The sequence below is a fragment of the Sphingobacterium sp. JUb56 genome, from assembly GCF_014191365.1.
Taxonomy (GTDB): Bacteria; Bacteroidota; Bacteroidia; order Sphingobacteriales; family Sphingobacteriaceae; genus Sphingobacterium; species Sphingobacterium anhuiense.
In genome coordinates this window covers 3,863,989-3,921,659 of record NZ_JACHWL010000001.1, presented here as the reverse complement: position 1 = coordinate 3,921,659, position 57,671 = coordinate 3,863,989, and the positions used below count along the sequence as shown (strand labels likewise).

The following is a 57,671-nucleotide window of genomic DNA, read 5'->3' as shown; positions in this document are numbered from 1 at the left end:
GAAAGCTCAGGGTGTCCATGCCGAAGATTTGATCTACTTAATCATGCCAGATCGCTTTGCCAATGGAAACACAAAGAATGATCAAACAAAAGGTTTACGGGAGATTCAGGTAAACCGTGATTCCATGTATGCTCGTCATGGTGGTGATATAGATGGAGTTATTCAACACTTAGATTATCTAGCTGATCTAGGAGTTACTTCTGTGTGGTTAACACCAGTACTGACCAATGATATGCCCCAGGCTTCCTATCATGGTTATGCAAATACAGAAAACTATCATATTGATCCACGATTGGGAACCAATGAAACCTACCGTAAACTTGGGGAGGAACTACACAAACGAAATATGAAATTGGTGCATGATGTCGTTCCGAATCACGTAGGACTGTATCATTGGACCGTAATTGACAAGCCTTTTAAAGACTGGTTGCATGAATGGCCAAGTTTTACACAAACCACTTATAAAGATCAGACTATTTTCGATCCTTATGCTTCCGTTGCAGATCGCGAGCGAATGGAAAAAGGATGGTTTGTAGAGACGATGCCCGACATGAATCAAGAAAATGAATATGTTCAGAAGTATATTCTACAGAGTCATATTTGGTGGATTGAGTATGCAGGTATTGATGGTTTTCGTATAGATACCTATCCATACAACGATTTGGATTTTATGGCTAAATGGACAGCGGCAATTCAAAATGAATATCCTCAGTTTTCATTCTTTGGTGAAACATGGGTACAGTCTGTACCGAATCAAGCTTATTTCTTAGGAGGACAACGTGTTGGCCAGTCGATCGATACGAAGCTTGATGGTGTCACTGATTTTCAATTAAATTATGCTATCGCAGATGCATTGAATAATGAAAAGGATGGTGCAAATAGATTGTATGCAACTTTAGGATCGGATTATCAATATCCTAATCCATTAGCGAATGTAATATTTTTAGATAATCATGACAAGGACCGTTTTTTCTCTGTGGTTGGAGAGGACATAGAGAAATATAAAGCGGCATTCTCTTGGTTGCTGACATCTCGTGGTATACCACAGATGTATTATGGTGCAGAGGTATTGATGAAGAATTTTAATAGACCTGATGGCTTACTACGTGAAGATTTTAAAGGTGGATTTGCGGGTGATACTGTTAATAAATTTAATGCTTCAGGCCGATCTGATGCAGAAAATGAACTGTTCGATCATATTAAAAAGTTAGCGAATTATCGTAAGAATAATACGGTGCTACAATATGGAGCAACACAGCATTATGTACCGGAACATAATGTGTATGCATATTTCAGATCTCACGAAAACCAAGTGGTATCTGTTTTTATGAACTGTAATGACAAGGAGGTTAAATTACCCTTAGCTCGATTTAGGGAGAGTATGAAAGAAGCAACGCGAATGAAAAATATTTTAACAGATATTGATCAAGAAATACCATTGGAAATTACATTAAAACCTCATCAAACAGTGGTGTTTGAATTAAAAAAATAAAAAATGAAAAGTGCATTGGACCTTTTGAAGGAAATTAAGGGAGTAATTTTTGATCTCGACGGTGTTTTGGTGGATACTGCGGTATTTCATTTTCAAGCTTGGAAAAGACTTGCTCAGGAATTGGGATTTGATTTTACAGAGATTGAAAATGAACAATTAAAAGGTGTAAGTAGAATTGCTTCACTAGAGAAAATTTTAAACTGGGCTGGAGTTGATGCTTCTGAAAGTGAAAAAATAGAAATGGCAGAACGGAAAAATCGCTGGTATTTAGATTTAGTTGAGCAAATGAAAGCAGATGAAATTCTACCTGGATCTCTTGAACTGTTGCATTGGTTAAAGAAAAATGGATATCAGGTTGCATTAGGGTCTGCGAGTAAAAATGCACCGCTTATCCTCGAGAAAACGGGTATGATTTCTTTTTTTGATGTCCTTGTTGATGGTAATAGTGTGAGTCTTTCTAAACCTAATCCAGAGGTTTTTTTAAAAGCTGCCCGTGATCTTAAGTTACTTCCTGAAGTATGTCTGGTGTTTGAAGATGCACAGGCCGGGGTAGATGCTGCAAGGGCTGCAGGAATGAGCGTGATTGGTATCGGTTCAAACTTGAATGGAACCGATTTGTCAATCAGCAGTTTGGAAGAAGTTTTAAATTAATTAGTTGATTTTGCAATGAAAAATTACATCGTCCACGATGAGTGGAATATCATAGAAGAAGGGTTTCAGCCCGCATATAATGAAGTCTCAGAAAGTATATTTTCTATTGGAAATGGAAGAATGGGACAACGAGCAAATTTTGAAGAAGACTATAGCGGTAAATCATTATCAGGATCATATTTGGCTGGAGTTTATTATCCTGATAAAACCCGCGTTGGTTGGTGGAAAAATGGTTATCCTGAATATTTTGCGAAGGTTATTAACGCTATCAATTGGATTGGTCTTCATATCGAAGTGAATGGTGAGGTTTTGGATCTCGCAAAATGTGATGTATATAGTTTTCAACGAAAACTGGATATGAAGCATGGATTATTAATTCGATCTTTTGACGCTAGACTTCAAAATGGTATGGAGATTCGTGTAAAGAGCACGCGGATATTTCATCTTTTTCAGTCTGAAACAGCATCTTTAAAATATACTATCCAAGTTCTGAATCAAAAAGCTTCTTTACAGGTGGAGTCTTATTTGGAAGGAGATGTCGTGAATAGAGACAGTAACTATGATGAACATTTTTGGAATTTTATTTCAAGTGGTACATCAGATTCACAGTTAAATGTGACGATGAAAACGAAGAAAACAGATTTCATAGTCCGTGCTGATTTGTTTAATAACTTTACTTTAAATAATAAAACTCTGGAATCCAAACCTTCAAAAGAAGGTGCATATGTTTCTGAAAGTGTAGCAATTTCTGTAGAGCCAGGTGATATATTCTCTGTAGAAAAACGTGTTTCAATGGTTACTTCTCAAAATTATAGTGAAACTGAATTAGTTGTGACGGGAAAAGCAAATATCGAAAAAATTTCTGCCATAACATTTGATGAATTACAACATAATCAGGCGTTGGCCTGGGGAAATTTCTGGAATGAAAGTGATATTGAGATCACTGCAGATGTTGCCGCACAGCAAGCTATTCGTTTTAATATATTCCAATTATACCAAACTTATACTGGCGAAGATTCCAGACTTAATATTGGTCCAAAAGGATTTACGGGAGAAAAGTATGGTGGTGTGACCTATTGGGATACAGAGGCTTATTGTGTTCCTTTTTACCTTGCTACGCAACCCTCGGCTATTGCCCGCAATTTATTGCTGTATCGCTATCAGCATCTGGATAAGGCGATTGAGAATGCCGCAAAACTTGGTTTTTCAAAGGGAGCGGCTTTATATCCTATGGTTACAATGAATGGAGAAGAGTGTCATAACGAATGGGAGATTACTTTTGAAGAGATCCACCGTAATGGCGCAATTGCTTTTGCCATCTATAATTATCAGCGCTATACCGGTGATTGGTCATATGTCGAAAATTATGGGCTTGAAGTATTGATTGCTATCAGTCGTTTCTGGGCACAACGTGTCAACTGGAGTGCGGAGAAGGATAAATATGTTATACTGGGAGTTACTGGTCCTAATGAATATGAAAACAATGTCAATAATAACTGGTATACCAATACTATTGCTAGCTGGTGTTTAAAGTATACGCTGGAATCCATACAAACGTTAAAAGATAGTGATCATATCAAACTAAAGGTCTTATTTGAAAAAGTTGCTTTTAAGCAAGAAGAAGCCGTTGCATGGCAGCATATCATGGATCATTTATATTATCCGATCGATACTGAAAGCGGGATATTTTTACAACAGGATGGTTATTTAGATAAAGAGCAAGTCTTAGTTGCTGATTTGCCTGATACAGAGCGACCGATCAATCAAAAGTGGAGCTGGGACCGTATTTTGAGATCATGTTTTATAAAACAAGCAGATGTACTTCAAGGCTTATATTTCTTTGAAGATCAATATGATTTAGATACGATAAGAAAGAACTATGATTTTTATGAACCGCGAACTGTTCATGAAAGTTCACTGTCACCCTGTGTTCACGCTATTTTAGCTTCAAAATTGGGTAATGAGGCTAAAGCATATGAATTTTACCTTAGAACAGCCCGTTTAGATCTGGATGATTATAACAATGACACCGAAGATGGATTACACATCACATCGATGGCCGGAACCTGGATGTCTATCGTCGAAGGTTTTGCAGGGATGCGGGTGAAAAACAATACATTGATTTTTCAAACTTTCATTCCTAAAACTTGGGAAAGTTATGCTTTTCATGTTCAGTTTAGGGGGGTGAAATTATTTGTGAAAATAAAACATCATGATTTTGAACTGATCAATAAGTCTAATCAAGAAATTAATATTATTTTTAACGGAGAGGCAATCTCTGTTAAGCCAAGTGCATAACCAGCTAAGCAATAAAATTATGATTTCAAAACTGCATAAACCAAAACTGTCAACTGTTCAGATTATCAATATGAGCATAGGCTTTTTGGGTATCCAAACAGGGTTTGCTCTTCAAAATGGTAATGCCTCGCGCATTCTCCAGACATTTGGAGCTGATGTTGAGCATTTATCACTTTTTTGGTTGGCAGCTCCGATCACCGGAATGATCGTTCAGCCCATAATAGGCTATTATAGTGATCGGACATGGAATAAAATTGGACGTCGCAAACCTTATTTTTTGATCGGTGCTATTTTAACTGCAATCGCACTGATATTAATGCCTAATGCTGCATTGTTTACGGCTATTTTACCTCCGTTATTAGTAGGGGCGGGAATGTTGACCATTATGGATGCATCAATTAATGTTACGATGGAACCATTTAGGGCGTTGGTTGCAGATAATTTACCGAGTTCACAACGGAGTTTAGGATTTTCTGTTCAAACCTTTATTATCGGATTTGGGGCAGTAATAGGATCTTGGTTACCGTATGTGTTAACTCATTATTTTGGAGTGGAAGGAACAGCTGCAGAAGGGGTAATTCCTCTCAATGTAATATATTCCTTTTATTTTGGGGCAGGTATATTGCTGTTATCCATTTTATGGACAGTTTTATCGACAAAGGAGTATAATCCGACGGAATTAGCTTCTTTTGAAGATGCATCTCAAGAAGTTGAAGTTGAGCATCGTTCTGGCTTATTTGCTATTGCTGCAGATTTTAGATCCATGCCAAAGACGATGAAACAATTGGGTGTCGTACAGTTTTTTTCATGGTTCGCACTTTTTATGATGTGGGTGTATACTACTCCCGCAATCGCAGAACATATCTTTTATTTAAAGGGGGGGGATAAATCGAAGCTTTACATGGATGCAGCCAATTGGGTAGGAGTGCTTTTTGGTATTTATAATGCCGTTTCGGCAATCTATGCTTTGTTTTTAGCTAAGATAGCAACTAAATTTGGGCGCAAGCAGACACATGCTTTTTCACTTGCTATGGGAGGTCTAGGATTGATGTCCATATTTATAATTAAAGATCCCAATCTCTTAATTATTCCTATGATTGGGGTAGGACTGGCTTGGGGAAGTATATTAGCAATGCCATATGCTATTTTGAGTGACAGTTTGCCGGCAAAAAAAATGGGGGTTTATATGGGAATTTTTAATTTCTTCATCACATTTCCTCAGATTGTCTGTGGTTTTTTTGGAGGTTATATGATCAAGATATTCTTTGATAGTAATTCTGTTTACGGAATATTATTAGCAGGTGTCTTTATGCTACTTGGTTCATTATCTGTATTGCGCATTAAAGATAAAATTTAAGATATAATATGGATAAAAAAAAGCTTCTCTATTGAGAAGCTTTTTTTGTTCAAATTGAAAGATATTTTTTAATTTAGAGCTTATCTGTATAAATGCATTCATATGTTTAGCACTCGAATTACTTATATTCTTTTTCTTTTTTCTTTTATTTTTCTATCAAAATTAAAGGCCCAAACTGATGACCGGACATTAGATGATGGGGTGATTCGTATACTGGCTATTGGTAATAGTTTTTCAGAAGATGCTATTGAAAACAATTTGTTTGAACTGGCAAATGCTCGGGGGAAAAAAATTGTGATCGGTAATTTATATATAGGAGGAGCACCCTTGGAGCTACATGTTAAAAATGCTTTGGGAGATAGTAGTGCCTATAGCTATCGAAAAGTAGATGAATCCGGAGCGAAGAGCGTACATGAGCATATGAAAATATCGGCTGCGCTTTTAGATGAACCATGGGATTATATCAGTTTTCAACAGGCAAGCCCTCTATCGGGAAAATATGACACTTATGCAAAGGATTTACCTTTGCTATATGCTTATGTAAAGGAGCATGTCAAGTATCCGGAAACTAAGTATATTCTACATCAAACATGGGCTTATCAACATGATAGTGATCATAGTGGATTTAGTTTATATGAACGCAATCAAGAGCAAATGTATAAAGCTATTGTATCGACATCTGAAAAGGTATATAAATGGGGGAATTTTTCAATTTTGATTCCTTGTGGAACTGCAATACAAAATGCTAGAACGACTTATGTCGGAGACCATTTTACACGGGATGGCTATCATCTTAATTTAAATTATGGTAGATTTATTGCAGCCTGTGTTTGGTATGAAGCCCTATTTAAGGAAGATGTTCGGAATAATGCGTTTGTACCGCTTTCAATAAGTTATGTTGAAAGTAAAATAGCAAAGCAAGCCGCTCATCATGCTATTATACATCCATATAATATAACGCTTCTCAAGGATTATACTTTTTGGACTTATTGATATCTTATCGATGAAACAGAAAAGGCAAAGATTTTTATTTAGACACATCTATTTGGTCATATTATTCGTGATTCTTGCATCCGATGTGATTTATGCACAACGTTTTGAACATATTGTGGACTATCAGGTAAATTTTGCCAATGTTTCTTACAAAGGAAAGCAGTATGTTGGTATTCGAAGTTTTCAGGACCAAGGTCAGAACTACGTGTTGTCAGTAGATCCAATAACATTGGAGACATACGTGTTGAATCGTAATGCTTGTAAAATTGTAGCCGTTACTTCCATTGAGAAGGTACCATATTTTGATTCATCTTTGTATATGAAGAGCTTTAAACATGTTCGAAGTAATGAACAGGTGCTTCAAGATGCTGGAATTGATTTTCCCTTTCCAAAAGAGCGGGGCATTAATCTGACTATTGATTTATGCCCATCGCATAAGCCATTGGATAAAATTGTTTTTGAGACTCTATTTGTTGCTTTTAAAGGTGTTGAAAATTCGCTTCCAGTTGCTATTTCTCTTTCGGGGAAATGGATTTTGAATCATGAAACGGACCTACAATGGCTCATTAATTTACAAAATAAAGGGTTGTTAACGATAACATGGATCAATCATACTTATAATCATAAAGTGAATAAGGATCCTTTAAATCATAATTTTTTATTAGCCACAGGCACTGATGTAAATTATGAAGTTATAGCCAATGAGAAGTTGATGCTTTCTAAAGGAATAGTTCCGTCCGTCTTTTTTAGATTTCCAGGTCTTGTTTCGAGTAATAAAATTATTGAACAGGTATTAAGTTTTGGTTTGATACCAGTAGGATCAGATGCGTGGCTTGCGAAGGGACAGCATGCAAAAGACGGCAGTATCGTTTTAATTCATGCCAATGGAAATGAAGAGATAGGTGTACAAGATTTTATTCAATTATTGAAGAGTGAACAAAGTAATATTAAGAGTAAACACTGGATTTTACATGACTTGCATGAAGGTTTCCAGTATTAACATTTATTTTTAAAATAGATTAAGCAAATTATTTTTGTATTTAAAATAAGGTTATGAGTATTAAAAAGAGTTTTCTGATTGAATTAGAAAGAGAGACAAGTAATACAGGTCGTGTTTTGGATCGCATTACAGATGAACATCTGGATTGGCGTCCACACGAAAAATCGATGAGTTTAGGCGCATTGGCAGCACATGTTGTGGAATTGCATAATTGGGTTTCTAAAGCTATTCCGAAGGATGTCTTCGATTTTAAAACTGATTATCAACCTTTAAAAATTAATTCCATTGACGAATTAAAAGATATTCTAATCAAAGGTTTAATTGCAAATAAGGAAACTATTGAACAATTGCCTGAAGAGGACTGGTTAAAAGAATGGGTGTTAAAAGCTGGTGACTGGGAAATGGCACGATTGCCCAAGGCTGGAGCCGTGCGCTATATCATTACCAATCACTTGATCCATCACAGAGGTCAGTTGACTGTTTACTTGAGATTATTGAATATTCCAGTACCAGGACTTTATGGTCCTTCTGCTGATGAATAAACCTGAAGAGAATCGAAGCCAAAAGCTTCGGTTTTTTTTATGGTTTTACTTCATAGCTTATCTACCAAATTAATTTTGAACGGATGAGAAGTTATATCAAATTTGCGTATAATAATACATTATTATGCTTGTTTTATCTATCCACATGTCTAATTGAAAAACCTAAATTAGTGGTTTTAATACCTATATTATTATAATATAAAACTCCAATTATTGTTAAGTGCCCTGTTGGCTTTACCTTAACACGTTTTTATTCATGATATGAAAAAGTACATTATAACCACATGTTTTTTAATCAGCACTGTTTTGCTATCGTTGGGGCAAGATAAAAGTGATTTTAAAGTCTTTAATGATAAGAAATTTACAACTCTGAAAAAAGGAGTAAGTGACAAAGAAATAAATGCCATATCTTCAGAGGTAATTCGAGCTGTTGCCAAACAGCTGAAAAGTAAGACATATCCTGTGCATGAGCGTATTCGAAAATATGAAAGCTACCAAGATCCCCATATTTTAGCCAATCGACTGAAAATAGGTGCATATTCGCAGTTTGAAAATCCGACGGGTATTTACTTTGATCAGAATGACGAAATAATTGCCTGGGTCGGAGATGTTAACGGTAATTCTATTTCTTTGGATATTGTGAACTGGGATGATAAAGATTTCAGTAAAGAGACTTACAAATTAAAACCTGGACTTAATATTCTCAAATCTCATTCAAAAGGTAATAGTTACATCAATTATTATACGAAAGAAGCAAAGCTTGCTAATAAAATTGAGGTACATATTCTTTCAGGGCACATCAATGGTGTTTTTCAAGTTGCTAACGATGATAATAAAAAATGGGACCAATTGTTAGCAAACGCTTACGGACCTATTTTAGATATCGTTGGAAAAAAAACACAGTTAGCTTATTCTGTCGCTTCTTTAAAAAAGTATGCTCCATCACAGGGGACTCAACTTATTCAGTTGTATGATTCTATTATCACTATCCAACATGAATTAATGGGTCTTGTTAAGTATAATAAAGTTCCCCGTAATCATATGTTCGGTCGTGTAATATGGGATGGATTTATGCACGCAGATGAATTGGGGGCCGCATTTCACGATGAAACGATGCCCTGGGTGGCTCATATTCCAACCTTACAGAAGGATTGTTGGGGAGTTGCTCATGAGTTTGGACATGTTAATCAGGTACGGCCTAATATGACTTGGCCGGGTACAACGGAAACGACAAATAATATCTATTCCGTTTGGACACGTTATCTTTTTAATAGAAAGGATGTTAAATTAGAACGCGAAGCTTTAAAGGATTATGATGAACATAAAGTTGGGGGGCGTATCACGACTTATATGGAATCTGCATTTGTGCACAAACAACCTTGGATGACACAAGCTGGGCATGATCGTATGAAACGGGAGAATGACAGAGGGTTTGCCGGCGATCATTTTGGCACTTTAGTCCCACTTTGGCAGTTACAACTTTACATAGCTGTTGTAGGAGAAGGTGAAAAGTGGGGTAATAAAGATTTTTACGCAGATATCTTTATGAAGGCAATTAATGATCCCATAATTGATGCAAAGGAGAACAGTTACTATCAGCTAAGCTTTATTAAAAATGCATGTGATGCTGCTAAATTGGATCTGACAGATTTCTTTGAACATTCTGGTATGTTGACAACAATGGATATGATGGTAGATGATTATACACCCGGACGTATGACGATTACTGAAATGGATGTTCGTGAGGTTAAATCTTATGCATCTCAATATAATAAACCGACCACTCCTGTTATGCATTACTTAACAGCGAATTCCATTGATATTTTTAAGGGAAAGCAACCTGTTCGTGGAACTAAAAATAGTGGGATCGAAAAACAGATAGGAAAGATTGTAATTGATAATACAAAGTGGGAAAATGCTGTAGCATTTGAAACGTACGCAGGTGAAAAATTGCTGAAAGTCGCATTTCGTGGTGCAGGTTCTGTTGATGATATTAAAACTACAGTGGTTCAGACACCCGAAGGCTATACCAGAGTGGTTGCAGTAGGATGGGATGGACAACGTATAGAAGTGATCTAAAATAAGGTATTTAAATTTTTTTGCCCAAGATCACGATCTCACCATGGTCCAGATTTTTTAACATAACGTGTCACAGATATTTCTTTATAAAGTCGAGCAACATCTTAAAGGGACTTGCTGTGACTCTACTGGTATTTCAAGATTAACTTAACTAATATGAAGCTGATTTTTTTGATAATCAGCTGTCAATTTTTACTTATATCTATGATGAATTTAGATAGACGTTTTTTTATAAAAAGCTTAGGCTTGCTTGGGGGTGCATCTTTCGTACAGAACGTAAATGCTAATGAATTAGAACTAGCAGAAACTGCTTTTAAATTTGCCGCACTTCCTTATCTCCAAAATCTAACAGGGCAGCATATAACTATCTGTTGCGTTTTGAGTAGCCCAGGTATAGCCTGGGTTGACATACTAAAGGACGATGGTACATTGTCCCATAAAATCTATGAAGTAGTAGATGGTATACGTAACGCCCGTGCTGAAGTTTTTAAATTTAAGGTACCACATCAAGGAGCAGATTTTAAGTACCGTGTGGGGGCCAAAGGACCGGGTGGTCTTGAAATCAGTTCTGAAGTGATAAATACAAAGCTACCTATAGATAACAAGTCAACCTGCGATGTTTTAATTTTAAATGATATTCATGAAGACAGAAGCAGTTACTCGTATTTATACAATAAGACTGCTCTGAATCATAAAGATTTGGTCATTATTAATGGTGATTCGTTTCATTATATTATGAAACAGAGCGATGTAACGGATAAAATGCTAGATCCTATAGCTAAAGCTTTTGCTTCGCAGGTTCCTTTTGTTATGGTGAAAGGAAATCACGATAATAGAGGATCATTTATACGTCATTTGAAAAATTATTATGATTTACCTAACAATAAGTTTTATCAGGCTTTTACCGTAGGCCCTGTTCTTTGGATTATTTTAGACGGGGGTGAGGATAAGGAAGATGAACATGAAGCTTTAAGAGGTGAATACGAATTTGATAATTACAGATTAGAGCAACGTGCTTGGTTAACGGGGATCATGCAATCAAAAATGCGTAAAAAAGCTAAACATATCATTGTTGTCAATCATTTTCCATTTTTTCATTCCGATGAATATCACGGAACCGTACATAACAGGACAAGTTTTCATGATATTTTAGAAAAGTACAAAGTTGATGCAGTGATCGGTGGACATTCACATGAATTTGGTTTTTATCCCCCTGATGCCAATCATAATTATCATGTTATCATTGGAGGTGGGCCTGAAAAGGATAACCGTACGATGATTGAAGTAGCTGCTATAGGTCAGAAATTAGTTGTTAATTTAAGACGAGAGAATGGTGAACTTGTCAACGCATTGCAAAAAGGTTAATAATGCATGCAACCGTTACGGTAATTAAAGTTTATTCTTTTTTGGTAAGGTGATAAAGGATTATTTTGTAAATTCAATGATATCCTTTTATACTGATGTACTGAATTTCTAGGGGTTGTTTATTTCAGGCTACTTCATAATTTATACACAAACATGATTATTCATCTCATGGATAATCTATCTTTTTAAACCGAAGCTAAAAAGCTTCGGTTTTTTTATGTTCCTTCGTATAAGGAAGACAATTCCTAGAATATAACAGCACCAATTATTTTTTTTTAAAAAAGTATGTAATATTTCGATACCCTTGCATGTCTTCTATATAAAAGCGATTAAAATTTATGAACCAAGAAACCTTTAAAACGACAGTCTTCATCCATAAGGATCGGTTATTTCGTTTTGCAAATAGGTTTTTGCTAGATCAGGATGATGCGTTTGATTTGGTTCAGGAAGTATTATTAAAGTTATGGGAATCGAGGAATGAACTTTTAAAAATTACGAATATCGAAGCTTATGCGATGCGAATGACAAAAAACTTTGCCTTGAATAGATTAAATAGAGAGGGGGTCAAAACAAAATATATGGCACAACTTGATCAAGATATTCAAAAAGAAAAGTATCCTTCCTTAACTAGAGAACTTATCTTAAAATTCATAGATCAGCTCCCTGAAAAGCAAAGACTGGTGATGTATCTCAGAGATATTGAGGAATATGAAATTGCAGACATTGTTGCCTTGGTCGGAATAGATGAAAATGCAGTGCGCGTAAATTTATCGCGAGCTCGAAATGTGGTAAAAGTCAATTTGACAAAAGTATTTGATTATGAAGAAAGAAGAATTAAAGAAATTAGAAGCTAAATATTTAGCAGGAGAAACGACTCTTGCCGAAGAAAGGTTACTAAAGGAGCAAAGCGAAGAGGGGTATTTTTCGGTCTTATCAAAGCAGGATAAAGCGGAGATGCCGTTGGATTTTGAATCTTTTTTAACAACAACAGAAAAGGTGCAATCTGTCCATCTGCCGCAAAAGAGAAAAATATGGACATTGTTTTCGTCTATCGCAGCAGCTGTTTTGGTCATCTGTTTAGGTATATGGTATTTGCCTAATCAAAAAGCAGTGGAAGAAGAAGAGGTGGCCACTCTTAAGATTCCCTCGAAGGAGCATCATGAAAAGGATATCATTGAAACGAAACCATTGGTTGAGAATAAAGAAAGTGAAAAAAAGCTATCACGGAATTCAACGGTTGTAAGGATCGATACTTACAATAGTGACCGATCAGTTTTAAAGCCAGAATTAGATCTGGCAAGTGAGCCACTTGCGTCAGAAGAATTTTATGTAGAGGTCAATGGGGTAAAAATTACAGATGAAGCGGAAGCATTAAAGATTACTGAAAATGCACTGCTATTTGCCTCTTCGAACTTAAAAAAAGGAATGAAGGAAGTTGAAAATATAAAATGTTTAAGTATTGAATTATAAAAATTATGAAAACGATATTATTAGTATTAGCGCTATTGTGTTCAAGTTTGGCACATGCTCAACTATCGAAATTAGATGAGATCTTCGAGCAATATAAAGAAGGAAAAGGGGTGACTTCTATTAAAATTGGTAAGCCTATGTTCAGCATGCTGAATAAGATGAAATTATCCGATAATGAAGTAAATAGTATAAAACCATTGCTTTCTAAAATAAACAGTATTAAGATGCTGATCTTAGAAGAGGCAGATCTAGGAGTACAATCTGATGTATCAAAAGCTATTGGCAAATTGAAATACGAAGAATTGATCACCATTAATTCGGAAGGTAATAAAATTAAATTTTTAGCAGAAGATACAGCAACTGATGTTATTAAAAATCTATTGCTCAGCATTCAATCTGAAGGAAGTACGATTTTTATGATCCTGGATGGTAAGGTGAGCTACGATGATGTAAATAAATTGGTCAATACTAAACAATAGGATTATGAAGCATTCAATAATTATAGGAGCCCTTTTACTCTTTTGTCTGACCTTGCAAAGTTGTTTTGTTAAAACAAGTCCAAACATGTCGTTTGTGAGTAAGAGAGACCTCTCAAGTGATACGGAAGTTGCATCAATAAGGGTACCGATGTTTTTAACAAAAGCATTTATTAAAGGTAAAATAAAAGAATTAGATGAAGAGGATGCGATTGCGGCATTGGCCTTGCGGAAAATCAAGAAGTTAAAGATCATGACAATTTCTGGAAATAAAAAAGATAATCTCATGAGTAAGTTTAATGCTTATCTAGCTAAAAATAATTTTGAAGAAATGATGAGTTTGTATAGTGAAGGATCAAAAATTACGATTAATACAGAGATGAAGAAAGATCATGTGAAGCGTGTGCTATTGGGGATCGCAGATGAGGGGGACTATGTTTTTGTTGATATTAAGGCTGATCTGGATTTAAATGAGTTATCTAAAATGATCGAGTATTACGAAAAGAAAAATAATAAAACTAAAATAATAAACTAGTTATGGAAAAGTTAATAACCGCAATTGCACTTGTTTTTAGCGTGTTTACCGCGCAGGCACAGCTTTCTAAAGTTAATGAATTTGTAAATTCATTGCCGAAAAAACAAAAAGGGATAGACATCTTTAGATTTAGTGGTGCTAATGTAAAAGATGTAAACAAACTTAGCGATGGAGATTTGTTTATGGATATTAAACAATTTGTTCCCGATTCTTTATTGAAAGATATTCAAGATTTGGTCATCTGCCAAATTGGGGCTGAGCAAGCTAAAGAATCTAAAGCTCTTGAAAATGCTATAAAAAAAGCAGATTTAAAAACGCTGTATGCTGTAGAAACAGATGGTGTGGCAGTGCAGATGTTGACAACAGATTTTGATCAGAATAATGCGCAGGATTTACTAATTGATGTGAAATCGGAAGATGATTCCAGAATAACTGTCATGCTAAAAGGAAAGATTCCAATGGAGTTGACTGGTAACGGTAAGTAGAAGCGGGTATATATAAAAAAAGCCTTGCAATTTTTTGCAAGGCTTTTTTTATATATAAAGCTTACGCTTAGTTTTTCTTAGCTAATTCTTCAGCGATTGCTTTTCCGATTTCAGCAGGAGATTGTACTACACGAATGCCACACTCAGCCATGATTTTCATCTTAGCAGCTGCAGTATCGTCAGCACCACCAACAATAGCACCAGCGTGACCCATACGACGTCCTGGAGGCGCTGTTTGACCAGCGATGAAACCTACTACTGGTTTAGTACCATTTTCTTTAATCCAAAGAGCAGCTTCAGCTTCCATACCACCACCGATTTCACCGATCATGATGATCGCTTCAGTTTCTGGATCATTCATTAATAATTCTACTGCTTCTTTAGTTGTAGTACCAATGATTGGGTCACCACCGATACCGATAGCAGTTGTAATACCTAGACCAGCTTTTACAGTTTGATCAACAGCTTCGTAAGTTAATGTTCCTGATTTAGAAACAATACCAACATTACCTTTTTTGAAGATGAAACCTGGCATGATACCAATCTTAGCTTCATCAGCAGTGATGATACCTGGACAGTTTGGTCCGATTAAACGAGAATTTTTGTCACTCAAGTAAGATTTTACTTGAATCATATCTTTAGTAGGAATACCTTCAGTGATACATACGATTACTTCGATACCTGCTTCTGCAGCTTCCATAATCGCATCTGCTGCAAATGCAGGAGGTACGAAAATAATAGAAACGTTAGCACCAGCTTTTTCTACAGCATCTTTAACAGTATTGAATACGGGACGGTCTAAATGTGTTTGACCACCTTTTCCTGGTGTAACACCACCAACTACGTTTGTTCCGTACTCGATCATTTGACTAGCATGATAAGTACCTTCTGTTCCAGTGAAACCTTGAACAACTACTTTTGAATCTTTATTAACTAATACACTCATTTCTTCTTAAAATTTTGCATCACAAATCTACTATTTTGCATTGGAAATAGGAAGTAATATAAATACTTATATCCCCTTAATTGATAAAAAATTAAGAGAACTTACTTTTTTGAATAAAATCCCAAGTTACGATACCAATTGTGACAGATACATTGAAGGAATGTTTTGTTCCAAATTGCGGAATTTCGATACAATAATCCACTAATGTCATCACTTCTTCATCTACACCATTCACTTCATTGCCAAATATTAAAGCATACTTAGCATCTATTGCAGGTATAAAGTTTTGTAATAGTACACTGTTTTCGGCTTGTTCGATCGCAATAATGGTATATCCCAATTCTTTTAAAGTTTTAATTGCTTCCGTAGTTTCTTCGACATGTTCCCATGGAATCGTTTGTGTCGCACCTAAAGCTGTTTTTTCAATTTCGCGATGTGGAGGTGTAGCCGTGATACCACATAAGAATATTTTTTCTATTGCAAATCCGTCAGCCGTTCTAAAAGCTGATCCGACATTATGCATACTTCTCACATTGTCTAGAACGAGTGTGATAGCTGTTTTCTCTTGGTTTTTGAATGTTTCAACATCAGCACGTTGCAGCTGATCCATGGATAATTTTTGCATGTTGCAAAGATAAGTATAGAAAACTTTAAAATAGATTTTGAATATTAGAAATAAGATGTTATTTTTGCATTCCGAATTTTAAGTAAAGAACGAATAAAAATTAGCTAAAAAATGGCAAATCATAAATCAGCGATCAAAAGAATTAGAGCAAACGCTACAAAGCGTTTAAGAAACCGTTACCAAGCAAAAACTACTCGTAACGCAATTAAAAAATTACGCACTTCTACTTCAGCAGAAGAAGCTAAAACTTTATTGCCTCGTGTAATTTCTATGCTTGATCGTTTGGCTAAGAAAAATGTAATCCACAAGAAAAAAGCTTCTAACAACAAATCTAAGTTAACTAAATTTGTTAACGGTTTAGTTTAAGCTTTCAGTATAATATATAAAGGGATACAGTTCTCTGTATCCCTTTTCTTTATGTTTTTACTTTACCCTGGATTTTCTCTTTTCCAAGCGAATGAATGTAAATAAAAGTGTCGAGATTCTCGACACTTTTTTATTTTTCTTATTTTTCCATTACCGCTGCAATTGCCTTTTTCAGAGCCGCTGGGTTTTTCATATAAGGTTCTAAATCATAAATCTCAACCTTTTTAAAGTCTATAGGATGACTCTCGCTTTGAAGAGAGATTGTTCCTTTACTGAGTAGTTGCCCCGCTTTTGTTTTTGGAAGGTCAGAGTGCGATACATTTCCACCACCATATTGTGGCTTCTGATATTCGAGAACTTTTTCTCCATTTACAAAATGTTGGATAATTGAATCTCCTAAGACAAGAAAATCTGCTGTTACCCATTGATCTCCATGATAAGTTTTCGATGTAGAGCTTACACAATGTGGTGTAAATAATTTATTGTTCATGACAACATTTGTACCCGGTGTACATAGATTACTTGTTGTCCGTTCATTTGTTCCGTCGCCACCTAATAACTGGCCTTCAATTGAAACTGGAAAATCTTGATCTTTTGCCATTGTTTTAGGATCTTGACCATGTAACATAGCACCACTGTTGCGCCACGCCCAGCCTTCACCTCCATTAGCTTGATCGCCAACGAAACGATATTGAACACGCAGGATGTAAGCAGAAAATTCTTTGTTGTAGAATAAATGGCCATATTGTTGATCAAATTGATCATACCCATCATATCTTACTTTTAATAAACCATCTTCAACACGAAACGTATTCGCATAGTTTTCTCCAACCTCGTGCTTGCTAATTTTTGGCGTCCAATTTTTTATATCCTTGCCATTGAACAATTGTAATGGTTTTGGTTTCTTGTTCAGTGAGCTGGCGCCAACTGAAACACACAGGGCAAGTCCTGCTAAACTAAAAAATAGTTTTTTATAATTCATTATTAAGATTTTAGGTATTAGAGAACTAAAATACTTAAAAATATTAAATTAACAATTGTTTTTGCTTTACATATTCGCTTGGTCTTACACCGATCACTTTATTAAAGGTATTACTGAACGTCGGCAAACTACTATAACCTACCTTCAGAGCAACTTCATTTACACTCAGTTTTTCATCTAAAAGAAGTTTAAGAGCCGTTAACATTCTTAATATTGTATAATACTGTATAAAAGACATGTTGAGTTCTTTCTGGAAAAGACGCGCTAATGTACGTTCGCTGATGTTGAATTTCTGAGAAAGTGTTTTAAAGCTTACATTCTCCTCAATGCGGCTTTCTAAAAAGGTGACGATATCTTTTAGCTTTTGATTGTTCGGATAGGGGAGTGCCAATGGTAGCTCGTGCCGGGAGACTTCAGGTAATAATAATTTAAATGCTTTTGCAAGCGAATATTTAGGCTCTTCAACCGGGAAAATATTGCCGTTCCATCTGTTTGTGAACATGATCAACTCATTAAGAAGATCGTCGACAGGGTAGATGCTTATCTTCTTGTAGAATTCCTGGTCAGTATCATACTTTGGAAAATAAAGATTACGCATAACCACATCAGGGGTGCTCGGATGAATACTGTGACGAATGCCAGCCGGTATCCAGATGTAATGTCTTGCAGGAAGAAAATAGGACTTCTCAGCTGTTTTTAAAAAAACAACACCACCTTCTGTGTAAAGAAATTGATCTTTATTGTGCACATGCTCGGTAATAAAATTTTCGCCAATGATAGCATGGTGACAATAGATGCTATCCTCAAAAGAATCCACTTCTGTTACGTAATAACGATTAACATATTTGGGATCTTTTATATCGCTTTTTATATTCATGATTTCCTTCCGTTTCCGTTGCAAAGTTAAAGTTTTTATACAAAAGCTTTGTATTACTTTATGAATGTAAGTTAATACTCACCATTATTGATTGTTAATTTGGGTCTGTAAGTAAGTGTGTACTAATTTTTTGAAATTTTTTAAATAATTAAGAGGTTGATTGATAGTGTTTTATGTGTTTTCAAATATTTAATATTAAAACGATTTCTTCTGATAAAAAATATTAAATGCTGATTTATAAATAATTACAAATATATCGTCTTTATTGGATAATTTTGTGACTAATTGCAATAAATTGACATAGAAAAAATAACTTAATATTGTTTGTTCTAATATTCAAACAATTACTAAGAATATGTTTGTAAATATTAGTAAATTGGGAAATAAGTAAAGGAATATGTCATACGATAGAATTAAACTTAAAAGTTTACTTGATAAAGTAATTACAGCAGAGCAGGCTGCACAACTATTTGAAAATGGTATGATCGTTGGCTCAAGTGGATTTACGAAAGCCGGAGACAGCAAAGTCGTATTGCCAGCTTTGGCAGACCGGGCGAAAACAGATCCTTTAAAGATAACATTGATCACAGGTGCTTCTTTAGGTCATGGCACAGATGGTAAGCTGGCTGAAGCTGGTGTTCTTGCTAAGCGTATGCCGTTCCAGGTGGACCGAACACTTAGAGGAAAGATCAATAGCGGGGAAGTCCTATTTATTGACCAGCATTTGAGTGAAACAGCAGAGTTGCTACACAATAAGAATTTAGCCTCTGTTGATATTGCCGTACTTGAAGTAGCAGCGATTGAAGCCGATGGTAGTATTATTCCGACCACTTCAGTGGGTAACTCAGCAACTTTTGCTGCTTTAGCCAAGCATGTGATCTTAGAAATAAATACAGCTGTTCCGATGGAGATTCGTGGCATCCATGATATCTATCAAGCCGAAGATTATCCAAGAAGAAACGTTATACCTATAGTAGCTCCTGAGAATAAAATTGGGCGAAAAACAATTGCCTTAGACCCTTCAAAAGTCGTTGGAATTGTATTTACTGATATCGAAGATAGTCCGGCAGATATTGCAGAACCAGATACTAAGACAACGGCTATTGCGAGTCATATCTTAAATTTCTTTGAGAAAGAAGTAGAAATGGGACATCTGTCTTCCAGTTTATTACCGCTTCAGGCGGGGATAGGTAAAGTTGCGAACGCTGTTTTAATGGGTTTTAAAGACAGTAATTTCCGCAATTTAACGATGTTCTCAGAAGTTTTACAAGATAGTACCTTTGATTTAATTGATGCGGGAGTAATGGATTTTGCATCGGCTTCTTCCATTACGGTTTCAAAGCCCTGCTATGATCGTGTATTTGGAAACTTGGATAAGTATCGTGATAAGATGGTCTTGAGACCGCAAAATATCTCAAATACTCCAGGATTAATTCGTCGTTTGGGTGTTATCGCTATTAATACGGCTATTGAATTTGATATTTATGGCAATGTAAATTCCACACATATTTCAGGTACTAATATTATGAATGGTATAGGTGGTTCAGGTGATTTTGCAAGAAATGCTTACTTAAGTATATTCGTAACACAGGCAGCATCAAAAGAAGATCGTATTTCGCATGTGTTACCCATGGTATCACATGTTGATCATACAGAACATGATGTTGACATATTAGTAACTGATATCGGTCTAGCCGATTTAAGAGGATTAGCTCCTCGTGAACGCGCTCAAGTTATCATTGATAACTGTGTTCATCCAGATTATAAAGAGCAGTTACAAGATTACTATGACCGTGCCTGTGAGCGCGGGGGCCATACACCACATATCTTGGAAGAAGCATTTAGCTGGCATGTGAATTTGCGCGATCAAGGAAGTATGAAGAAATAAAAAAAGAGTGATACAATAAAAAAGTAAAGCAGCTATTCTTAAGAATAGCTGCTTTACTTTTTTGTCCCCAATTCAATGATTGGTAATAGACAATGATAAAAGCTCGCTTACTCTAAAATATGCTATTTTTTAACCATGTTTTAGTTTTACTTGCTTCTTGTCTTACCATCGTTATTGAATAAATTTGGAAGTTATATTTCTCTTTTTTATGTAAAAGTCTAAAACGCGTCCCGCTTCTAGGGGTCTATCGGTGCTCAAAATATCTGCGCCATTTTCAATAAAGCGGGCATAAAGTTGATCTCCTTTTTGTTTGGCCTGCCGGTCTAAATTTCCTAGTGTACCTAATATACACATGATACCATGTTCATGAAGTAGCTCTATTAAGTTTTTATCCGCTTCTCTGGTGCCGAGAAAGGCAATAATGCGATTATCTGGAATATCTCGATCATTGAGCCGCACTAAATCTGCTTCATTTTTTATAGGTGCAGATAGCATGAGGTCAGGGGCTAAATTATGCACAACAGCAGCCTGATTTGCGGAATACGTAATGATTATGGCATTACTTTCAGCTTTTTGACTGCGAATAGCACGGATCACCAAATCATAGGGAACTCCTTGTTTAATATCTAAGGTGAAGATGACTCTACCTTTGCCCCATGCTAAGGCTTCTTCCAAGCTCGGAATTCGATAAGGGGTTAGCTTTCCATTAGGATCTTTTAATCTTAAACCTTTTAATTCATTTTTAGTTTTAGAATCTACTGATCCAGAGCCATTAGTTGTTCTGTTTAAGTTGCTGTCATGCATCAATATTAAAGCAGAATCCTTAGTCAACCTAACATCACATTCCACAATGACAGGTCTGTAGCTCGCGTTAAATGCAAAAGTTTCTACTGCATTTTCAGGATAACCGGTTGTAGGGCCTCCTCGATGTAAGCTAATGAGCGGATATCGGTTTTCATCGTATGTTAAAAATTGATAAAGCTCCTCTGCTGTTTTTAAATTGAGTGTTTTACTACCCGCCAGAACATCCGAAGATGTGCCGGTCCGAAAGCAGGATGCTAAAAGTGCGGTTGTAAAAATTAAAAAAGGGAAGAGATTTATTCTTCTAAACATACAGTGATTTGTTATTGGTTTTTCTTTAATAAAATGATGAGATCATCTATTGGCGTATTGATATGATCAATAATTAGATGAGCTTGTTGATAAAACGGTTCTCTTTCAGTTAATTTTTCAGTAATAAAATTAAATAGTTCCTCTTCAGTTTTACCGATTAAAATAGGTCTTTTATTCGGTTTTGACTGAGACAATCTATCAAATAGCGATTTTGGTGACATCTGTAAATACACCGAAATACCATTTTCATTCATCCACTGCATGTTATCAAAAAAACATGGAGAGCCACCTCCGGTAGAAACGATTGCATTTTGTTGCGCAGTTTTTAGTAACTGCTTGCGTTCTAATTCTCTAAATTTTTCTTCCCCGTGCAACTGAAAATATTCTGTGATGGACATGCCTATCTCTTTGACAATTTCATCATCAGTATCGATAAAAGGTAACTCTAATTTACTTGCTAACTTTTTGGCTAAAGTGGTTTTTCCACTTCCCATATAGCCAATTAAAAAAATAGGTTTTGGCATATTATTATTTATCTAAACTTAAGTATCGCTCTTCTATATCTTTTGCATCGGGTATAGCATTGTAATGCCATTTGTCGATTACGGTTCCTGATTTTAATAAAAGTACCCCAGGATTTGCACGGATCATGCTTTTCAACGGAATAAGATCAGCATAGAATATTTCTGAAATTAAGTGTAATTTATCACTTAGGTAGTCAGAATCTTCAGAAGAACTGGCCGTCAATAACACTATTCGTAGATTGTAATCTTCCGTTAGTTTTGTCGCTATTTTATTGATTTTATCTAAAGCCTCTACATTAGCTTTGGACAGGTCTTTAGCAACAATAATTAAATTATAATAAGGATTATTGATTATTTCTTGGGTATGGTCATTTCCTTCAGCATCTGTAATCAGAAGATCTGTAATCGGAATCTGATAGCCTTTCTTCACCAATTTACTTTGCGGTTCGCCAACGATTTCCCAGTTTGTGTCTTCCCAGACTTTTTCAGACATGTAAATTTTATCGGTAATGGTTTTTGTTTCCCCCGTTTTAACATTTTTCATGCTGTAGATCTGTTCATAAACATCGCCTTCTTTTCCTTCAGGTAGAACCATTAGGGATGGGATATTATTACCGATTTTATAAGGTAAAAAATCTATAAACGGTAAATACATGAACGTATAGATTCCAATGCCAAAAGATAGGACTGCTGTAAATGTTGCTACGAGGCCACGATTGGTCGGATCTTTAATGAGTGGTGTAATTTGATTGCGGTAAACAAAAATGATTAAGATCAAAGCAAGCAATACGAGATCCTTGCCAAAGGACTGCCAGGGTGTCAGCGGAATAGCGTCGCCAAAACAACCACATGAAGTAACAACTTCAAAAAAAGCAGAGTAAAAAGTAAGGAAAGTGAAGAAAATGATCAGCAGTAATAAACCCCACGCTACAAGCTTTTTGTAAAAACCTAACAAAAGCCATATACCCAATATTATTTCTAGTGCACAGACAACGATAGCAATCGCTGTAGCATAGTCATTTAAAAAGTCGGTATGAAAAACATGAAAATATTCTTCGAGTTTATAACCAAAGCCAGTAGGGTCATTAGCCTTTATAAAACCGGAGAAAATAAAAAGAAGACCTGTAAAGATGCGCGCAAAGCAAAGTAGATAGTTTGTTTTTTGCGATTTATTATTGATGACTGCTGACATAATTTTAGTTTGATTGAGCTAACCCCATTTTTATAAGTGCAAAAACGGCATAATTTAACATATCTTGATAATTGGCATGTATTCCTTCGGAGGCGATGGTGGCGCCGTTATTGTCTTCAATTTGTTTCACACGGTGAATTTTCATGAGTATCAGATCTGTTAACGAAGAAATCCGCATATCGCGCCATGCTTCGCCATAATCGTGATTTTTAGCAAGCATAAGGTCACGTGTTTCATTTACTTTTTCAGTGTATTTTTCATTTACAAATTCTGGGCTTAAATTTTCTTCACCATCTTCACCTAATTCGAGCTGAATCATACCCATAATACAATAATTGATGATACCCACATATTCTTCCAAAATACCTTCCCCAACTTTAGATACTTTTTTGATCTCTAAAGTACGAATGCGTTGTGCTTTAATATAAATTTGATCGGTTATAGAAGGAAGTCGCATAATACGCCAGGCTGTTCCATAATCTTTCGTTTTCTTGATAAATAAATCTTGGCAGTGCTCGATAACTGTATTGTATTCCTGAGTAGTATTCATAACTATTATTTGCGTATTTCACGAGAAAGTGAGTGAACTATTGTTACAAATATAATTAGAATTAACCATTTTTATGCGTCACAATTATGTCCAATTTAGCTGAATATCGCTAATAAAAAATAAAAATGTTGATATTTGATTTAAGGATTTATCGCTTGAGTATCGGTAAATTATAAAAGGATGACAGATGATAATTAAAAAACCTGAAATAAGAGAAGTTAGAATTACCCGCTACATACAGCCTTTTCGTGAAGGAGGTTCTTTGCCGGCATTGGCCGATGCAGATGATGGCTTTAGTTACGTGATTAAGTTCAGAGGTGCCGGACAGGGAAAGAAAGCTTTAATTGCAGAGTTGATAGGCGGAGAGATTGCCCGTGTTCTTAATCTCAGAATGCCTGAAATGGTTTTTGCAGATTTGGATGAATCTTTTGCCAGGACCGAACCAGATGAGGAAATCCAAGACTTATTAAAATTTAGTGTTGGCAAAAATCTAGGTGTTCATTTTTTAAATGGGGCCATTACTTTTGATGCCAATGTTGATCAGATAAGTCCTGAAGAAGCATCTCGAATTGTCTGGCTCGATGCGTTGTTGATGAATGTTGATCGTACGGTCCGTAATACAAACATGCTGATCTGGCATAAAGAATTATGGTTGATTGATCATGGAGCTTCCTTATACTTCCATCATAGTTGGGACAATTGGGAAGAGCAAGCTATAAAACCCTTTGTGCAGATAAAAGATCATGTGTTATTAAAGAACGCCAACCAAGTTGAATCGGTAGACCGACAATACCGTTCTTTATTAACCGAAGAAGTGATCCGTAATATAGTGGATATCATACCAAGTGAATGGTTAGTTGATGAATCGAGAGATTTATCTGCAACCGAGGCGCGAGAAGTTTACGTGTCCTTTTTGATGAAGCGCTTAGCACATGCTGATCATTTTTTAAATCAAATTGAAGATGCCCGAAAAAACATTATATGAGTATGCGGTGGTACGCTTAGTACCACGTGTGGAGCGTGAAGAGTTTATTAATGTTGGTGTGGCGTTATATTGCCGGAAATACCGATTTGCAAATGTTCTGTTTGATATCGATGAAGTGCGCGCCAGATCATTATTTCCGGATATGGATATAGAAATGATAAAGGCTCATCTGGAATCTTTTGTGAAAATATGTAGAGGAGCAAAAGATGGTGGCAAATTAGCCGCGTTGGATCAGACAGAACGTTTCAGATGGTTGACCGCCAACCGAAGCACAGTTATCCAGTGTTCTCCGGTACACCCCGGATTATGTGAAGATCCGGCAGAAACTTTACAACTTCTTTTTAACAAGCTGGTTTTATAAATTGTATATTTTATCTACCATATAAGTATAGTATATTTGTACTGTTACATAAAGGGATTACACCCATGAATGATTTTTACGAACACATTTATCAAAAACAATTGGAGGTATTTGAAATGCCTTCCAATAAAAAAATATCAGGTTGGGCAGTAGGGATCTTAGATCTGTTATTTCCAGAGCGAAATGCAGGTGGGATAAAATCTGTCGCAGAAGTGCAACTTGCTTTTCAGCAAGCTGAGCTTGAATTAGAGCAACTGTTAAGTAAATCAAAGGCTTGTGAAGCATGTGATCACTCGCTTGTTGCACGTGATTTTTTTCAATCATTACCACAATTATATGAATTGATGTGTTCAGACGCTGATGCTTTGATAGCAGGCGATCCGGCGGCAAAGAATCAACGGGAAGTTATTCGTACATATCCCGGTTTTTTCGCAATAAGTATTTTTCGGATCGCAAATAGACTTCACCGTCTTGGTGTTCCTTTGATACCCCGTATTTTAACAGAGCACGCGCATTCGAAGACGGGCATTGATATTCATCCGGCAGCAACTATCGGCCATCATCTTTATATTGATCATGGTACAGGTTTAGTCGTAGGTGAAACCTGTGTTATCGGTAATTATGTAAAGCTTTATCAGGGGGTGACGTTAGGCGCATTGAGTGTTGAGAAAATTTTATGCAATGTGAAAAGGCATCCTACAATCGAAGATCATACCATTATTTACTCGGGAGCAACAATATTGGGTGGCGATACTGTTGTAGGCCATCACTCCGTTATCGGGGGAAATGTGTGGTTGACAAATTCTGTAGAGCCTTATACAACTGTCTATCATCAAGCAAATTCTAAATTTATAGATTCCAAACCTTTAATTTAATATGGGAAATATCATTGATACCATTGGCAATACTCCTTTAGTTGAAATCACAAAATTTCATAGTAATCGAAATGTGAAGATTTACGCTAAAATGGAAGGAAATAATCCTGCAGGTAGTGTAAAAGACCGTGCTGCATTGAATATGATTCGATCGGCTATGGAAAGAGGTGAAATTACGAAGGATACAAAGTTGATTGAAGCAACGAGTGGAAATACAGGTATTGCTCTCGCTATGATTGCAGGAATTTATGGCCTAAGTTTAGAATTAGTAATGCCCGTTACTTCTACGCGCGAACGGACATTAACGATGCAGGCATTTGGTGCACAGGTCACATTATTAGAGAGCATGGAGATCTGTCGTGATTATGCGGAAGATAAAGCTGCCACAGGAGATTATTTTATTTTAAACCAGTTCGCAAATCCCGATAATTATAAAGCACATATTAAAACTACAGGTCCTGAGATCTGGCGTGATACCGCAGGAAAGATTACACATTTTGTTAGTGCAATGGGTACTACCGGTACGATAATGGGAAACTCTATATATCTGAAGGAGAAAAATCCTGAAATACAGATCGTCGGTTGTCAACCAACTGAGGAGTCATCCATTCCGGGTATTCGTCGCTGGCCTGAGGAATATCTGCCGAAGATATTTGACGCTTCTCGTGTCGACCGTATTCTAGATATCTCGCAGAAAGAATCTACTGAGATGGCTCGTGAGTTAGTGAAAAGGGAGGGTATATTTGCAGGTATGAGTTCCGGAGGAGCATTTGCGGCCGCATTGAAGGTAGCAAATGAAATTGAAGAAGGAACTATTGTATTTATTGCATGTGATCGGGGTGACCGTTATTTAAGCTCAGACTTATTTGCCTAAGTAGCATTTTTATAATTTTAGAAAAAAGAGTCATCCCTTCCGGATGACTCTTTTTTTTACCTTGTTATTTCATTTTCTACATCTTAACTTTTTAATCAGATTTGATGATTCTCTACTTGAAGTTATCCACATTGTGAATTAATATTGTTGATAACTATAATGCTTGTATTTTATGTTATCCACATTTTATTATAAAAATGTGAATAAGGTATTTATGCAGGATTTAATGCTTTATGACTGATTAAATAGTATTTAAAGCTGTATTTTTTAAATTTTAGTTTTACAAAAAAAAGTATTAAACATTTATATTTTTTCTGATAATCTTTTTAAACTTATTTATACTGTCCATAAATAACTAGAATATATATGAATAACCAAATGTTAATAAGTTAAGATTGCTGCAATTATTAACACATGTTGTTAGTTATTAACATTAAATTGTTAATAACTTATTTCGATCTATCATCTGTTACACGGTAAACAAACTCTTTAATTTTTACTTTCCTAGTAATGAGAAATTTAGCTATTTTTTTTATAAAAGGATATATTTTTCTTTTTAGACAACTTTAATTTGATATAACTTAGTTGGTGTACATAATACAGCCTTAGTGTTGTGTATACATTACCAATTTAAACCGATTAAATTAAATAACGGTCTTGTTTAATAGACTATTGGTATACTTCCAATAGAAACAACCTGTTTACCTAATTTAATTAACATCAACTATTTTAAACCAAACTAAAAAATTATGAGCAATCTTAATTTAGGTCAACAGCAATGGAAGAAAGCCTTTTGGATGGGAGCTATCGTCTCTTTATCTACAATTTGCCAATCACCAGTGCTTGCAAATCCAAAGAGTTTAACTTTTATGAGTTCGACTCAGGAAAAGATTTCAGTTAGTGGCATAGTCACTAATACAGATGATGGTTCACCGATTGCGGGGGTCACTGTATCTGTTGTCGGGACAAATGTCGCTACCAAGACAAATCAAAAAGGGGAGTACGTTTTGACAAATGTTCCAAGTGACGGAAAGTTGAATTTTCGAATGATCGGAATGACTTCTACAGATGAAGAAGTTAAAGGAAGAACCAGTATTATGGTGAGTCTCGTTAGTTCCAACGCCAATCTAGAAGAAGTGGTTGTGGTTGGTTATGGGGTGCAAAAGAAGGAAACTGTTACAGGATCTGTAGTCGCTGTAAAAGGTTCTGAACTATCAAAGTCACCAGCTCTAAATGTTTCCAATGCCTTAGCAGGCCGGGTACCGGGGGTAATTGCGACGAATGGATCTGCGGAACCCGGCTATGATGGATCAACTATAAGTATCCGCGGAACCAATACCTTAGGAAATTCGAGCCCACTAATTGTTATTGATGGAATTCCGGCACGCCAAGGCGGTTTCGAACGATTAAATCCAGCAGATATTGATAATATTTCAGTTTTAAAAGATGCCTCTGCAGCCATTTATGGTGCCAGAGCGGCAAATGGAGTTATTTTGGTAACGACAAAAAGGGGAACAAACGGAAAACCTAAATTATCGTATAATTTTAATAAAGGATTTTCGCAACCGACGGTCATTCCAAAATTGACAGATGCTGTTGAATATTCCGAATTGCGAAACGAACTCGAGATTTATAAATTACCGGTAGCAGAGTGGGCTGCAGCACAAAATGCCTTCAGAACGACCGGAACTTTTATCCGTCCAAACAGTACAGCCGTTTCCGCTCCTTTTACACCAGAAGATGTTCAATTATTTAAAGATGGCAGTGATCCGTGGGGACATCCTAATACAGATTGGTATGGGGAAACCTTAAAGAATTGGTCTCCTCAAGAGAAGCATAATGTACAGATTACCGGAGGAAATGATGCGGTGAAATATCTAACCTCAATTGGATATCAGAATCAAGATGCCTACTATAAAAAATCTGCAACCGGATATAAGCAATATGACTTAAGAATTAACTTGGATGCCAAGATAAGTAAATACATCACAACCAAATTTGGAGTTTTAGGGCGTCAAGAAAATAGAAATTTCCCAACTAAAGGAGCCGGCACTATTTTTAGAATGTTGATGCGGGGTAATCCTACACAACCTGCTTATTGGCCAAATGGAATGCCTGGGCCTGACATTGAAAATGGTGAAAATCCTGTGGTGATCACGACTAACGAAACAGGTTATGAACGCGATAAAAGATATTACTTTCAAACCAATGGACAGATTGATATTACAATTCCTTGGATAGAAGGCTTGAAGTTTTCTGGTAATGCAGCTGTCGATAAATACATTAAGAAAATTAAACGTTGGGAGACGCCGTGGTACCTGTATACTTGGCAAGGAGCTTATGAAGCTGATGGAGTAACTCCACAATTGGTACCTGGCAAAAGAGGTCCGGCAGATCCACGACTAAACCAATCTGATGAAGATCAGTTGAATATTTTGCTGGGCGGTGTTCTGACTTATGATAAGGTCATAGGTGATCACACGTTCAATATACTAGCAGGGGTAAACAGAGAAACAATCCAAAATGATAACTTCTCCGCTTATCGACGTTATTTCTTGTCAGATAACATTGATTATTTATTTGCTGGTGGTGATGCTGAGAAGAATAATGATGGTAGTGCATGGCAGCGAGCAAGATTGAATTATTTTGGAAGGATCAATTACAATTATAAATCGAAATATATTGCTGAGTTGCTATGGCGTTATGATGGTTCTTATATGTTCCCTCAGAAAACGCGTTACGGATTTTTTCCTGGCGCAATGTTGGGATGGGTAGCATCTGAAGAAAAGTTTTGGAAAGATAATATTAAAGTCGTCAATTATTTTAAGGTCCGTGCTTCTTACGGGCAGATGGGTAATGATAATGTTGAATATGATAATGTTCTTCAAGAATATCAATATTTCTCAACATATAAATTTGGGTCCTATATTCTTGGAGATGAAATGATTAAAACCTTGTATGAAAGCCGTGTTCCAAATAATTTCATTACTTGGGAGGTTGCTAACAATTATAATTTAGGTATTGATGCACAACTTTTAGGAGGCAAGATTAATTTTGAGTTTGATGTTTTTAAAAATAGACGAAATTCAATCCTATGGAGACGGAATGCATCTATTCCTCAAAGTACGGGTATGACGTTACCTGCTGAAAATATCGGCAAAGTCGATAACAAAGGATGGGAGTTCAATTTAGGTTATCGCGATCAGAAAGGCGATTGGGGATATAGTGCTTCCATCAATGGTGGGTATGCTAAAAATAAAATTGTATTCTGGGACGAAGCTGCTGGAGCACCAGCTTGGCAGCAGACAACTGGTAGAGTGATCAATTCTGGTCTATATTATCAATATGATGGCGTATTTAAGAGTCAGGAAGAGATCAATTCTAATACCTTGGATTATTCGGCAATTACAAATAATCTTCGTCCTGGGGATATGAAATATAAGGATTATGATGGTGATGGAAAGATTACTCCGGATGATCGTGTGCGAACAAATAAGAATACCAATCCAACTTTTCAAGGGGGTTTGAATCTGGGATTACGATATAAGAATTTTGATCTATCCATCTTATTTCAAGGAGCTATGGGTGGCGAAGTGCGTATTGCTACAGATGAATCTGGTGCAATTGGTAATTACTTACACGAATTTTATGAAAATAGATGGACGATCGATAATCCTAGTTCTGTGCATCCGCGTATTACAGATCGTTCTGATCAGTATTATTCCAGTGGCAATACTTATTGGTTACATTCAAACAATTACCTGCGTTTAAAAAATGTGGAAATTGGTTATAATTTAAGTGCAAAACTTGTGGAGCGCTTAGGTATTTCAAGTTTCAGAGTTTATGCGAGCGGTATGAATTTAGTTACTTGGTCCAAATTGAAAATGTACGATCCCGAGTCGACTAATACCTTGGGACATTACTATCCTCAGGCTCGATTAATCAACACAGGGATACTTTTATCTTTTTAATTCGCTATCTTATGAAAACAATAAAATTATTTTATATACCGATTTCTGCATTATTATTTACGGGGTTACTTGCCAGTTGTAATGATGATTTTGTTAATACAAAACCACTGGCAGAGGTTCCAAAAGAGCTTGTCTGGACAGATGCTGGACTAGCGCAGGCATTTGTAAATGATCTATATAATGGATTTGGACAGGGAGGTTTTAACGAACAGATGTTAGCCTCGTTGACAGACGAGTCCATGTTTACCCATCCGGGTAGAGGAATCAATACCATTACGGAGAGTAGATCCAATCCAGCGGATCAGGGATGGATTGTTGATTCATATGAGTATGGAAACATGTACAAGCGTATCCGCGCCACTAATATTGCGATTGAAAATCTTATTACGCCAAAATTTAATAATGAAGCGCTAGCGAAACAGATGTTGGGAGAGGCTTATTTCTTAAGAGCCTATTACTATCAGCAACTTTTGCGTTTCTATGGTGCAATTCCATTGATTACCAAGATTTATACGCTTGAAGATACGGATTATACTGCTGCTCGAAATACGTATGAAGAATGCGTCAATTTCATTGTTAAAGATTGCGAACAGGCAGCTACTTTATTGAGTGGGGTGGCAAAAGTAGATGGTCGTACCAGTGAGGCTGCAGCTTTAGCTCTAAAAGCTCGTGTGTTACTTTATGCTGCTTCCGATTTGCATGATGTACCAACGGCAAAGACCAAATCTTCAACTATATCGGCATATGCTAACCCAGAACTGTTAGGTTATGTATCTGGAAATCGTACAGAGAGATGGCAAAAAGCTAAAGCAGCAGCAAAGGCGGTGCTGGATAAATCTGAACTGGCATATAAATTAAACTTATCAGAACCGGTTTCCCCTTCAGAAGGGAGAGCAAATTATATCGCTTTAGCGATGGGGGGTAATTCAAAAATTGCCGATGCTGATGCAAAACGGGATTTAATTTTAGGAAGATTCTTTAATGACTTGAAAGATGAAGGTGGTGCTTATGTAGGGCGTAACAATGGACCTAATGGCTATCATAACTGGGCAGGAAATAGTCCTACGCAATTACTGGTAGATGATTATGAGACATTGTCCGGTGAAAAATTTAATTGGAATAATTCTGTTCACGCAGCAAACATATATACCAATCGTGATCCTCGCCTTGGAGCTTCAATATTATATGACGGTGCTACTTGGAAACCAAGAACAGATGATGTTAAGAAGAGAGATCCTGCGAATCAAATCCAAACAGGTCAATATGAGGTAATCAATGATAAGGGAGCGAAAGTCATCCAGTATGGGTTAGATACGCGTAATTCTCCGGTTGAAGATTGGAATGGTAGTTATACGGGATATTATATGCGTAAGTTTGTTGATGCGGATCCTGCGATTGTTGATCAAAATACCAGACAACGTGTGCCGTGGCCAGTACTTCGTTATACTGAGGCCGTACTGAATTATGCAGAAGCTTGTCTTGAATTGGGAGAGGATGCTGAAGCACGTACATGGCTCAATAAAATTCGGTTCAGATCCGGAATGCCTGCAATTGATAACGATGAATCTGGGCAAAAATTAAAAGATCGGTACCGTAATGAAAGACGTGTTGAATTGGCTTATGAGGAACACCGCTTCTTTGATACACGCCGTTGGATGAATGCTAAAGAAACAATAGGAAGACAAGTTACTTTAATTAATATTTTTGGGACTTTAAAAGCGGGTAAGCTTGTGAGTCTTTACCAATATAATACAGACAATTATAGCTACTCTTATAAAGTGAATACAATTGCACCTGGGATAGAAAATAGAAATTGGTTGGATAAAATGTACTTCATATCCATTCACCGAGATGAAATGAATAGAAATACCAAGTTGATTCAAAACCCGGGTTACTAGTTTTAATTACCTAATTAATAAAATGGGGTTATCTTGAGTAAGTCATGACTTTAATTATAAAAGTTTCATCGTGCTTATTTGAGATAACCTTTTTCTGTCTTAAAATAAATGAATGCGAACCAATTGTTCCCATTCGTCATCAAGTGAGCCTATAAATTCCGATTTCTTCGCACGGTTATACCAGTAGCGAGCATTCCAAAGATCTTTTTCTTTGCGGTGTAGGTAAGCATGCACATGTGCCGATTTGGAATCTTGTAGATGATCGATTAAATCATGGGCTTTTTGCCAATCACCTTTTTTATCCCACCAAAGTGATTCGAGCCATATAGAAAGTTCAGACGGAGGAACTGCCAATACGGTGGAAGATGAAAATTTTTCAAATGTTAACATGCTTCTAAAATAGCGAATAATGTCAACATAAAAGGGTGATTTTATTAAAATCACCCTTTTATGTTATTTAAATCTGCTTGCTAATGCGGCTAATTTTGAAGCCATATCAGTCTCAGGTTCTTTTTCTTTTCGCTCTTTATTGTGAAAACTTTTTGGCTCACGCTTCTGTTTTGGTGATGAGGTTGCTTCATTTGTTTTCATAGAAAGGCCGATACGATTTCTTTTCTCATCAATTTCGGTTACTGTAACCTCTACATGTTGTTGTACTTTTACGACTTCGTGCGGATCAGAAATAAAACGGTTCGACAGTTGGCTCAAATGTACCAGTCCATCTTGGTGAACGCCAATATCAACGAAAGCACCAAAATTAGTAATATTCGTTATGATACCTGGTAATTTCATTCCTACCCTTAAATCCGATACTGCATTTACACCATCAGTAAAAGCGAAAGCTTCGAATTTTTCACGTGGATCCAGTCCTGGTTTTGCCAATTCGGCGATGATATCATTCAGTGTCGGTAGACCAACTTCATCAGAGATATAATTTTTCAATGGTATTGTTTTCCTTAGTTCGGCATTACTCAACAGCTCATGAACACTTGTTTTAAGATCTTTAGCCATTTGCTCGACTAATTTATAGCGTTCAGGATGTACTGCTGATGCATCTAAAGGATTTTCAGCATTGCGGATGCGTAAAAATCCGGCGGCCTGTTCAAAAGCTTTATCTCCCAACCTAGGTACTTTCTTCAATTCACGACGTGATTTGAAAGGTCCGTTTTCTTTTCTGTAATTGATGATTGATTGAGCCAAAGCAGGACCTAAACCAGATACGTAAGCTAGAATTTGTTTTGATGCGGTATTTAATTCAACACCTACATTGTTCACACAGCTCATAACTGTATCGTCTAGTGAGCTCTGTAATTTGTTTTGATCAACGTCATGTTGATATTGTCCTACACCGATCGATTTTGGATCGATTTTCACCAACTCTGCTAGCGGATCCATCAACCTGCGACCAATAGAGACAGCGCCACGCACCGTGATATCCTGATCTGGGAATTCATCTCGTGCAGTTTCTGATGCAGAATAAATAGAAGCGCCACTTTCATTAACCATCACAATAGTAACTTCATCTAGATTCAGTTTACGAATGAAATCTTCTGTTTCCCGACCTGCTGTACCATTGCCGATAGCAATGGCTTCAATATCATATTTTTTTACTAAGTAAGGTATAGTACGCGTTGCTTCTGCCAGACCTCCGGCACCACTATGTGGAAATATAGCCGTATTTTCTAGTAAAGCACCTTGCTGATCCAACACGACAGTTTTACAACCCGTTCTAAATCCAGGATCGATTGCTAAAATTCTTTTCTGTCCCAATGGGGCCGCCAAAAGTAGTTGACGTACATTATCTGCAAATACTTTGATTGCTTCTTCATCCGCTTTCTGACGTGTCAAAACTCGAATTTCAGTTTCCATAGAAGGTTTTAATAGTCTTTTAAAGCTATCTGTTAAGGCTAAGCGAACTTGCGCAGCCGCTTCATTATTCGCTTTGATATAAATGTGGTCAATTGCAGGAATAACTTCTTCTTCAGCAACTTCGATATCCAAATAAAGAAGTTCCTCTTTCTCACCACGTCGCATGGCCAAAACACGATGTGAAGGTGCATTTTTTAATGATTCTGACCATTCGTAATAATCTTTATATTTTAATGCAGCTTCTTCTTTTCCTGGGACTACTCGAGATACAAATTGACCTTTGTCCACAAATATTTTACGCGCTTTATCTCTTACTTCAGCATTTTCAGCAATTGTCTCTGCAATAATATCGCGGGCACCCGATAGTGCCTCCTCGATCGAGTTGACACCTTTTTCTTCATCGATAAGTGATACTGCTAAATCGGTGAAATCTGTACGTTCCTGCGCTAATAGCAGGTCAGCAAGCGGTTGCAATCCCTTTTCTCTGGCCATACTTGCACGTGTTTTACGTTTAGGCTTGTAGGGAAGGTAAATGTCTTCTAGATTTGCCATCGTCTCTACATGCTGGATTTTTAACGCTAGTTCTGGAGTTAATTTTCCTTGATCTGAAATTGATTTTAAGATGGCGTCCCTTCTTTTATCTAAGTCACGTAATTGTTGAATACGGTCACGGATGGTCGTAATTTGTACTTCATCTAGACTGCCCGTCATCTCTTTTCTATAACGTGAGATGAAAGGTACTGTAGCACCTTCATCTAATAATCCGATTGTTGTTTGTACTTGTTTTTCGCTAATCGCTAATTCCTTCGAAACTATAATTTCGTGTGTCATAAATAGGGAATGTAATATTTATTAAAATAGAAAGCTGCTGGAAATAATCCAACAGCTTTATTTGACGATATCTTATTGAAAATAATAGGCTTAAACTTATGCTTCTTTAGAAGGCTCTTCTGCTTTTTTAGCTGGATCAACTGCTGTTTTTTCAACAGATTCAGTTGTATTATCCTCAGTTGCCGCTGTTTGTCCGTTATCTGCAAAATGATCGTTGTAACCATATTGAAAATGGTTTGGCTCTTCACCATATTCAGGCTGACGGCTATACTGCATAGTCCCTTCAGGTGCTGTAAACTGAGGCGTCTTCTTTTCGGATTCTTCTTTATTTTCAGCTTCAGCTTCTTCTTTTACTTTTTGTTCTGCTGCTTGAGCTTCTGCCAAAGGATTTTCCTCTATTTTTAAATCAATGTCTTTTTCGAAATTATTAATTTGATCGGAAATTTCTCTTTTGATACCTTCTGAAGCATCTTTAAACTCTCTGATCCCACGCCCTAGACCTCTTGCCAATTCAGGAAGTTTTTTACCCCCAAATAATAAAAGAGCGATAACCAGAATTAACATCATTTCTGATGTTCCTATGTTAAGAAATGCAAATATTTGACTGTACATTTTACTATCGTTTTAATAAATTATAAATGCTAAGTTACAGCAATATTTTAAAAATGAAATAGTGTTTAAGGAAATATTAACATTTCAATTGTAAAAATTTAGTGTGCTAATTTGACATTTTCATTATGATTTATTGATAGATAAGAAATGTAGGATTGGGAAAAATCTCGTACTTTTGGAATCTTTTCAAATTAAGTAGCGGGAAAATATGTTGAAGCGATTAAAATCTTACAAGCCTTATTATTGGAGCACTTTTATACTGGCAGGACCAGTTGTGATCTCTCAACTTGGTCATACCATGGTACATATGGCAGACAGTGTCATTGTAGGGCATTTTGCAGGTACAGTTCCTTTGGCTGCGGTATCATTGGTCAATGCGGTCTTTATGGTCGTTATGGTTATTGGTTTGGGTATTGCTTACGGAATTACCCCATTAATTGCGCAGGAAAATGGACGTGGTAATAAAGAAGAATGTGCCAAGTTGCTTTCGAATAGTATTTGGATGAATGCCATAGCAGGGATACTCTTATTTTGCCTCGTATATTTTGGTTCTATGTTGGCTATTGATCATCTAGACCAAGATCCTGCGGTGGTAAAAGAGGCGAAACCTTATTTACTTATTCTGAGTTTATCTATTTTTCCTTTGATGATTTTCAGTGCATTTAAGCAATTTGCTGAAGGTTTAGGTTTTACTAAACAAGCCATGAATATTACCATATGGGGCAATGTTCTCAACATTATCTTGGCCGTTATTTTTGTTAAAGGAATGTTTGGTATCAAACCTATGGGAGTCAGTGGGGTAGGATACAGTACGTTGATCGACCGTATTATGATGATGGTCGTCATGTTGTTCTATGTTATGAAATCTTCTTATTTTCAGCCTTATATCAGTAAATTTAAACTATGGGCTGTTGATCTTATCCGGGTTCGAAAAATCTTAAAAATAGGAGCACCTGTTGCCATGCAATATGTCTTTGAAATCGGCGCATTTGCAGGGGCCTCATTGATTGCTGGTACTATTGGTGCTGTTGAGCAAGCTTCACATCAGGTTGCTATTCAATTAGCTGCTATGACTTATATGATGGCAAGTGGAATTGCGGCGGCTGCAACTATTAAAACAGGGAATAGCTTTGGTAACAAAAACTTCTTTCGTTTACAGCGTTTTGCAGTTTCCTCTTATCAATTGGTTTTAGTATTTATGACACTGACGGCTTCACTTTTTGCTATCTTTAATAACTACCTTCCTTTTATTTTTACACAGGACATGGCAGTCGTTACTATTGCAGCTCATTTGTTGATTATAGCTGGATTATTTCAGCTTTTTGATGGAACTCAGGTTGTAGGTTTAGGCATATTAAGAGGTATGGGGGATGTCAATATCCCGACATTAATCACTTTTATTGCCTATTGGATCATCGGATTGCCAAGTGGATATTTTATGGGAGTTCATTTAGGAATGGGCGTAGAAGGAATCTGGTATGGTTTAACTTTGGGCTTGCTCACATCGTCTGTTTTATTATACTGGCGTTACCGTATTGTAATTCATAAACATTTGAATGCTTAGCATAACAAAAAGGCTTCTTTTAATTTAAAAGAAGCCTTTTTGTTATGCTATAAAACGTTAGATTTCGCGATTAATATCCCAGTTCTCTAAATAATCGGCCACTCTTTTCAAAAATGTTCCTCCCAATGCTCCATCTATGACACGATGATCATAAGATAGCGAAAGATACATCATCTGTCTGATACCAATTAGATCACCATGTTCTGTTTCAATAACAGCAGGTTTCTTTTTAATAGTACCAACGGCCAGAATAGCTGCTTGAGGCTGATTGATAATGGGGGTACCCATGATATTTCCAAAAGCACCAATATTAGTAAAGGTAAATGTCCCACCTTGGGTATCATCAGGTTTTAACTTGTTAGCACGTGAGCGATTAGCCAGATCATTGACAGATTTGCTAAGTCCCACTAAGCTTAATTGATCTGCATTTTTGATTACAGGAACAATTAGATTACCATTTGGAAGTGCGGCGGCCATTCCAATATTGATATTTTTCTTTTTGATAATATGATTCCCATCAACAGAAATATTAACCATAGGGAAGTCTTTTAGCGCTTTAGCGATTGCTTCAATAAAAATAGGAGTGAAGGTAATATTTTCGCCATCTCTCTTTTTATACACCTCTTTCGCCTTATTGCGCCAGTTGACCAAATTAGTAACATCTGCTTCCACAAAAGAACATACATGTGGTGAAGTCTGTACACTTTTCACCATATGATCTGCGATGATCTTGCGCATACGGTCCATCTCGATGATTTCATCCCCGCCTGAATTTATAGTATGAGCAGTTTCAACTGGAATTGCAGCATACTGTTCTTTTTTCTCGGGAACAACAGTTGCTACTAGTTGAGGTGCACTAGTATAATCAGTGCCAGTCTGCTCTCTTTTGCGTGTTACATATTTTAAAATATCTTCTTTTGTTACACGTCCCTCAGAACCTGTTCCAACAACCTGATCTAACTCTTGTTGACTTAAGCCTTCATGAGAAGCTATATTTTTGACTAAAGGAGAATAGAATCTAATTCCATTATGAATGCTGGACTGATGATTTTCAATAGCAGGTTGAATCTGATTTAATCCTGGTATTTCTATTTTTTTATCTTCAATCTGAATCGTAGTCGGAGTAACTTCTATTTTGTCTTGATTTTTCTCTAATGCTGATTGTGTATCTACTGTTGGAGATTCTATTCCATCTTGGTCACCTTCGATCTCAATAATGGCAATTATATCACCTACTTGTGCAACTTGATCAATTGAAAAAAGTTGTTCTTTTAATATTCCTTTTACTGGAGAAGGTACATCCGAATCGACTTTATCAGTTGCTATTTCTAAAATTGCTTCATCTTCACTAATGGTATCACCTGGTTGTTTTAACCATTTTGTTACAGTAGCTTCAGATACACTTTCCCCCATTTTAGGAAGTAATAATTTATATAATGCCATAATAATTCAACTGCAATCCTTTTAAATACTAAGTTAGTTATTTTAAGGTTTATATTTTACAAAGTAAAATATAATTTTTGATAAATCAATTTTTGCGGAATAATATTTTACAAATCAATACCTATCTGATGTTCTTTGACAAGTAATTGCCAAAGCATGAAAAGCGCTAATTGTCTGGTTCGTTCGATATTTATTGTTCTGTCATTTTGAAATTGGAACTTTCTGGCAATGGTTTCTTTTTCACCGGCAATTGCGATCCAAACTGTACCTACCGGCTTTTCGGGAGTACCTCCTGTTGGCCCTGCAATTCCACTGGTTGCAACCGCGTAGTTTGTCTCAAATTTATGTTTAGCACCTTGAGCCATTTCAATAACAGTCTGTTCACTTACTGCTCCGTATTGACTCAGTGTTTCTTCTTTAACATCCAAAAGCTGTTGCTTTAGCTTATTCGAATAAGGAACGGTACCACCCACATACATCGCACTACAGCCAGGCACTGCAGTGATCATAGCGGCAAGACTGCCTCCAGTACAGCTTTCTGCTGTTGTTAACGTTAATTGGTGACGAATAAATTTCTGAATTAAAAACTTTTCTATTGAGGTGTCATGATTTGCAATGACATGATCAGCAAGTCTGTCGATCAGCTTACTTCCGAATTCTTTTGTTTCTTTTGTAATGTCGTCTTTATGAGATCCAGTTCCCGATAGCCGTAACCTAACAAAGGCTAGGGTGGGCAAGTATGCGAGTTTAATATGTGCAGGTAATTCTGATTCTAGATCCGCTATTTTTTCAGCGAGATAAGATTCACCAATTCCTCCAACGATAATATTTTCTTGCGCCAGATAGGTTGTGTTATCTTGTTTGCATAGTATGGGTAATACTTGTGTATTCATGAGATGTTTCATTTCAAAAGGAACACCAGGCATAAAGATATAGGTGGTAGCACCTTTTTTTATGAGCATACCCGGAGCAGTACCGTATTGATTGAACAGGATAGTACATCCTTTTAACACATCCGCTTGCTGTCTGTTGATTTCCAGCATCTCTTTTCCACGAGCTTCAAAAAATTGCGTTACATGCTGTAAGACTTTTTCATCGCGTTGTAGGAAAGTATCAAAATACTTCGCCGCGGTTTGCTTGGTTATATCATCTTTCGTAGGACCTAATCCCCCTGTAATGAGTACAACATCCGCCTGATCCTGACTATTGGATAATGCATTGAAAATAGCTTCCTCTTTGTCCGAGATCGAAAGTATCTGTATTACGGAAATATTATTGTTTTGAAGCTGAGTCGCTATCCAGGCTGAATTGGTATCAATAATTTGACCGATCAGGATTTCATCCCCTATGGTTATAATTTGTGCTTTCATGGATATATAATAAAAGAGACGTACTGTTGTTGGGAGCAAAAGCTACGAAATTTCAACGTTGAATCTTTTAGGTCAATTAAAAATATTAAAAAAAAGCAGTTATTAAAAATAACTGCCACCTGAACTATTCCTTTTCGAAAGTTTTAAATCTTGCAGGATTGAAGATTTAGCTCTTATCGTAATGTTATAACTTTGGTATCTTCCAAAAGGTGTCCATCCAATTGCCATATCCCAACAGTGAAGGTCTCTATAGATATTAAACTGTGTCAACGATATTTCTTTTGCTTTTAGATCGTAGCCCGAGTTAAAGGTCACTTTCCATTTCGGCGTTAAACTAAAATCACCATGAATATTTACCGTACTCGTGATGGTCGAAACATGACCTGGCTTTGAATATTGGAAACTAAATGATCCGGCTAAGTTCCAAGGTATATTGAAGTTCACAAACGCATTTGGGTCCGCACTGATACGGGATAGAGCCTGTGCCTGTTCTGGGGTCATATTAGCTCCCATTTGGTTACGTAAAGAATCGATGTTATTATTTCTATTTTTTGAGGCCTTTGGATTGAAACTATAATCAAATGAAAGACCGAAATTGGTCAAACGTGCAAGTTTACCGTCACTGAACATATATTTGTTATAGCGTTGTCCTGCTTGATCAATTGCATAGGGATCTAGTGTCCCGTTGAAGTTAATATTTATTTTTTCACCAAATACAGCAGTTCTTCCCGAGAAAGAGATGGGTGATAATTTCATGGAATCGGCCACAAAATTGTAGTTTCCACTAAATGATAAACCTTGTAGGATCGGAATTTTCTTAAATCCACCATCTGTCGTATCCGATTTACTTTTTACTTTAGCTTCGATATTATTATCAACAGAGAAACCTATTCCCATGGATTTTCCAGCTGAAGGTGAGCCGTATACATTATCCTGGAAAATGGAGTACTGGTTTAGCATACCATATTGATCGACATACTTTTTATAGAAGCCATATTTCGAATCGGAAAAATCAGGTCTGTAGTTTAAATTGACAGATGGGGTGATGACATGCCTTATAGCCTGTATTTTACCGATTTTTGGATACATACCATAGATTTTGGTAGATACCCCGGTTGATACAGAATAATCATAAGCCCTTTTAAATCCTTGTACTGTATCTTTGGCAGGAACATAACCCTCTTTCGTATTTTCCATTCGTTGCCGGGTACTCTGTAAATACCATCTCTCCGTGTAATTTACACTTGTATTAAATTGGAAATGACTAGCATTTAAAGATAAACTGATCGGTATATTATGTTGAAAACCGTTTGTAAACTCTTTTAATGTTTCTTTTCTAAAAATCCTAGATTCGTTGGTGTTCAGGGTGTTGGTTCCCTGTAAGCTATAACCGACATTGATTCGTTGGAACCATTTTTGTTCTCCCACGCGTTCTTTTGAATCAAAAGGATTGAAAGAAGAAACGTTTAAACTAAAATTTGGAAGTTGTAACTGAATATCACCTTTATTCATGTCCTGACGATGACTTAAAGTCGAAGTAAAGTTGACTTTTCCATCGGCATATACACGTCCATAGCTAATAGAAGAAGACATGTTGTTTTTGGTGATATCATTAAAATTATTGGTACCGTTAACACCCGTATTTTGAAAATATGATCCAGTTCCAAAATTTACATTCGCAGAAAAAGATGTTCCAGGATTTGCTTCCTGTCGCTGTGTATGGTTCCAGGTAACATTAAAATCTTTGTTAGTCCCATAATTATCTGTTCCTTCAACTCCAGCTTTGGTTGAGGCATAACGGATATTGAATCCACCATTGTATTTATAGTTGACCGTATATCTGGTATTGATCGATGCTTCCCATGATCCTTTCGAATATAAGCTTCCTCGAACTTCACTATCCCAATAATCATTGAAAGCTAAATACCAACCGATATCACGCATGGCAAATCCACGGGTATAATCTTCTCCAAATGATGGAAATAAAAAACCTGAAGATCTTTTGTCCGGTTTAGGGAAAAAGGCAAACGGGAAACCGATAAATTTTAAAGGGATGTTCTGTAATACGAGATATGATGGACCTGCGATAATTTGGTTTTTAGTCACAATACCTTTGCTAAGAAAAATCCCGAAGTGTGTGTGTGGTTCTGGAAGATTACAGGTACTATACAGTCCATGATACAACGACATTTCATCGTAAATATTCTTACGCACTACCTTTGCCTGGATATAACCTCCTTCTACATCAGTCATGATTCCATAGGTATTACCTTCTTGTTTTTCGTAATCATATAGGAGGGAGTCGACCGTTTTAGGACTTTCAGCTCCAGTCATTACAATAGGACGCCCTACATACTTGCCATTATGGTCAATAATACCTGACGCAAATATTTGTTTTTTATTTCGGTCTAATCGAATATAATCGGCAGATAATTCAAAATCTTGATACTTAACTTTAGCACCTCTATATAAGTGACTTATATTTTTATCGACTTCCGTACGTTGTGAATCTCTGGCGATGATACTGACCTCCGCCTGCAATCCACCCTTATTTTTGGTACTGTCTTTGCCGATAATTGTAGAATCTCGTTTAACACGAACGGAATCAGTTGTTCCTTTGACCGAAACAGAGTCTTTTAGACTCTTTGACGTTGTCTTTACGGGGGTTTTTTCTTGCGAAAATGTTGTAGAAACACTTAGCGAAAGAATAAGAAATATTGTTAAAATGTGTGTTAACGACTTCAAAATTAAAGACAAATGTTATTTTTGTAAAAATATTTAAACTAAGCTTGACAAAATTAGTCAAAAACAAATAGAAAGTGATGTTTTTTAACGAGATTAACATTTCCTATTTTTGTACCACAATATTACTCATTACATTTTGTTATTAAATTACAGAAATCAAAAAAAATATACATGAAATTAGATTTGAATATTAGAAAGCGGAAACTTATATTTTTTTTAGCTCCAGCGATTTTTCTATTTATGGTTTTGACGAGTGCTACTCCTCCAAGCAATACTATTTCTAAAGCACATGTTACTCCTCCCCAGGATTATCAAATTAAAACAATTGTGATTGATGCCGGTCACGGTGGGAGGGATTCTGGAGCAAAAGGATCACGTTCTTTGGAAAAGAATATAGCTTTAGAGGTGGCTTTGAAATTAGGTAAAGAAATCGAAAGACAGTTGCCTGGAGTACGCGTAATGTTTACCCGTAGAACAGATGAGTTTATTGATTTATATAAGCGTATTCGAATGGCTAATGCGGCGAAGGCTGATATTTTTATATCGATTCACTGTAATTCTGCACCAGGAAGATCGTCAAGAGGTACAGAAACAATTGTATCGGGCTCACATCGCTTAGGCGAACAAACTGCCGCAATTCGTGAAAATGCATCCCTATTATTAGAGGAGAATTATAAAGAAAATTATCAGGGATTTGACCCGAAAGATCCAGAAAGTTACATCATCTTCTCTTTGATGAAAAATCAATACCGCGAGAAAAGTGTCAAATTAGCAAATCTGATGCAACAGGAATATGTCAAATCAGGAAGAGTAAGCCGGGGGATTCTGGAGCAGGGATTGGCAGTATTAGCAGAAGCAGGAATGCCAGCGGTTTTGACCGAAATTGGTTTTGTAAATAATCGTGCAGAAGAAGACTATATGCTATCGGATGAAGGACAAAGTGAGATCGTACAAAACTTAGTCTCAGCAATCAGCACATTCAAAAAAAGCGTAGAAAGATAAACTTATTTGCCATTGTCTTGTTTAAATGATAAATTGAGTTCAATAAAAACACCTTAAGGAAATATTATTTTGAAAATATCAAACGAGACTAAAGTCGGAATTTTAGCTGTAATAGCAGTAACATTATTATTTATAGGATATAGCTTTTTAAAAGGCAATGATGTATTTAGCAGTGATAATACCTATTATACATCTTATCAGGCAGTGGATGGTCTTACTGCCTCTAAGCCTGTATTAGTGAACGGATATCAGATTGGCCGCGTTTCTAAGATGACATTGCAACCAGATGGAAGCATTCTGACAGAATTTAAAATTAAAGCCGAATACAAAGTTCCGAAAAATACCGTTGCACGTATAGCAAGTACAGATCTCCTGGGTGGAAAAGCAATTGTATTTGATATGGGCAACAGTACAGAAATGGCTAAAGATGGTGAAATATTAGCTTCAGGTATTCAGGCGAATATAATGGACAAAGTTGAGCCTATTCAAAAAAGAGTTGAAACCATCACCATAAAATTAGATTCTGTACTAACAGTTGTCAATTCTGTTTTGGACGATCAATTTCAAGAAGACTTTAAGCAAAGTGTTCATAGTATTTCAACATCTTTAAAAAATGTGGAGCTCATTACGAAAGATGTAGAAGGCCTGGTTGGTTCGGAACGTAAAAGATTAACCACGATTATCTCTAATCTTGAAGTTATTACCAATACATTTAAAAATAATAGCGGTCAGATCACGGCTATCATGTCCAATTTGAATACTGTAACAGATAAAGCAGCTAAATTAGATTTCCAACAAACTATGGATAAAGCTAATATGGCTATGACTGACTTCCAAACAATAGTAGATAAGATCAACAAAGGGCAGGGTTCAATTGGACTACTGATCAATGATAATAAGCTTTATGATAATTTGAATAATGCTTCCGAAAGCCTTGATCACCTTATGAAAGATATTAAAGAGAAGCCGGGAAAATACATTAAGCTTTCCATCTTTGGTAAAAAGGGAGAGCAGGAGAAATAACATTAAAAAGGCTTGAAGTTTACCTTCAAGCCTTTTTAATTTATAAGGTTTCTTTCAGCCATCCGAAAAATTCTCTTTGCCATACCTGAGCATTATGCCCTGATAACACCCAGTGATTTTCGTCTGGTAAATAAACTAATCTACTTTTGATTTTCTTCAATTGCGCAGCCTGAAAAGCACCTAGTCCCTGGCCAATCGGCACGCGGTAGTCATGACCTCCTTGAAAGATTAATATTGGTGTATTCCACTTGTCAACATATTCAGAAGGGTTGAATTCGGTATATGATTTTGCATTTGCTTTATCCCAATAAGGACCGCCTAGTTCATGGTTCGCGAAAAATAATTCTTCTGTCGTACCATACCAACTTCTCATATCGAATAAGCCGTTATGTGCAATTAATGTTTTAAATCTATTTTCATGTACTCCAGCCAGCATATATACTGAATAACCACCATAACTAGCACCGATAGCAGCACGACGTGTTGTATCTACATATTTCTCTTTAGAAATATCATCAATGGCAGATAAATAATCCCTTATAGGCTGTCCGCCCCAATCTTTGGATATTGCTTCATTCCATTTCACTCCCCAGCCAGGCATCCCGCGACGATTTGGAGCGATCACAATATAACCTTGAGAAGCGATAAGCTGTAGATTCCAACGGAATGAGTAAAACTGGGTCAGTGCAGACTGAGGGCCACCTTCGCAATATAAAATCGTTGGGTATTTTTTTGTTGGATCAAAATCTGGCGGATAAATTACCCAAGAAAAAAGATCTTGGCCATCAGAAGCTTTTGTAATTCTGGATTCAATTTTATTATCACTGATATGAGCATACATTTTATCATTGACAGTCGTCAATGCCGTTAACGTTTTATTCGCTAAGTCATATTTGTAAATCTCTGTAGCTCTTGTGAATTTTGTTGATGTTACGATCAACTGATTGGCTACCTGTCCCACAATTCCTGTGATATCAAAATTTCCTTCAGAGATTTGTTTAATCGATGCTAAAGATTTGTTTTTTAAATTAGTAGGAACAGTCAGTTCGAAAAGTTGTACGGTACCTTTGGATGGTGCTACAAAATAAATCTTGCGATTGTCCTTGCTCCAAATGAAAGAGTTTACTGTGCCGTCCCAATGTGCAGTTAGATTTAAACGCTGAGATGAGGCTTTATCGAAAATAATGATATCATTTTTATCGGCTTCGTAACCATCTTTTTTCATACTTAGCCAAGTTAACTTAGTTCCATCTGGACTGTAAGTCGGGTTGGTATCATAGCCATTCATACCCTCAGTCAGATTTGTTGTTTGCTTAGAAGTAAGATCATAGCGGTAGATATCCGTATTTGTACTCACGGCATACTCTGTTCCAAACCTTTTTTTACTAACATATAGCACAGCTTTACTATCTGGTGTCCATTCAAAATCTTCAGAACCGCCAAATGGCATTTGAGGACTATAGAAAGGCTCATCCTGCAATAAATCAATTGCTTCGCCAATCTTACCGTTGTTATAGCTGGCTACAAATGGATGATTGAATTTTCCATTATTGAACGTGTCCCAATGACGGTAGTCAAGATTGTCAAAAACATAAGCGTCAGATTTTGGTAAATCAGGATATTTGTCGGTACTGTGATATTTTTTGATTAAAACTGCTTTGCTAAATAAAATATATTGACCATTTGGAGATAGCTTTACATTTTCTAGATCAGTTTCGCTATGTGTCAGTTGTATAGCTTCACCTTTATATCTATTCTTTTTCCAAAGTTGCCCTTTGAACAAGTAAATGATATCGCCATTTTCTGTAATCTGTACGACAGACTCACCGCCCTTTTCACTTGTTAGAGGAGCTGTGTTACCTGTTTCTAATGATAATGTGTAAAGGTTTTTTTCCGAACTGTTTGTTTCTATAGCATAATTAGAGACACCATATACTAAAGTTTTTCCATCTGTTGAAATTCCTTCTCCAGAAACACGGCCTAATTTCCAAAGTGTCTGCGGATCTAATGGTGCTTTTGCGGTGTTTTCCATATTAAGAACCATTTTGGTTTCTTTGTTTTCCTGAGCTATTGATGCCGAAGCGCATAATAAAATGGAAAGCGTTATTAAAGATTTTTTTTTCATAAAGAATACGAATATGAACAGGCAAGATACAAAATCTACGATCATTTAACATATTAAATAAAGTATTAGAGAAAGAAAACAAGGTGAAGGAATTGTTCAGAATGATGCGATATCACTTTGTGTTAAGCTATTGAAGGAAATTGGTGAAATTATGAAATACGATTGTAACGCATTAAAAAAAAGCATAAAGCGGCATAGCATTGATATTAGTAACTGAAAGTTATACAGAATTAGCTGGATAAAAAAAGTTTCACTCAGTGCTCAAAAAGAAAGGGCTATTTAACCTTTTTAGCGCTGAGTGAATACGCAATTTTAAAGCTGTCTTTGCTCTTATTGGAGAATCGGGATAAGCGTATTTTCCTCTAATCTTACTGCGACATACTTTACGGAAGTAAAACCATCTTCTCTAGAAATGATGTTGGAAAGATCTAGCCCTCTTTTAGAAAAAGTGCTTATGAGCGCAGTGCGGAATGTAGATTTGGAAGAACCCCAACCTTTTTCCGATACCGTATCATTGTTGAGCTGTATCAGTTCGTTGATTGAATAATAACTGAATTTTTCCAGTAAATGTTGATAAAGATTTGGTGTTGACATACAATTTAAAAATTTAAAGGATTAAACCATAAACTGTATCCAGATATTTTTGGTCGAAACCCATATTAATTTACCACCGCGGTTATGTAACTCGGTTGGTATTGCAACGTGCAATTCTGAATACTCTACAAAGTTAGTAGATTTTATTTTGTTTCAAAATTTATTTTAAAATAATTAATTCATGATGAGAATTTTATGAATGATGTCGATTAGATTATTATTTCTTTATAGTGGAAATTATAATAAATATTGGCCTTCTCATCTCGTCTTTCATTTCCGGATAAATTTTTAAAACTTCCTCTGAAGGTTTGGGTTCCGATATTTGTTGAATATCAAAATTAGATTTAATAACTGTGTTGATGATAGTTTCTAAATTTCGATGGTATTTAGTTACCTCGTGTCCAAGAAATCGAGTGTTTCTTTGACCTTCTTCCTGATAATTGTCCATCGGCCAATGCAGACGATTTCCATTTTCATCCTTAAACCAATCCTGTTCAGCTCTTGAAGTAAAAGCAGGGTGCTCCATTGAAAAGACAAAACTTCCTCCTTTTTTAAGAATTTGATTTATTTTCATAAAAACACTTCTTAAATCTTTTAGGTAATGGAATGCAAGTGAACTAATAACGACGTCAAATTCTTCATGGTCAAAATTAATATCCTCGATGGCCATTTTTTTATATTCAATTTCAAAGTTTTTGGAATGCTCTTTTGCTTTATCAATCATTTTTTGAGATAAGTCAATTCCAATTACATTTTTAGCCCCTTTTTGCTTAGCATAAATGCAGTGCCATCCATATCCGCAACCTAGATCAAGCACTTTCTTATTCTGGAAATCAGGTAACATTTTCTGTAAAACATGCCATTCTCCAGCAGCATTTAAACCATCTATAGAACGTTGCATCTTTCCATAGCTTTCAAAGAAGCTAGGATCATCATATTTGTTTTGTTTCATTTTATTATTCGCCGTTTCAAGATAATTTCAAATTTACTGCCAATATTATTTTTATCAAAACTTAGTTGGCTGAACGAGACATAAAAGCATACTTGACGATCCACCCATCAAAAAGGGTGGATAAACCTTTAGTAAGTTACACTGTTATTAATATATTATCTCTTTATTAGGAAAATTAAATTTGATATTGAATTAATTTTTGGTTATTTTTAAACTGTAAAATATATTGTACATAAATGTTTTAATATTTTAATGAAACTAATATTGATTTAATGAAAAAATATCTGCTTTTATTGCTATTTTTTTGCGCACTGCTTATTGTTAGTTGCAAGAAATCAGAAGAAATTGATCCCCTATCAAACATGAGTATCGTGTTTTCTGACAATAATCATCCTGTCAGAGGAAAAGTGAAGTACGACTATAATTTGGACAATTGTGGACAGATCAATCTTATTACGAGCGTAAAGGAGTCTGATGGTACTTATTCACAATTGAAATTAACTTTACTTTCTAATGGAGCATTAGCCAAGGTTCAGTATTTCAAACAAAATTCTTCAGCTGATGGTAACTATTTTGCTCCACATCTTCAGCCAGAGAAATCTTTTCAAATCGCGGATTTTAAATATGAAAAAGCAGGCGGTCGATTATCTTTTTCTTTTAGTGGAAAAGTTTATAAAAACAATGAGCAAGAACGAGTATTGACTGGTAAAGTAGATCTGCACGCCATTAAATATGCACCGTGCGAAGCAATGATCCTTGATGTAATGACAGTGAAACCAGCTTTTAATTTTTTCTCTATGTATTCATCTTCTACTAAATCAACTGTTAATCCAGACAGATCGGACCAGTACAACTATTATACATATGTTGCTCACTCCAATTCTGGTCAATTTATAAGTTTGAAGCTGGAAAGCGATATTTCCAAATTGGTAGGCAAGGAGATTGACTTTGATGACACTAACCCATTATACAGTGTTAAATATTGGGAATATACCGGACTGTTTATGTTGGAGGAATCCTATGGATCCCTTGATCAAAACTGGAAGCGTTTTCAAACGAGGGGTAAATTTACCAGTATCCAAAAAGTATCGGATGAAAGATACAATAAACCGTATTACAAAGGTATAATCGTTATGGATATACTTGATGAAGGCCGTTTAGTGAAAGAAAGCGTCGAATTACCTTTTTATATGTCGTCAATGGACTGAGTAGCTCAATGAAATGTAGCATAGGCCACCTGAATAAATGTGTCTTTTTTAATTACAATGCCTTTGATATTAATCAAGTGCATTTGTGAGGTCCTTCGGATCAAAGTTTATTGTGTTCTAGTTTTTCATTTGATATACGGGCATGTAGTGGAAATGCTTTACCTTGAATATGGAGTGAAGCTGAAGGTGAAATATACCGTAGTAAAACTTCCGTCGGTTAATAACTTATATTAATGTATAAATGATATTTAAGAGTTTATAGAAGTATTTTAGAGTTTAAACCGCGGTAATACAACCTCTCTTTTACTTAGTTATAATTGCGAGATAGTTACTTATATAAACTCATATTTTGTTGTAGCCAATTTTCAAATAAATAAACCATTATGGCAATTTTAAAAGGTGGGATAAATGGACCCTTTTCGGGTAAAGTCGGAAGCATTGTAGGTTATGAATTAAACGGTCAGGCTATTATTCGCTCTCTTCCGAAAGTTGTGAAAAGAGCTCCTAGCGAATTGACGCTTATTAACCGGATGCGTATGAAGGTAGTATCCCAATTTCTGAGACACCTTAAAGCACCGATCGCATTTGGCTATAAAAACGTTGCCCCCAAAGGCAGTCGTATCGGAACTTTTCAATCGGCCCAATCTTATTTATTCCACAATGCAATTGATTATGACACCGAAAATGTGCCCTATGTTAATCCGGAGAAAGTGTTGGTATTTCGAGGTGATATGGTCCCGCCACTCCTTATTAATGTGGAACGTAGGGACAATAAGTTGTATGTCGAATGGAATAAGGCTGCCTGTAAGGGTTATCCTGCTGCAGTCGTTGTGCTCGCTTATGTAATTGAAAAGTCCTGCGCTTGGAATGAAGGAGCAGCAATCTCTACGGATGGAAAAATGTTGTGGGAACATGCGCAATTTTCTATTAAAGAAGATCAGGTCCACATCTATGTCGGTTTCTACGATATGCTGAATGATAAATTCTCAGATTCTGTATATGGAGGATGCGTATAAAAAGTATTCTTTATTTTGTCTATTTTTTGAAATAGGATAAGACAACCAAATTTTTTAGCCTAACTCCAGAAAATATTAAAATAAGCACGAATCTATAAGCATACAACACTGACTATACAATCACCCTAGCGATACACAACAAATAGCCTGCAAGCGCACAAGGACGACACTAGGATGAGCCTAGAATCACACAAGGTCGATTATACTTCCATGCTACATGTGCACAACGATGCCCCTTTCTATGGCCTCGCTATGCACATGTTATAGACAGCAAATGAGCAATTAGGCTTATCCGACCGCTATAGATGGAAATAGAGACAATAATCCATTTCATTATATTGCTTTTCTTTTAAGGAGTATCAAGATATATGTTAAATATATCTTGATACCTTCTTTTGCCAATCTCATCGTTTATCGTATTGATACCAATTGATCTTTGTGGATACGCGCATTAAAATTGCCAATATGATAAATATACCTATTGTACCCACTATGAGTGAATAATCACGTAATTGCATTAAGATAAATATGAAACTATAGAAAATGGAAAGTATTCCAGAAAAGATAAGTGCTGATCTGCTATCATTGGTAATGGACTTAATGAATGAAGCGATAAGAATAATAGTAGCTAATGCGGCTATTAGGTAAGCGAGGTTGAAACCCAGATGCTCACTAATAGAAAGAAGCAGGGAGTAGAAGAGTACCATAGCAAAACCGATCAACATATACTGTATAAGATGTATGCGTTGTTTTTTTATAATTTCTGTGAAGAACAGTGCCGCAAATGTTAGAATAATAATCAATATTCCATATTTGGCTACACGGGTAGTTTTTTGATAATTATTGACTTCCTCTAAGAAGTTGATTTGAATCATATCTTTTTCTGTCGCTATACTGCTCTCTGTGGTAGCGGTAGGTTCGGCAGTACTGCTATATCCTTCACTGATGGCATTACTGATTTCATAATTGTTTTTAATTTCATACAGTTTCTCTGCTTCACCGACCCATTGTTGAGAAAATTTACGGTTGAAACTTGGAATATTCCAGGTTGCCTCAAAATTGTTCCCTGTTATATTTCGGTCATCGGCTAAAACGGCACCGTTAAAACTTGGATTAGCCCAATTTCCGTGGGTATGGATCTTAGTCTGTTTTGCCAATGGAAGGAAGTTAATGGATTGTGAACCTCTTACATTAAATTTAATCTGAAAATTACCTAAGGTGGTTTTTGTTTGAGAAAGATCGATGGCCGCAATCATATTATTCTCAAAAGGACTTAGAGCAGACATATTAGGTTCGAAGTCAATTTTGGTTTGATTGAAAACTAGACTTGGAGATGCTCCAAGACCTTTAAGATCACTTAAACCAATCAGTATTTTGGCATTTTTCCATTCTAGTTCCTGACCGCTCAAGTCTATTTTGTTAAAATCGATCGCATCAAAAGAACCTTTTAAATCAAGTTGAGCATTGTAGACGACGCTTTTATAAATACCTCTTTTAAGTGATTCTGGTGAAATCATACTATTAATGTCCAATGATTTTGGCATTAGGTAAACGTATTGCGTTATGTAGGTATTCTTAGTGGAGATGATGTTCTTATCCGTAGTGACAATTTCTTTTACAACCTGATAGGGGATGGCAATAATAGGGCCTGATATCACCTGTTGACCAGCCCATTTAAATGCAATTTCACTGCTTACTTCTGACTGTCTATTTTTTCTTTCTTCAATAAGATCCTTCACCCAGAATAATGGGATTAGCAGTAATAGAATCAGTACAACAATGGTACTAAGTTTGGCGAAAATAGATGAACCAATACGTTCTAAGAGGGGTGTTTTATTTGTTTCCATGATTTTAAATTTATAATGCTGTTAAATTATGATGGTTAAGGTGTGTTTTTAGATTAAAAGATAAGCTGTTTTTGATTTCAGCTAAAGGAATTTTCAATAATGCCTCAAAATCCAGGTGATAGAATTTTTGCATTGAATTTCCTTTTGCTAATGCTCTGAAGTACATTTTTAAATGTTCGGGATATATACAGGTCCCTATTCCAATCATGGCAAATTGGTATAAACTTATCTTTCCATTGCCAAGTAATAGATACTGCATAGCAACTTCGTCCTGTATTTCTGTACCAGACTCTGTGATGACATGAAACACATCGTGATTTTCGAGTTTTGGGATAACATCAAAACCTTTCTCTTGATAGAATATACCCATATGATACCCCAAAGAGTCTTTCGGGAATTTTAGGAAATCTTCTTTACTGATTTTCCAAGCTGATTTATTTTGCTTAAATAGCTCTGTGTAAATCTTTTGACTGGAGTTGTACAAAGCGAGCATTATGGTTAATCGTATCTTCATATTTTTTATTTTAAAAGTACTTTGAAATTCAAAGTAAATAGATAAAAAAATTATTTGTATTGTTGTTTGATCAATTTTTCAAGAGCCTTTAAATGTTCTTCGAAAGCCCTTTCACCTTCGGTTGTTCTTCTATATCGTGTATTTGGCTTTCTATCGACAAAGGTTTTAAAAACTTCGATGTACTTTTCCTTTTCCAATGTTTTCAAATTAGAAGCCAGATTTCCATCAGTAACATCCAGTATGGATTTTAATGAATTAAAATCGTATTCGTCATTAGCCATCAATACGCTCATGATCTGTAAGCGGACTTTATTTTCAAATACTTTATTATACTGTGTTAAGTCTAAATTCACTATTCGTATTTTTTATGAACGATTACTCCATATATGATATGTAGAACTCCAAATCCCAATGCCCAAAAAATAATTCCATTGCCTGGAAAAAGCAAAGCTAATAGTCCTAGGACAATTTCTAAAATTCCAAGACCTTTTATTTCACTAAATGTATAATGACTACCGGCTGTAAGTGCCAGACCGTAAAAAATCAATAGGATAGAGGATACTACCGCATAGTTTTCTTTAAAGATAGCTATGATGGCAAATAGGCCACCAGTACAAAGCGGAACTGCCATTGCAAACAACAAAGCCCGGCTTGTGGTATTCCATATATTTTGGCGGTTAGCTTTAGCTTTTTTTATGGCCATGTAGACTCCTGTAAAGATAGAGGCTATTAACACGAGAATAGCTGTCGTTAGAAGTTTTATGATAATCAATGGTTCATTGACATAATGATCCCGATAACCCATTTGACTATCAAAGCCATAAACTTCATAGTAGGCATATGCTGCTCCTAATAGTGCATATGTACCAATAAGAACACTTGAAATCCCGCTAATGGAAATAAATTTGCTAGATTTTTCCATTAAATTCCGAATACTTGCTATTTCTTTTACTAAATCTTCTTGTTTCATAAAAGTACTTTGTTTTTCAAAGTAAATGAATAAGAATGAATTATGCAAATTTATTTTTTACCATAAAATATAAATTAGAAAATAATGAAAATTTATTGAGAAAAGACTTGCATCATATACGTTTCGTTTCTATCTTTGTGCCAACAAGAAATCCTAATGCGGAAGTGGCGTAATTGGTAGCCGCACCAGACTTAGGATCTGGCGTCGCAAGACGTGGGGGTTCGAGTCCCTTCTTCCGCACTTGAATGTCCTCCCGAAATTAAATCATCGGGAGGATTTTTTTTTATCAAAATAATGCGTAACGGTTTAGAAAGAGTATGAACATTTCACACGAAAAAGTTGACGCGATCAACGCAGTAATTAAAGTTGATTTAGCGCCAGAAGATTATAACCCACAAGTAGACAAAGAAATCAAGGATCAAGCTAAAAAAGCTAAATTACCTGGATTCCGCCCTGGTTTAGTGCCTGCAGCACATATTAGACGTACTTATGGTAAATCAATTTTGTTGGATACAGTAAACAAAATTGTTAATGATAAAATTACAGCGTACATCGGCGAGAATAAATTAGAAGTTTTAGGTCAACCTCTTCCTATTGAAGAAACGGCTACATATAACTGGGACTATAAAGATAACTTCCAATTTAAGTATGAAATTGGTTTAGCTCCAGAATTTGTAAATCCTTTCACTAAAGAAGCTGAATTTACAGAATATGACATTAAGGCTGATGATGAAACTTTAGAATCACGTATTAAAAATTTACGTCGTAGCTATGGTAAAATGACTAACCCTGAAGTTTCTGAAGAAGGTGATGTCTTATACGCTACGTTGAAACAAGATAAAGAAGACGGTATTGAGAAAACAACTTCGGTACGTACTGATATTATCGAAGATGCAAAAATTAAAAAATCTTTAGTAGGTCTTAAACAAGATGATACGGTTAAGATTGATATTAAAAAAGCATTCAATGCTGAAGATATCTCCCGTATTTTAGGAATCACTCCTGAGGAGGTTGAAGCTTTGGACGTTACTAAATTTGAGTTAACGGTAAAAAATATCAACCGTTTAGAAGAGTCTGATTTAAATCAGGAGTTCTTCAATAAATTGTTTGCTGAAGGCGAAGTTACTGAAGAAGCTGAATTCAGAACAAAAGTAAAAGAAGAAGTTGAAAACTTATTCAAACAAAATTCTGACCAACGTTTACGTAATGATATGTATACTTTCGGTATGGAAAAAGTTGATGTAGCTTTTCCAGAAGAGTTTTTGAAAAGATGGTTAAAAGCAACGAACCCAAGTATCTCTGAAGAAGAGTTGAACGAAGGTTTTGCTGATTTCTTGAATAACTTGAAATGGACGATCATTGAGAACCGTGTTGTTACTGAAAATGGTCTTGAAGTTAAATATGATGAAGTAATCAATTTGGCAAAAGAGCGTATTTATGCGCAGATCAAAATGTACAACATCAATGAGGAGCCAAGTGATGAGCAATTATCGCAATATGCAATTCAAATGTTGCAAGATAGAGAGCAAGGAAACCGTTTGTTCGAAGAAGCAAAAGCACTTAAAGTGTTCGAATTCTTAAAAGAGCAAATTAAAATCAATAAAGAAGAGATCGAATATAGTGCATTCGAAAAATTAGCGTAAGCTATTCAACTTCTAATCATAGAAAAAGCCTTTCCATATTTTGGAAAGGCTTTTTTTAGTTGCAATTAATGGTTTCTAAGCTTGATATATTATCAAGTGAGCCTTTGACAAGAAAGTTTTAGTATGACTACACGAGCTTTTATATAACCTTCATGTTGTTTGCACCAAAATGGTCTATTTGTTTTTAATTGAATAAATTATTAAGATGTTGAAGGGCTATTGCTATTTCGCTTTTTTCTTTTTTCCAAATGGAAACATCCGCGATAGAAATTCTGAAAAGGAATTGAACTCCTGACGGTATACTAAACCCACGGCACTTACATACTCCTCACCATTAGGATTGATAAGGAAATTCCGTGTATTTAGACGGTTAGACCCTCTTAGAAGTAAACGACCATCTTTACGAAGATAAAACAGGGCTTCTGCATCTGTAGTTACACGGTCCGAGAATACATTTAAATCCGTCAGCTGGTTGCTCCTGTTATCTGTGATTCCACCCGTCAAGATTAAACGATCATTAAAGAGTCTCAGGGATGCTGAAGCATCATTTAAACTTTTAATATTGATGTCGAAAAAATTGATATTTAGAGATTCTGCAATGATATTATTTAATTGATTGAATGCAATTTCAGTTCCGGCAGATAATAAGGTATTGTTGACTTCTTTACCGAAGTCAGTCTGTGATCCTGGCGTAAAGCTTCTGCGAACGATTAAACTGAGGGCTTGCTGATTGATGTTGTTAACATCTGAAAGATAACCTTGAAGTTCATCTTTGACATATGGATCCTGAGGAAAGTTGAGATCAAAATTTATTTCGGGCTGACTCAATAAACCTTTTAGATTCATATCCGCCTGGGCAAGAATTCGTTGCGGATTGTCTGTTTGTCCTGCCGCATTATAAAGAGGGGACAGGGAAGTTCTTTGTTGGTAGATCGCAGTCAAATTAATGTTGGCTTCAGCGGGTTTACCAGCCCAGCGAATAGTTCCTCCTTCTTTAAGATCGAAGATCTTATTCAGATAATCCTGTGCTTTAAAATTGAATTTACCCGAACTGATGATGTAATCGCCGAACATTCCAAAGTCACCTAGAGAGCTGATATTCATTGTGATATTTCCTGTTCCACGTCCAGATACACCACCTAAAGTAGTATATAAATTCATTTCTGCATTTGGACTTAAAGAAAGATCCATATTCATCGTGATACCATTGAAACTTTTTCTTTTAATCTGTTCGGAGGTAATTGCGCTATCTGGAGAAACGAAATAGATAAAATCGTTATCACTGATTGTCATCGAACTATTGAAGGGAATGTTAATAACTGTATTGTCTTCCGACTTAGCTTTGATATCGATATTGATAGCTGAGGTTAGACCTTTGAAGTTGAAATCACCACTGGCATATGCTGTTCCATAATAAAGATTGTTGTCCTTAAGCGTAGTGTTGAGCGTTAAAAAATTATTCGCTCTTACCTTAATATCAATAGTCGGATCGGAAAGCTTATTTAGATCGACCATACCATTGACAAGGGCTTCACTGTTTTTAGGATCAAGAATTTTAAAATTGTTGAGGAAA

The 57,671-nt window shown here is 36.0% G+C and carries 50 protein-coding genes, 1 tRNA gene and 1 riboswitch (2 of these 52 only partly in view); of the genes, 29 read left to right on the top strand and 22 right to left on the bottom strand.

The annotated features are described in order from the left end of the window. From FHR29_RS16720 to FHR29_RS16655, 14 genes are all read left to right on the top strand, one after another. A protein-coding gene (locus tag FHR29_RS16720) for a glycoside hydrolase family 13 protein (protein WP_183915885.1) crosses the window boundary here: on the top strand, positions 1-1,492 show its 3' portion. It extends 356 nt beyond the left edge of the window; the window shows 1,492 of its 1,848 coding nt (coding positions 357-1,848); the start codon falls outside the window, past its left edge; the stop codon is at positions 1,490-1,492. Between the two features lie 3 nt (positions 1,493-1,495). Beyond that, the gene (gene pgmB, locus FHR29_RS16715) at positions 1,496-2,143 is read left to right on the top strand and encodes a beta-phosphoglucomutase (protein ID WP_021187800.1); all 648 of its coding nucleotides are present in this window, start codon (positions 1,496-1,498) and stop codon (positions 2,141-2,143) included. Positions 2,144-2,158: 15 nt separating this feature from the next. Then, a complete protein-coding gene (locus tag FHR29_RS16710) occupies positions 2,159-4,441 on the top strand; it encodes a family 65 glycosyl hydrolase domain-containing protein (protein WP_183915883.1) in 2,283 nt (760 codons plus the stop codon). A gap of 19 nt (positions 4,442-4,460) precedes the next feature. Beyond that, positions 4,461-5,798 (top strand): MFS transporter, encoded by a 1,338-nt coding sequence (locus FHR29_RS16705; RefSeq protein WP_132844680.1) that lies wholly within the window; start codon positions 4,461-4,463, stop codon positions 5,796-5,798. Between the two features lie 102 nt (positions 5,799-5,900). Next, entirely contained in the window at positions 5,901-6,791 is an 891-nt protein-coding gene (locus FHR29_RS16700; RefSeq protein WP_132844678.1) for a DUF4886 domain-containing protein, read from the top strand. Positions 6,792-6,843: 52 nt separating this feature from the next. Further along, positions 6,844-7,791 (top strand): polysaccharide deacetylase, encoded by a 948-nt coding sequence (locus tag FHR29_RS16695; protein ID WP_183915881.1) that lies wholly within the window; start codon positions 6,844-6,846, stop codon positions 7,789-7,791. A gap of 53 nt (positions 7,792-7,844) precedes the next feature. Next, entirely contained in the window at positions 7,845-8,333 is a 489-nt protein-coding gene (locus tag FHR29_RS16690; protein ID WP_132844667.1) for a DinB family protein, read from the top strand. Between the two features lie 261 nt (positions 8,334-8,594). Beyond that, positions 8,595-10,412: a M60 family metallopeptidase gene (locus FHR29_RS16685; protein ID WP_183915878.1), complete on the top strand. Its 1,818-nt coding sequence runs from the start codon at positions 8,595-8,597 to the stop codon at positions 10,410-10,412. A gap of 204 nt (positions 10,413-10,616) precedes the next feature. Then, entirely contained in the window at positions 10,617-11,777 is a 1,161-nt protein-coding gene (locus FHR29_RS16680; protein ID WP_183915876.1) for a metallophosphoesterase, read from the top strand. A gap of 338 nt (positions 11,778-12,115) precedes the next feature. After that, positions 12,116-12,631 (top strand): RNA polymerase sigma factor, encoded by a 516-nt coding sequence (locus FHR29_RS16675; RefSeq protein WP_021187805.1) that lies wholly within the window; start codon positions 12,116-12,118, stop codon positions 12,629-12,631. Further along, positions 12,597-13,247, top strand: a complete 651-nt coding sequence (locus FHR29_RS16670; protein WP_021187806.1) for a hypothetical protein — start codon at positions 12,597-12,599, stop codon at positions 13,245-13,247. The genes FHR29_RS16675 and FHR29_RS16670 overlap by 35 nt, the downstream gene beginning before the upstream one ends. A gap of 5 nt (positions 13,248-13,252) precedes the next feature. Beyond that, a complete protein-coding gene (locus FHR29_RS16665; RefSeq protein ID WP_021187807.1) occupies positions 13,253-13,726 on the top strand; it encodes a DUF4252 domain-containing protein in 474 nt (157 codons plus the stop codon). Positions 13,727-13,811: 85 nt separating this feature from the next. After that, positions 13,812-14,258, top strand: coding sequence for a DUF4252 domain-containing protein (locus FHR29_RS16660; RefSeq protein WP_221197891.1), 447 nt, complete (start codon positions 13,812-13,814; stop codon positions 14,256-14,258). 2 nt (positions 14,259-14,260) lie between these two features. Beyond that, complete coding sequence (locus FHR29_RS16655; RefSeq protein ID WP_183915872.1) at positions 14,261-14,743, top strand: hypothetical protein; 483 nt, start codon at positions 14,261-14,263, stop codon at positions 14,741-14,743. Positions 14,744-14,810: 67 nt separating this feature from the next. On the opposite strand, the gene sucD is transcribed toward FHR29_RS16655, so the two are convergent. After that, entirely contained in the window at positions 14,811-15,689 is an 879-nt protein-coding gene (sucD, locus tag FHR29_RS16650) for a succinate--CoA ligase subunit alpha (protein WP_132772105.1), read from the bottom strand. Positions 15,690-15,780: 91 nt separating this feature from the next. After that, positions 15,781-16,314 carry an RNA methyltransferase gene (locus FHR29_RS16645; RefSeq protein ID WP_183915870.1) on the bottom strand — a complete coding sequence of 178 codons (534 nt, stop codon included), beginning with the start codon at positions 16,312-16,314 and terminating at the stop codon, positions 15,781-15,783. 111 nt (positions 16,315-16,425) lie between these two features. On the opposite strand from FHR29_RS16645, the gene rpsT reads away from it, so the two are divergent. Beyond that, complete coding sequence (gene rpsT, locus FHR29_RS16640) at positions 16,426-16,680, top strand: 30S ribosomal protein S20 (protein ID WP_132844653.1); 255 nt, start codon at positions 16,426-16,428, stop codon at positions 16,678-16,680. Positions 16,681-16,819: 139 nt separating this feature from the next. On the opposite strand, the gene FHR29_RS16635 is transcribed toward rpsT, so the two are convergent. Next, complete coding sequence (locus tag FHR29_RS16635; RefSeq protein WP_132772107.1) at positions 16,820-17,662, bottom strand: DUF1080 domain-containing protein; 843 nt, start codon at positions 17,660-17,662, stop codon at positions 16,820-16,822. 43 nt (positions 17,663-17,705) lie between these two features. After that, positions 17,706-18,539: an AraC family transcriptional regulator gene (locus tag FHR29_RS16630; protein ID WP_183915868.1), complete on the bottom strand. Its 834-nt coding sequence runs from the start codon at positions 18,537-18,539 to the stop codon at positions 17,706-17,708. 397 nt (positions 18,540-18,936) lie between these two features. On the opposite strand from FHR29_RS16630, the gene FHR29_RS16625 reads away from it, so the two are divergent. Next, positions 18,937-20,427 (top strand): succinate CoA transferase, encoded by a 1,491-nt coding sequence (locus tag FHR29_RS16625; protein WP_021187814.1) that lies wholly within the window; start codon positions 18,937-18,939, stop codon positions 20,425-20,427. 171 nt (positions 20,428-20,598) lie between these two features. On the opposite strand, the gene FHR29_RS16620 is transcribed toward FHR29_RS16625, so the two are convergent. Genes FHR29_RS16620 through FHR29_RS16605 form a run of 4 tightly spaced genes read right to left on the bottom strand, consistent with a single transcriptional unit; the run spans position 20,599 to position 23,806 of the window. After that, positions 20,599-21,540: a glycerophosphodiester phosphodiesterase family protein gene (locus tag FHR29_RS16620; protein ID WP_132772108.1), complete on the bottom strand. Its 942-nt coding sequence runs from the start codon at positions 21,538-21,540 to the stop codon at positions 20,599-20,601. A gap of 11 nt (positions 21,541-21,551) precedes the next feature. Beyond that, complete coding sequence (locus FHR29_RS16615) at positions 21,552-22,064, bottom strand: shikimate kinase (RefSeq protein WP_132772109.1); 513 nt, start codon at positions 22,062-22,064, stop codon at positions 21,552-21,554. Between the two features lie 4 nt (positions 22,065-22,068). Continuing rightward, the gene (locus FHR29_RS16610; protein WP_409049543.1) at positions 22,069-23,259 is read right to left on the bottom strand and encodes a BT_3928 family protein; all 1,191 of its coding nucleotides are present in this window, start codon (positions 23,257-23,259) and stop codon (positions 22,069-22,071) included. Position 23,260: 1 nt separating this feature from the next. Continuing rightward, positions 23,261-23,806 (bottom strand): DUF1599 domain-containing protein, encoded by a 546-nt coding sequence (locus tag FHR29_RS16605; protein ID WP_132844649.1) that lies wholly within the window; start codon positions 23,804-23,806, stop codon positions 23,261-23,263. 187 nt (positions 23,807-23,993) lie between these two features. Between FHR29_RS16605 and FHR29_RS16600 the strand changes: the two genes are divergently transcribed. The 6 genes from FHR29_RS16600 to FHR29_RS16575 all read left to right on the top strand — a co-directional run bounded on the left by FHR29_RS16600 (position 23,994) and on the right by FHR29_RS16575 (position 32,770). Then, positions 23,994-24,791: a HipA family kinase gene (locus tag FHR29_RS16600; protein WP_183915866.1), complete on the top strand. Its 798-nt coding sequence runs from the start codon at positions 23,994-23,996 to the stop codon at positions 24,789-24,791. After that, a complete protein-coding gene (locus FHR29_RS16595) occupies positions 24,769-25,152 on the top strand; it encodes a DUF3037 domain-containing protein (RefSeq protein WP_183915864.1) in 384 nt (127 codons plus the stop codon). Before FHR29_RS16600 ends, FHR29_RS16595 begins: the two co-directional genes overlap by 23 nt. 65 nt (positions 25,153-25,217) lie before the next feature. Next, a complete protein-coding gene (locus FHR29_RS16590; RefSeq protein ID WP_021189639.1) occupies positions 25,218-26,027 on the top strand; it encodes a serine O-acetyltransferase in 810 nt (269 codons plus the stop codon). 1 nt (position 26,028) lies between these two features. Further along, the gene (gene cysM / locus FHR29_RS16585) at positions 26,029-26,901 is read left to right on the top strand and encodes a cysteine synthase CysM (RefSeq protein WP_132772112.1); all 873 of its coding nucleotides are present in this window, start codon (positions 26,029-26,031) and stop codon (positions 26,899-26,901) included. Between the two features lie 749 nt (positions 26,902-27,650). Next, positions 27,651-30,872: a TonB-dependent receptor gene (locus FHR29_RS16580; protein WP_221197863.1), complete on the top strand. Its 3,222-nt coding sequence runs from the start codon at positions 27,651-27,653 to the stop codon at positions 30,870-30,872. Positions 30,873-30,883: 11 nt separating this feature from the next. Further along, entirely contained in the window at positions 30,884-32,770 is a 1,887-nt protein-coding gene (locus tag FHR29_RS16575) for a RagB/SusD family nutrient uptake outer membrane protein (protein ID WP_183915862.1), read from the top strand. A gap of 99 nt (positions 32,771-32,869) precedes the next feature. Here FHR29_RS16575 and FHR29_RS16570 read toward each other — a convergent pair whose 3' ends face one another. The 3 genes from FHR29_RS16570 to FHR29_RS16560 all read right to left on the bottom strand — a co-directional run bounded on the left by FHR29_RS16570 (position 32,870) and on the right by FHR29_RS16560 (position 36,082). After that, positions 32,870-33,160 (bottom strand): hypothetical protein, encoded by a 291-nt coding sequence (locus tag FHR29_RS16570; protein ID WP_021189637.1) that lies wholly within the window; start codon positions 33,158-33,160, stop codon positions 32,870-32,872. Between the two features lie 63 nt (positions 33,161-33,223). Beyond that, a complete protein-coding gene (locus FHR29_RS16565) occupies positions 33,224-35,470 on the bottom strand; it encodes a Tex family protein (protein ID WP_132844644.1) in 2,247 nt (748 codons plus the stop codon). 96 nt (positions 35,471-35,566) lie between these two features. Next, positions 35,567-36,082, bottom strand: coding sequence for a twin-arginine translocase TatA/TatE family subunit (locus tag FHR29_RS16560; protein ID WP_168128340.1), 516 nt, complete (start codon positions 36,080-36,082; stop codon positions 35,567-35,569). 208 nt (positions 36,083-36,290) lie between these two features. On the opposite strand from FHR29_RS16560, the gene FHR29_RS16555 reads away from it, so the two are divergent. Continuing rightward, positions 36,291-37,646 carry an MATE family efflux transporter gene (locus tag FHR29_RS16555; protein WP_183915860.1) on the top strand — a complete coding sequence of 452 codons (1,356 nt, stop codon included), beginning with the start codon at positions 36,291-36,293 and terminating at the stop codon, positions 37,644-37,646. Positions 37,647-37,703: 57 nt separating this feature from the next. On the opposite strand, the gene FHR29_RS16550 is transcribed toward FHR29_RS16555, so the two are convergent. The 3 genes from FHR29_RS16550 to FHR29_RS16540 all read right to left on the bottom strand — a co-directional run bounded on the left by FHR29_RS16550 (position 37,704) and on the right by FHR29_RS16540 (position 43,204). Beyond that, positions 37,704-39,089: a dihydrolipoamide acetyltransferase family protein gene (locus FHR29_RS16550; RefSeq protein ID WP_183915858.1), complete on the bottom strand. Its 1,386-nt coding sequence runs from the start codon at positions 39,087-39,089 to the stop codon at positions 37,704-37,706. A 107-nt stretch (positions 39,090-39,196) separates the two neighbouring features. Further along, a complete protein-coding gene (locus tag FHR29_RS16545; RefSeq protein WP_183915856.1) occupies positions 39,197-40,459 on the bottom strand; it encodes a competence/damage-inducible protein A in 1,263 nt (420 codons plus the stop codon). A gap of 102 nt (positions 40,460-40,561) precedes the next feature. Continuing rightward, a complete protein-coding gene (locus tag FHR29_RS16540; protein ID WP_221197862.1) occupies positions 40,562-43,204 on the bottom strand; it encodes a putative LPS assembly protein LptD in 2,643 nt (880 codons plus the stop codon). A gap of 171 nt (positions 43,205-43,375) precedes the next feature. On the opposite strand from FHR29_RS16540, the gene FHR29_RS16535 reads away from it, so the two are divergent. Continuing rightward, complete coding sequence (locus tag FHR29_RS16535) at positions 43,376-44,206, top strand: N-acetylmuramoyl-L-alanine amidase (RefSeq protein WP_260292163.1); 831 nt, start codon at positions 43,376-43,378, stop codon at positions 44,204-44,206. A gap of 69 nt (positions 44,207-44,275) precedes the next feature. Further along, entirely contained in the window at positions 44,276-45,229 is a 954-nt protein-coding gene (locus tag FHR29_RS16530; protein ID WP_183915854.1) for an MlaD family protein, read from the top strand. A gap of 40 nt (positions 45,230-45,269) precedes the next feature. Here the strand turns inward: FHR29_RS16530 and FHR29_RS16525 are convergent, their stop codons facing one another. The 3 genes from FHR29_RS16525 to FHR29_RS16515 form a co-directional block, all read right to left on the bottom strand. Then, on the bottom strand, positions 45,270-47,354 hold the full coding sequence (locus tag FHR29_RS16525) for a S9 family peptidase (RefSeq protein ID WP_183915852.1): 2,085 nt from the start codon (positions 47,352-47,354) through the stop codon (positions 45,270-45,272). A gap of 330 nt (positions 47,355-47,684) precedes the next feature. Continuing rightward, positions 47,685-47,948, bottom strand: a complete 264-nt coding sequence (locus FHR29_RS16520) for a hypothetical protein (RefSeq protein WP_021189623.1) — start codon at positions 47,946-47,948, stop codon at positions 47,685-47,687. Between the two features lie 35 nt (positions 47,949-47,983). Then, positions 47,984-48,077: riboswitch (SAM-I-IV-variant riboswitch) on the bottom strand. 88 nt (positions 48,078-48,165) lie between these two features. After that, the gene (locus FHR29_RS16515; RefSeq protein WP_183915850.1) at positions 48,166-48,900 is read right to left on the bottom strand and encodes a bifunctional 2-polyprenyl-6-hydroxyphenol methylase/3-demethylubiquinol 3-O-methyltransferase UbiG; all 735 of its coding nucleotides are present in this window, start codon (positions 48,898-48,900) and stop codon (positions 48,166-48,168) included. 272 nt (positions 48,901-49,172) lie between these two features. On the opposite strand from FHR29_RS16515, the gene FHR29_RS16510 reads away from it, so the two are divergent. After that, positions 49,173-50,108 (top strand): hypothetical protein, encoded by a 936-nt coding sequence (locus FHR29_RS16510; protein WP_183915848.1) that lies wholly within the window; start codon positions 49,173-49,175, stop codon positions 50,106-50,108. A 383-nt stretch (positions 50,109-50,491) separates the two neighbouring features. Next, complete coding sequence (locus FHR29_RS16505) at positions 50,492-51,124, top strand: DUF6266 family protein (protein ID WP_183915846.1); 633 nt, start codon at positions 50,492-50,494, stop codon at positions 51,122-51,124. Positions 51,125-51,528: 404 nt separating this feature from the next. Here FHR29_RS16505 and creD read toward each other — a convergent pair whose 3' ends face one another. From creD to FHR29_RS16485, 4 genes are read right to left on the bottom strand one after another with little or no spacing between them, the layout of a single operon-like run. Beyond that, positions 51,529-52,971 carry a cell envelope integrity protein CreD gene (gene creD, locus FHR29_RS16500; RefSeq protein WP_183915844.1) on the bottom strand — a complete coding sequence of 481 codons (1,443 nt, stop codon included), beginning with the start codon at positions 52,969-52,971 and terminating at the stop codon, positions 51,529-51,531. Positions 52,972-52,981: 10 nt separating this feature from the next. Further along, positions 52,982-53,485 carry a Coq4 family protein gene (locus FHR29_RS16495; RefSeq protein ID WP_183915842.1) on the bottom strand — a complete coding sequence of 168 codons (504 nt, stop codon included), beginning with the start codon at positions 53,483-53,485 and terminating at the stop codon, positions 52,982-52,984. Between the two features lie 50 nt (positions 53,486-53,535). Next, on the bottom strand, positions 53,536-53,838 hold the full coding sequence (locus FHR29_RS16490; RefSeq protein WP_021189616.1) for a transcriptional regulator: 303 nt from the start codon (positions 53,836-53,838) through the stop codon (positions 53,536-53,538). Further along, positions 53,838-54,455, bottom strand: coding sequence for a hypothetical protein (locus FHR29_RS16485; RefSeq protein WP_183915840.1), 618 nt, complete (start codon positions 54,453-54,455; stop codon positions 53,838-53,840). The genes FHR29_RS16490 and FHR29_RS16485 overlap by 1 nt, the downstream gene beginning before the upstream one ends. Positions 54,456-54,613: 158 nt before the next feature. Between FHR29_RS16485 and FHR29_RS16480 the strand changes: the two genes are divergently transcribed. Together FHR29_RS16480 and FHR29_RS16475 are read left to right on the top strand one after the other, a co-directional pair. Beyond that, positions 54,614-54,695, top strand: a tRNA-Leu gene (locus FHR29_RS16480). A 77-nt stretch (positions 54,696-54,772) separates the two neighbouring features. Continuing rightward, on the top strand, positions 54,773-56,098 hold the full coding sequence (locus tag FHR29_RS16475) for a trigger factor (RefSeq protein ID WP_183915837.1): 1,326 nt from the start codon (positions 54,773-54,775) through the stop codon (positions 56,096-56,098). Between the two features lie 222 nt (positions 56,099-56,320). On the opposite strand, the gene FHR29_RS16470 is transcribed toward FHR29_RS16475, so the two are convergent. Continuing rightward, a protein-coding gene (locus FHR29_RS16470) for a translocation/assembly module TamB domain-containing protein (RefSeq protein WP_183915835.1) crosses the window boundary here: on the bottom strand, positions 56,321-57,671 show its 3' end. It continues 3,032 nt past the right edge of the window; only the last 1,351 of its 4,383 coding nucleotides appear in the window; its start codon lies beyond the right edge, outside the window; the stop codon is at positions 56,321-56,323.

Bases quoted from the DNA above. Each gene is read 5' to 3' on its own strand.
- FHR29_RS16520 (WP_021189623.1), bottom strand. From the start codon at position 47,948: ATGTCAACACCAAATCTTTATCAACATTTACTGGAAAAATTCAGTTAT.
- FHR29_RS16625 (WP_021187814.1), top strand. From the start codon at position 18,937: ATGTCATACGATAGAATTAAACTTAAAAGTTTACTTGATAAAGTAATT.
- FHR29_RS16660 (WP_221197891.1), top strand. From the start codon at position 13,812: ATGTCGTTTGTGAGTAAGAGAGACCTCTCAAGTGATACGGAAGTTGCA.
- FHR29_RS16670 (WP_021187806.1), top strand. From the start codon at position 12,597: ATGAAGAAAGAAGAATTAAAGAAATTAGAAGCTAAATATTTAGCAGGA.
- FHR29_RS16590 (WP_021189639.1), top strand. From the start codon at position 25,218: ATGAATGATTTTTACGAACACATTTATCAAAAACAATTGGAGGTATTT.
- FHR29_RS16475 (WP_183915837.1), top strand. From the start codon at position 54,773: ATGAACATTTCACACGAAAAAGTTGACGCGATCAACGCAGTAATTAAA.
- FHR29_RS16635 (WP_132772107.1), bottom strand. From the start codon at position 17,662: ATGAATTATAAAAAACTATTTTTTAGTTTAGCAGGACTTGCCCTGTGT.
- FHR29_RS16560 (WP_168128340.1), bottom strand. From the start codon at position 36,082: ATGTACAGTCAAATATTTGCATTTCTTAACATAGGAACATCAGAAATG.
- FHR29_RS16620 (WP_132772108.1), bottom strand. From the start codon at position 21,540: ATGTTTAGAAGAATAAATCTCTTCCCTTTTTTAATTTTTACAACCGCA.
- FHR29_RS16505 (WP_183915846.1), top strand. From the start codon at position 50,492: ATGGCAATTTTAAAAGGTGGGATAAATGGACCCTTTTCGGGTAAAGTC.
- pgmB (WP_021187800.1), top strand. From the start codon at position 1,496: ATGAAAAGTGCATTGGACCTTTTGAAGGAAATTAAGGGAGTAATTTTT.
- FHR29_RS16645 (WP_183915870.1), bottom strand. From the start codon at position 16,314: ATGCAAAAATTATCCATGGATCAGCTGCAACGTGCTGATGTTGAAACA.
- FHR29_RS16580 (WP_221197863.1), top strand. From the start codon at position 27,651: ATGAGCAATCTTAATTTAGGTCAACAGCAATGGAAGAAAGCCTTTTGG.
- FHR29_RS16510 (WP_183915848.1), top strand. From the start codon at position 49,173: ATGAAAAAATATCTGCTTTTATTGCTATTTTTTTGCGCACTGCTTATT.
- FHR29_RS16600 (WP_183915866.1), top strand. From the start codon at position 23,994: ATGATAATTAAAAAACCTGAAATAAGAGAAGTTAGAATTACCCGCTAC.
- FHR29_RS16655 (WP_183915872.1), top strand. From the start codon at position 14,261: ATGGAAAAGTTAATAACCGCAATTGCACTTGTTTTTAGCGTGTTTACC.
- FHR29_RS16675 (WP_021187805.1), top strand. From the start codon at position 12,116: ATGAACCAAGAAACCTTTAAAACGACAGTCTTCATCCATAAGGATCGG.
- FHR29_RS16685 (WP_183915878.1), top strand. From the start codon at position 8,595: ATGAAAAAGTACATTATAACCACATGTTTTTTAATCAGCACTGTTTTG.
- FHR29_RS16710 (WP_183915883.1), top strand. From the start codon at position 2,159: ATGAAAAATTACATCGTCCACGATGAGTGGAATATCATAGAAGAAGGG.
- FHR29_RS16595 (WP_183915864.1), top strand. From the start codon at position 24,769: ATGCCCGAAAAAACATTATATGAGTATGCGGTGGTACGCTTAGTACCA.
- FHR29_RS16545 (WP_183915856.1), bottom strand. From the start codon at position 40,459: ATGAAAGCACAAATTATAACCATAGGGGATGAAATCCTGATCGGTCAA.
- FHR29_RS16575 (WP_183915862.1), top strand. From the start codon at position 30,884: ATGAAAACAATAAAATTATTTTATATACCGATTTCTGCATTATTATTT.
- sucD (WP_132772105.1), bottom strand. From the start codon at position 15,689: ATGAGTGTATTAGTTAATAAAGATTCAAAAGTAGTTGTTCAAGGTTTC.
- FHR29_RS16555 (WP_183915860.1), top strand. From the start codon at position 36,291: ATGTTGAAGCGATTAAAATCTTACAAGCCTTATTATTGGAGCACTTTT.
- FHR29_RS16605 (WP_132844649.1), bottom strand. From the start codon at position 23,806: ATGAATACTACTCAGGAATACAATACAGTTATCGAGCACTGCCAAGAT.
- FHR29_RS16705 (WP_132844680.1), top strand. From the start codon at position 4,461: ATGATTTCAAAACTGCATAAACCAAAACTGTCAACTGTTCAGATTATC.
- FHR29_RS16630 (WP_183915868.1), bottom strand. From the start codon at position 18,539: ATGAATATAAAAAGCGATATAAAAGATCCCAAATATGTTAATCGTTAT.
- FHR29_RS16680 (WP_183915876.1), top strand. From the start codon at position 10,617: ATGATGAATTTAGATAGACGTTTTTTTATAAAAAGCTTAGGCTTGCTT.
- FHR29_RS16495 (WP_183915842.1), bottom strand. From the start codon at position 53,485: ATGAAGATACGATTAACCATAATGCTCGCTTTGTACAACTCCAGTCAA.
- FHR29_RS16690 (WP_132844667.1), top strand. From the start codon at position 7,845: ATGAGTATTAAAAAGAGTTTTCTGATTGAATTAGAAAGAGAGACAAGT.
- FHR29_RS16550 (WP_183915858.1), bottom strand. From the start codon at position 39,089: ATGGCATTATATAAATTATTACTTCCTAAAATGGGGGAAAGTGTATCT.
- FHR29_RS16700 (WP_132844678.1), top strand. From the start codon at position 5,901: ATGTTTAGCACTCGAATTACTTATATTCTTTTTCTTTTTTCTTTTATT.
- FHR29_RS16615 (WP_132772109.1), bottom strand. From the start codon at position 22,064: ATGCCAAAACCTATTTTTTTAATTGGCTATATGGGAAGTGGAAAAACC.
- FHR29_RS16535 (WP_260292163.1), top strand. From the start codon at position 43,376: ATGAAATTAGATTTGAATATTAGAAAGCGGAAACTTATATTTTTTTTA.
- creD (WP_183915844.1), bottom strand. From the start codon at position 52,971: ATGGAAACAAATAAAACACCCCTCTTAGAACGTATTGGTTCATCTATT.
- FHR29_RS16665 (WP_021187807.1), top strand. From the start codon at position 13,253: ATGAAAACGATATTATTAGTATTAGCGCTATTGTGTTCAAGTTTGGCA.
- FHR29_RS16525 (WP_183915852.1), bottom strand. From the start codon at position 47,354: ATGAAAAAAAAATCTTTAATAACGCTTTCCATTTTATTATGCGCTTCG.
- cysM (WP_132772112.1), top strand. From the start codon at position 26,029: ATGGGAAATATCATTGATACCATTGGCAATACTCCTTTAGTTGAAATC.
- FHR29_RS16515 (WP_183915850.1), bottom strand. From the start codon at position 48,900: ATGAAACAAAACAAATATGATGATCCTAGCTTCTTTGAAAGCTATGGA.
- FHR29_RS16565 (WP_132844644.1), bottom strand. From the start codon at position 35,470: ATGACACACGAAATTATAGTTTCGAAGGAATTAGCGATTAGCGAAAAA.
- rpsT (WP_132844653.1), top strand. From the start codon at position 16,426: ATGGCAAATCATAAATCAGCGATCAAAAGAATTAGAGCAAACGCTACA.
- FHR29_RS16485 (WP_183915840.1), bottom strand. From the start codon at position 54,455: ATGAAACAAGAAGATTTAGTAAAAGAAATAGCAAGTATTCGGAATTTA.
- FHR29_RS16570 (WP_021189637.1), bottom strand. From the start codon at position 33,160: ATGTTAACATTTGAAAAATTTTCATCTTCCACCGTATTGGCAGTTCCT.